Genomic DNA, 46657 nt, shown 5'->3' on the forward strand with positions numbered 1-46657 from the left:
TGTGCACGTTCATGATTGGATGCATTCTATATATGGCCGGCCGATATCGGCTTTACAAATTTCTCCAATTTATTCCCTACCCTGTGGTTGTCGGCTATCTTGCTGGATTAGGCGGATTAATTCTCCTGGGTACAATCAATATCTTGACCGGCGTTAATATTACTGAAGGGGGTAATCTTGGCAGCCTTTTTACCCCAAAAGAACTCGCGCTCTGGTTACCTGCTTTTGCTTATACCTTGCTCATGGTTTTGTTGGCTCGGAAATTCCCAGATAAAAAATGGCTTTTTCCAGCCATGATTTTACTTGCGATTTTTATTTTTTATTGCCTATTGTTCGTTTTGGATCTGCCTATTGATAAGGCAAGGCATGCCAATCTCATGTTCAATCTCGAGCATTTCTCGGGATTGAATGTTTTTTATCATCCATTTTTTGCAAAATCCTACATAGATTGGCCATTTGTGCTGCAACACCTATATGATGTAGTCGCCATCGTATTGGTTAATTTTCTTGGCGTTTTTGTTCATCTTAATGCACTCGAAACTGAGCTGAGCACCACTCTTGATATGCGCCTTGAGATGAGATCTTATGGACTTGCCAATCTATTGTTTGGTTTATTGGCAGCGCCAGCCGGGTATCATTCCGTTGGTTTAACGGCGCTGAATCATACCTTTGGGGGCCGCCATCTTGTTTCTATCATCACTCTGTTAGTTGTAGCCCTGCTAGGCATTTTTTATGGGAGTTATATTATTCTCCTGGTTCCTAAAAGTGTATTTGCCATTTTATTGTTTTTTATCAGCATCAATTGGTTGGCCAGTTATTTAATACAATCCAGAAAAAAACTGCCCTTATTGGAATATCTAATCGTCATGATTATTTTCTTAAGCATGCTTTTGCTAAGCTTTTATTGGGCGGTTATCTTCGGCATTTTACTTTCGGTATTGATTTTTGGTTATCAATACAGCCGAATTAGCGTTATCCATTCCGAGCTGCAAGGAGAACAAGTACGCAGTACAGTTAAGTATCACCCGATCCATGCCCGATTTCTGGAAAAAAAGCGTCATCAGCTCGTGTTAATCAAATTGCAAGGCTACCTTTTTTTTGGAAATACAGCAGAGTTGACGGCTAAAGCGCTTTCTTACATAAAAACAGTGGATTTTGCAGAAGAAGCTTTTATTTTGTTTGATTTTTCATTGGTGAAGGGGATAGATTATTCCGCAATTCATGCATTTGTCAGATTAAACCAACAAGTTAAAAAAACGAAAGTCCAGGTAATCTTGTGTAACCTTGCGGAAAAAATGCTTGCTTCTTTCACTCAGGCATACCGGCAGGCAGAGATGGCGCAGGATTTTATTCATTATGCCAAACTGGACTACGCCATCGAATGGAGTGAAAAAAAGCTATTAAATCATGCTCCTTCCCTGCCGCAAACAGAATCTGTTCATGTGCAGTTGAGAAATTTATTTTCTGAATCTTTGGCTAATGCCTTGATTCCCTATCTCACAGCGCGCCATTATTGTCCTGGAGAGATTATTTATCGGCAAGGAGAGCAAACAACCGGTATAGATTTTATTATCTCCGGTGCAGTCGAAATTTTATTGGAAACCAAGCTGCAAACTGTGCGTCTTGGAAAGTTTTATAGCGGAAATATGATTGGTGAAATGGGTGTTTATCTACAAGAAAATCGTTCAGCGACTGTCAAATGCATTGAGCCGGCACTCCTTTATACTTTATCTAAAGAGCAATTCAGAGAAATGAATCAAAAAGAACCCAAATTGGCAGCCCTGTTTCACTTCACGTTAGCCAAAATATTGAGTGAGCGCTTGAAAAGCACAAATCGATTTATATCAAGTTCATTATTTTAGGTTCATTTATTTATGAGTGAATAACTCATTGATCAGGGCTTGTCCTGTGCGTTCTCACAGGTATTTTACACATTGCTTTCCTAGCCTTTAATGCATGCTATCGGTTTGAGAAAAGCGACTCTTTGTGCCAGACCGGCACGTTCAGTTGCCATGACGACTTCCTCAATATCCTTATACGCGTCTGGGGCTTCTTCCGCGATACCGCGCATCGAATAACTGTAAATATAAATTCCTTGATTTTCAAGTTCATGAACAAGTTCCTTGCCGCGCCATTTTTTCAAAGCCTGTCTTCGGCTCATTTTTCGACCTGCGCCATGGCAGGCTGAGGCAAAGGCATGATTAAATTCAGGAGAGTTTCCTGCCAATATATAAGAGCCTGTGCCCATGCTCCCGCCAATGCATACCGGCTGGCCTGATTTTTTATAACGTATTGGTAAGGCAGGGTGCCCTGGCCCAAAGGCGCGCGTTGCTCCTTTGCGATGGATGTATATTTCCCTTGCTTGCCCATCGATATGGTGTACTTCCCGTTTGCAGGTGTTATGCGACACATCAAACAAGGTTTCAATATGTGCCTTTGATATAATCTTTGAGAAAACCTGGCGCGCTAGATGGGTAATAATCTGTCGGTTAGCAAGCGCACAGTTAATGCCGGCACACATCGCCCCCAGATATTGCTGCCCTTCTTTTGAAAGTATCGGGGCACAGGCGAGCTCACGATCGGGTAAATGAATTCCTTGTTGTTTGGCCGCTTTGGCCAAGGACACTAAATAGTCTGTACCTATCTGATGGCCCAAGCCGCGAGAGCCGCAATGAATGGAAACGATGATTTGATTTTTAACAAGTCCAAATATTTTGGCAATATCCTCCCGATGTATCGTTTTGACCACTTGAATCTCCAGATAATGATTTCCAGAGCCCAATGTGCCCATTTCCTTTAGCTGACGTTTTTTGGCTAAATCCGAAACATACAGAGGATTTGCTCCCTGCATGCGGCCGTTTTCTTCGATATAGGACAAGTCTTCTTTTTCGCCATAGCCTTTACTGACAGCCCATTCAGCGCCGCCTTGCATGACTTCATCCAGCTGGGAACTGGTCAAACGCAGCTTTCCTTGCGAGCCGACGCCCGAGGGGACCGCAGCAAACAATTCATCAGCAAGGGGCTGGAGTTTCGATAATATATCTTCTTGAAACAAGTTAGTTCTTAGACAACGGATACCGCATGAAATGTCAAAACCGACGCCGCCTGCAGAAATAATGCCGCCTTTTTCAGCGTCAAAAGCGGCAACGCCTCCAATTGGAAATCCATAACCCCAATGAGCGTCAGGCATGGTCATCGCAGGCCCCACAAGTCCTGGGAGTTGCGAAACGTTGATGATTTGTTCGCGCACTTTTTCATCCATAGCGGAAATTAAATCTCTGCTGCCGTACATCCGCACTGAATCCAAGGCTTCAACCGGCGCCCAACAATATTCATCAATTTGTTTTATTGTCGTCATATCCATAACAATATCCTGTGAACTTTAGACATCCACCACGCATTGCGCGATCCAACGGTTGTTCGTCTGTTTGACTGACAGCATGGTTAGCGTTGCCCCTTTCACTTCAATGCCCCGTACGATATCATCCCGCCATTTTTCCCCCCAGGCTTTACCTTTCCACAGTTCATTTGTTCGGTAGAGCTGAAAACGGCTGAACACCCGGTTTTCGGTTTGCGATTTTGCCAAAAGCAAATTAAGCCAGGTCACAAAAGCCAACTCCAAATCTTGTTCCCTAAATTCTAAATTAACTGATGAATGGGCATGCACCAACGACAGATCCGCAGTTAAAGCAAACATGGCTTCTGCGGCATTTATAAAACATTCTTCTACCGTTTTACCATGGCCGATGATGCCGATATCGGCATCATGATCAAAATAATTTTCATCCGATATCATGATCCCTCTTAAATTCTCATACCTGCTGCTCAAAAAGATTAGGCTGGGTTGAAAGATTTCGAACCATTATTTAAGTGTAGTAGTTCAAACTTGATCTGCCAGTTGCCGGTTACGGGCAGAGAATAGGCTGATGCTGATCTTTAGAAACAGATTTCCTATTGATCTAAAACAGAACAAATAAAGCATTGTATAGTCAAATCATGATTTTACCCTGTATAGGCAGGAAAAAATATTGGGATTTTTCCACCGTTTAATTTCAGTTTGCGTATAATATCAATTTTGCCTAATAGATGAATTGAGATGGCAGTGCCCGAAACCATAGTTCCCAAACAACAAAGTCTTTTGCGTTCTACAACCCTGGTTTCTCTCATGACATTCATATCGCGCATCATGGGGTTCGCGCGCGATATGACCCTTGCGCATTTTTTTGGTGCCTCTGTCGGAATGGATGCTTTTCTCATAGCTTTTAAAATACCCAATTTCATGCGCCGCCTGTTTGCGGAAGGGGCTTTTTCGCAGGCTTTTGTACCTGTATTGGCCGAGTATCAGGAAACCAGGACCATTGAGGAAGTTCGTTTGTTTCTGGCCCGTATTGCAGGTACGCTCAGCGCTATTCTTACACTGGTAACGCTTGTCGGAATTATTGCATCCCCTTATATCGTTTTTATTTTTGCGCCAGGGTTTGGCGAAGGTTCTCCTCGTTCGCTGATGGCTATTGAGATGCTGCGCCTTACCTTTCCGTATCTGATGCTGGTATCATTAACAGCTATGGCAGGGGCCATATTGAATACTTACGGTTATTTTGGCGTGCCGGCTTTTACTCCTGTTTTGCTCAATATTTCAATGATCGTGGCCGCTGTATTTGCAAGTCCCCATTTTTCTAACCCTGTCATTGCCTTGGCATGGGGGGTTCTCTTTGCAGGTATTGCCCAATTGCTTTTTCAGCTGCCTTTTCTTTACCAGCGTAAGCTTTTGGTCAAGCCTCGATTGTTATTCAGCGACCCGGGTGTCAGACGGGTATTGAAGCTCATGGTTCCTGCTTTATTTGGCGTATCGATTGCACAAATTAATCTGTTAATCGATACCATTTTTGCCTCTTTTCTTAAAGTAGGCAGCGTTTCATGGCTGTTCTTCAGCGATCGTTTGACTGATTTTCCCTTGGGTGTTTTTGGCGTTGCTATTGCGACAGTCATCTTGCCGCATTTATCTCGCAGGCACACGGAACACAGTGTCGAACTGTTTTCCAAAGCGCTTGACTGGGGATTGCGCTTGCTGCTGCTTATCGGTGTGCCTTCGGCGCTGGGATTGGCACTATTTGCGATGCCATTGATCAGCAGCTGTTTTGCTTACGGCAAGTTTTCCCTTTTTGATGTGTTGCAGACGCAAAAAAGCTTGTTTACTCTGGCTCTTGGCGTTCCAGCTTTTATGATGGTTAAAGTGTTGGCCTCTGGATTTTATGCCCGGCAAAATATCAAAACTCCAGTGAAAGTTGGCGCGGCTGCCATGGTTGTGAATACAATATTCTGCGCTTTGCTCATTGGTCCCTTGGAACATGCGGGTTTAACCCTGGCGTCAACGATTGCGGGATACGTCAATTGCGCCATTTTATTTTTACTGCTGGTCAGGCGCCGTATTTATATTCCCTTGCCGGGATGGGGAAAATTTATCCTGCAACTTTTGATTGCGAATATGATCATGAGTATGTATCTTTTGTGGGCGGTTGGAGATGCTTCATACTGGATGGATCTCGCGGCAATTGCGCGCCTTGGTTTATTGCTTGGGCACGTGCTGGCGGCTTTGGTTATATATATATTATCCTTGATCCTTTGTGGCATGCGCCCTGCTCAATTTCGCGGGCAAATAGGAGCGGTTTGATTTCGCAGGAGGGGATATTCAATCCAGGAGTTACCATGCAAGCGGATATTTTTTATAAGACAACCTGCAGTGATGCCTTGCCGTTAAGCTTCTTGAGCAAAGCGGAATTTCAGCAGCAGCTGCCAGGTTTAACGCCCTATGAGCGTGAACATTTTGCCATACAGCAATTTAACGGCAACCTCGGGCAATTTGCCATTATTCGTAACGCAAAAGGGCGTCCTGAAAAAATCATTATAGGCACGGGTGACGGTCATCAAGCTCTGGCTATGGCGCATGCTGCAACCATGATACCGCCAGGACATTATTATCCAGAATCGCAATTATCAGAGTTTGCCCAAATTAGCTGGGGGCTTGCGCAGTATCGCTTTGATCGGTACAAATCGGCCGACGCTTTGCCGAGAGTCCTCTTGCTGCCCAAGGAAAAACTTGATTTGCTCCTGCCGGAAATCAAGGCAGTTTTTCTGGTTCGTGATCTGATTAATACTCCCGCAAATGATCTGTCTCCTGAGCATCTCGCTGAAGTTGTGGAAAAACTTGCCAATGAACACGGCGGGATATTTAAGCAATGGGTTGGCAATGAATTATTGGATGATAATTTTCCTGCTATTCATGCAGTAGGCCGGGGCTCTGTAAAAGAACCAAGGCTTTTATCACTCACCTGGGGAGATGCCGCACACCCCAAAGTGACCTTGCTTGGCAAAGGGGTTACGTTTGATACAGGCGGTTTGGATATCAAACCCTCCTCCGGCATGCGCTTGATGAAAAAAGATATGGGCGGTGCTGCTCAAGTGATTGGCTTGGCAAGTTGGCTTATGGCTATTCAACTGCCAATTCGCCTTCAAGTACTGATTCCTGCTGTTGAAAATTCCCCTGGAGGAGATGCTTATCGGCCGGGTGATATATTATACATGCGCAATGGATTGAGCGTTGAAATTGATAATACCGATGCAGAAGGCCGCCTGATTCTGGCGGACGCCCTTTGTAAAGCCTGTGAAGAAAAACCGGAGTTGCTGCTTGATTTTGCAACACTTACGGGAGCGGCAAGAGTAGCAGTCGGCACGGAAATTTCAGCGCTTTTTACCTCTGATGACGAACTGGCGATACACTTGAGCAAGAAAGGAGAGGAAAAATTTGACCCAATTTGGCGTCTGCCCCTCTACGGGAATTATTCCAGCATGCTTGAATCAACTGTTGCCGATCTGGTTAATTGCAGCGCTTCGCCCTATGCAGGCGCGATTACCGCCGCATTATTTTTGCAACGTTTTGTCGACCCTGGCATCCCTTGGGCTCATTTTGACATTATGGCCTGGAATTTGGGAAGCAAACCAGGGCGGCCAGAGGGTGGTGAGGCAATGGCCATGCGTGCTGTTGGCAGTTTTCTGCTGGAACGTTATGGCCGCAGGGGCAGTCCAATTTCTTGATGGATAACCTGCAGCCTAATCAGGGCTTTGGGAAAGCTGGTGAATATGGATGTTACAGCCCTGGCCTTTATAGTCGCGATAATGCCTGCGGCTAATTTCCTTTGATACTTCATCAGCAGAAACAATTTCAATGACGCGTTGGAAGCGCTGGTAGTAATGAGGAATATTATCCGCAAGATTCATCAGTAAATCATGAAACCCCCGCGGCTCTTTGCCAAAGCCAATCTGAACAGGAGGGGGCGGCTCAGGCCCTTCGCCTTGCAAATTGTGCGGAATGAAACTGTCATCCTTGAAAGTCCATAACAATTCATCGAGATTCTCAGCATCTTCTTGATGATTGCAGTTGACAAAAACCTGATGATTGCGCGCATATGCCTTTTCAAGCAGGCGGCAGGCAAGCAGCCAGCGGGCCTCAGGCCCGCCTTCTTCGAGAAGATAAAAATCAATCCTGATTGGCAACATCTTGTAATAGCTGCATTAATAGTGGTACAGGGCGGCCGGTCGCATTGCGCTTTTTGCCTGAAATCCAGGCAGTGCCCGCGATGTCCAGGTGCGCCCAGCGGTATTTTCTGGTAAATTTTGACAAAAAACAAGCAGCAGTAATGCTGCCCGCTATGCGGTCAAATCCAGCATTCATCATGTCGGCCAGCGGGCTTTCGAGCGCGTCTTGATAGGCCTCTTCCAGAGGAAGCCGCCAGGTTTTATCAAGACTCTCTCGCGCGGCCTGTAAAATCATATCGGCAAGCTCGTCATCTTCTGTCATCAAGCCAGTATAGACAGTCCCAAGAGCTACAAGCACAGCGCCTGTTAATGTGGCAATATCAATGACGAGCTTGGGGTTGAACTGTTCGGCATAGGTGAGTGCGTCGGCCAAAACCAGGCGCCCTTCAGCATCTGTATTGACGATTTCAACAGTTTGGCCTGACATGCTTTTCACGATGTCGCCAGGTTTCACAGCATGACCGCTTGGCATATTTTCCGCAGCCGCCACAAGACCAATGACATTCACAGGAAGATTCAGCAACGCACAGGCTTTAAGCACGCCAAATACGCTGGCTGCCCCTGCCATATCGTATTTCATTTCCGTCATGGCATCAGCAGGTTTCAGAGATAGCCCCCCAGAATCAAAGGTTATGCCTTTGCCTACCAAAACCACAGGCGGCCTGTCGCCTGCACCCAGATACTGCAGTTCAATCAATTTGGGCGGTTCTGTGCTTCCTTGGCCCACGGCTAATAAGGCTCCCATGCCCATGGCTTTCATATCGGCCGGGGTCATGATTTTGGCGTTTAGCGAATCGTAATGTTCTGCAAGCTCCATGGCTTGAGAGGCGAGATAGGCAGGCGTGCAGACATTGGCAGGCAAATTGGCAAGCGTACGTGCCAAGCGCACGCCTTCTGCAATGGCTTTTGCTTTTGTCAGGGTTTTATCTTGGCTGCCGGGTAAGTAGAAGAGCAGCGATTCTATGCCATAGGCTTTTTTGTCTTTACTTTTAAATTCAAGCAGCTGATAAAATTGGGCATCAAACTGCAACACCATTTGCTGCAATTGCGAGTCTGGGCTTTGTTTTTTCAACAACGGCATGCAAATGGTCGCGACGTTTGTCCGTCGTTTTATGAGCTGATCGGCAATGTCTTCGATTCTTTTTTTTAATTCTGCTGCAGAGAAGCGATTTTCCGCGCCGCAATGAACAAGCATTAAATCGCAGCCGTCGATGTCGCTCCAGATTATATCGCCCTTGTCGAGCAGTTTTCCGGCAAGGCGGGCTAAAAGGCCGTGATGTTTATTATCCAGGTGATATGCAACTTCAGGCAAATCACGGCCAAAGGTACCTAATACCAGGCATTCGTTTGGATTAATGGCAGGCGTATGGGTTAATGCGTATTTCATGCTGCATCCGGATAGATAAAACTGCAAGTTTAATCAGGTTTTAGATTTTTTTCCAGGAAGACCACTCATTCATCAAAATGGTATATACTATGGGCTTGTTTTTCAATTTTGGATAATTTGAATAGTCAGGCAAAATCGTATTTTGGCTATATGCCCAATATTGATGCCATTTGAAAGATGGGCTTCCCCGTGCGGAAATAGCAAATTGTATAAATGCATTCATTATCCAAAATGGTATGATTTTGCTCTCATCTGAAAAGGAAGCAGCGTTTTAGTTAACTTTTTAAGAGGCATACTATCCTTGTGATAATTTTTCGTTATCTGGCTAAGGAAGTCTTTATCACTTTGGCGTCTTTGACCACCATCTTGATGCTGATTTTCATGAGCAACCAGTTTATGCGCTATTTAAGCCGCGCGGCCAGCGGAAAAATTCCTGCTGTGTTTATCATGAAACTCATGATGCTTGAATTGCCTAATTTAATGGGGCTTTTACTCCCTTTAGGCTTTTACGTAGCGCTGTTACTCGCCTATGGACGCTTATACGCGGAAAGCGAGATGACGGTATTGCAAGCATGCGGCTACGGCCCAAATCAATTGTTAAAGCATAGCTTCATCATGGCTTCTGTTGTGGCAGGGGCGGTCATGATCATCATGCTCTGGGTCAGCCCGATGATAGCTGTGGAGCGGGCAAAATTACTGCGCACAACCGGTATTCAAACCCTTATAAAAACCATAGTGCCGGGACGGTTTCGCGAAATCCCCGGCGGCCGCCAGGTTTTCTACGTAGAAAAAATGAATCCTGCCCATACTGAGGCCAAACATGTTTTTCTTGCCAAACTGGTAGAGAAGAATAACAGGCAACAATGGGATGTCATCTGGGCTGATAAAGCATATGCAGAGACAGAAGAGAGTACCGGGGAAGATTATATTATTCTTCAGGATGGCAAAGCTTATGAAGGCCAGCCTGGCAAGGCAGATTATCAGGTTGCTGAGTTTAGCGATTACCGGGCGCGATTGCCGCATCCCGTTTCCGCCGTCAGTGAAGATATCCGTACAGCCGCAACAAAAACTCTCTGGCCGCTGAACAACCCTGATCGTCAAAAAGCAGCAGAATTGCAATGGCGATTATCCATACCGATCATGGTTTTTGTCCTGACTTTAGTTGCCGTTCCTTTAAGCCGCGTCAGCCCACGCTCAGGCAAATATGCCAAGCTGCTTCCCGCAGTTGTGCTTTTTATCATTTATGCCAATTTTATGTTTGTGGCCAGGGACTGGCTGATTGCAGGAAAGCTGCCAATTTGGTTGGGAATGGGGTGGCTGCATTTTGCAGTTGCCGCATTTGGATTGTTTTTAATCTGGCGAAACGGGAAGAAATTATCATGAAGTCCCGCTTGCTTGAGCGCTATATTGCAAGAACCGTGCTGGCGGCAATTGGCCTTGTGACCCTTTTGCTGGCTGGTTTGCAACTGTTCATTCTATTTGTTAATCAGTTAGATGACCTGGGAAAGGCAAATTTTGGGCTGCTTCAGGCTGCCGTGTATGTTTTTTTACAAATGCCTTACCAGGTTTATCTTTTCTTTCCCATGGCGAGCTTGCTTGGCAGCCTGGTGGGGCTTGGCGTGCTCGCAAGCCATCATGAGCTCGTCGTCATGCGTGCCGCCGGCATGTCTATCGGGCAAGTCATTGTGGCGGTGCTTAAAGCAGCTTTCATTGTGATTGTTATTGTTACCATACTGGGTGAGACTATTGTGCCTCGCTTGGCGCAAATGGCTAATGATCAACGGTTGCAGGCTATGAGTGAAGGCCAGGCTTTACGGACAGCCAGGGGGGTGTGGCTGCGGCAAGGAAATGATTTTATCAATATTGATACCATATTACCGAACAATATTTTATTGAATGTGAGTCAATTCCGCTTTAACGACAGCCATCATCTGCAACGTGCAAGACAAATTGAGAAAATTGAATACCGCGAGGGTCAGTGGATAGCAAGCGGTATTTCCGAAACGAGGATTACACCTCAGTCCACAGAGGCAAAATTTCATGACAACATGGTATGGGATATTGCCCTTAAACCAAGAATTTTGCAGGTGGGCAGCAGCGAACCGGATGAAATGACCCTGCGTGAAATACGCCAATATTTGCGCATCCAAAAAGCAAATCACCAAACGGCGCTTAACTATCAGTTGGCTTTTTGGCAACGCCTGTTACAGCCAATAACAACTGCTGTAATGATGTTTTTAGCTATCCCCTTTATTTTTGGCCCTTTGCGATCTTCTTCTATGGGGTCAAAATTACTGATTGGGGCAAGCTTGGGCTTTACCTTTCATATCATTAACCGGATTTTTGGGCCCATAAGCCAGGTGTTTCAATGGCCAGTAGAAATCGCAGCTTTTGCTCCAATCTTAATCTTTGCCTTACTTGGCTTTTATTTAATGCAGCGAGTCAGATAAGAATTCAGCCGATTTTCTGCTGCGTTTTAAGGGAATAAGCATATGTTTGTTTACCGGCACTTCCTGGAAGCAGTTTTTAATCCTTATATTATTGGCCTGTCCATTCTGGTCATTTTTACGGTGGGATTGCATTGGTTTGGAAACACGAGAAGCGTCCGTATCGGCATCACAACAGGAGTGGGTGCTCTCATATTGTTCAGCATGGGTTGGTTGCCGATGTGGCTAACCAGAATACTTGAAAATCAATACCCAGTGGTGAAAAAACCAAACCCAAACGTGCATTGGGTAGTCGTTTTAGGTGGCGGGCAGGCGCAATATGTAGACGGAGAAGCCCATAACGTATTGTATACGGCAAGTATCAGGCGGCTTCTTGAAGGAATAAGGCTTTATCGATTATTGCCTCATGCGAAATTGCTGTTATCCGGCGGCGAATATGGCGGGGAGAAAAAAGAGGCGCATCGCCTGGCAGAAATCATTTCCTGGCTTGCCATACCTCATGAAGACATAGTTATTGAGTCTAATTCCAGCAACACTGCCAGTCAGGCAAGAGAGCTTAAAAAAAGGTTAAATCAAGAGCCCTTTTATCTTGTAACCTCAGCTATCCATCTACCCCGAGCCATGGCGTTATGTCGCAAGCAAGGATTGAAGCCCATTGCCGCCCCTACGGATTTTACTTATTTCTGGCAGGATGAGCGCTGGGAAAAATATTACCTGCCCAACCCCAAAAATCTGGTTTATTTAAATATTGCCTGGCACGAGATCCTCGGCAGGGCATGGGCAAGGCTGCAGGGTCAAGCCTAGAGGGCATCTCAGCATGGCTTTAAACTTGAATGCGGTTTATTCGCTTTTTGAGTCTTTTTCAAGCCAGTTTGATAAAATATGAATAATTTTGCGAGCCTGCTCTTCGCTTGAGATATTAAATTTTGATTTTTGCCAGTATTGGTTGTTGCGCTTCTGGTAGCGGCGAATGGAATACTTGACCGGACCATAAGCCTGTTTGCTGTTATCCCAGTCTTGATAGCGGAAGAGAATAGTGGTCCATGCGCCCTTGGATAAGATTTCCTTATCTAATTCTTTAGTGGTTTCAACCCCATTTTCGCTGTAAGAAACAGTTATATCATCAATTGTTTCGCTCATCCAAGTTTTCCAAATAATAATGCCGTAGGTTTTAATGTTATGATTGATCTTTTGCCGCGGAAAAAAAAGCTGCCGCTATTGATGCGGCTAAGGTTATTAATCTGATTTCAGTTGATGGATTGTAATTCCCCGTCAACAAAAGTCAAGCGTACTGGAGGTTGGTAAGGATTTATCTGGTAAATCCAAATTTGCGGCTTTTCATTGGTGGGGACGGGTTGATAAATAAAGGTATTGTTCACCAGTTCAGGACTCCCGCAGGCATTTAAGACCTTGCTTTCCTCATCGCCTACCTGGAACGTCCCATACTGGCAGATAGAAACGGCATTGGTATCTGAGCCATTTAAGCGGATGGAGCTCACTTTATCATTAATAACATCCACTTCCAGTCTGACCCGGGTTGTACCGGAGGGCAGGGACCATTCCTCATAAATCGGCTCAAGCGTAGGGTATAAACTGCTTTCATTAAGCCTTGTAAAAATCAGCTGCTTAACAGGAACCTGGATGTTCGGAGCTTGATCCACTTCCTGCTTGCTGAGCGGCTCCCCGCAGGCAGCAAGCACTTCCTGCTCTTTCATGCCAATTTTGATATAGCCTTGTTTTTGCGGGCAATAGAGCATATCAACAGCAAATGAAGATGGCGAAAACAGTAGAATCGCAGATAAAATAAGAAGATGAAACAAACCATATGAAGTCATGGCTTGTTTATGAGAGGAATTGCGGGCATTGGCTGAATTGTTGCTCATAATTGATTTCAAGCGGCAAGTTCATTAACTATAGTATAGTCGACAATCTGATTTTTTCTCTTGCCGCTTGGCCGAAAATCTCAAACAAGCGGTATTGAGGCACGAATAAAAATAGTAATAATCTTAATAATGACCAAAATTAAAATAGGAGAAAAATCAAATCCTGAAATATCCGGAACCAGCCGCCTGCCCCATTGTAGAACAGGTTCGGTGATGAGCCTTAATATTTCGGCAATTGGGTGTTGCGACATGGGGTTGACCCAGCTCAAGATAACACGAATAATGATGGCGTAAAACAGGAGATCCAAAGGTTGGACAATTAAATCCGCTAAAACGCAGATAAAAAGCAAGACAATGGGGATGATGGCACCGTAAAAAAGCAAAGCCAGCAATACGAATTTTATTATTTCAACCAATACGAGAAAAGTAATGCATGCCCAATCATACCGGCTTTGTCGTGAGCCTTGAAACAGGAGGCGGTTAATGGGCTGGATGACAGCATCAGTCAGGGTATGAATCATTCGGCTAACGGGATGCAGGGAGCTTACCCTGAGGTAGCGAAGGGCAATGCGCGCCCAAAGCAAAAAAATGAGTAAGCTGAAAAATAAGTTAAATAAAAAATAACCCACTGTAGTTAACCCTGCCATACGAACCTCGTTTTTTATAATTGATCACTCATGTCCATTGCCAGTTACCTGGCTTGCTTCAAGAAGCAGATTGCAGTTCTTCCGCACGTTTTAACGCAGATGTCATCGCAGCCTTGACAATAGGTTCGAGGCCATGTTGTTGAAAAACAGCAATGGCCGCGGCCGTTGTCCCTGCCGGAGAAGTTACTCTTTTTCTTAATTCCGCAATCTCGCTGGCGCTCTGTTCAACCAGGCTAGCCGCCCCCATAACAGTTTGCAAGGTAAATTTTTGTGCGGCGGCTTTTTCAATGCCCATATCGACTGCTGCGTTGATCATGGCTTCCATAAATAAAAAAATATAAGCCGGGCCGCTGCCTGATAAGGCTGTAAAGATATTGAGCTCTTTTTCTTCTGTGACCCAGGTAGTAATACCTACATGGTTAAAAATTAATTCTGCCTTTTTTTGCTGCGGCTTCGTAACCCATGAGTTTGCCATTAGGGGCGTCGCGCCCAGGCCTATCGCTGATGCTATATTGGGCATTGCCCGCACTATCGGGACAGGTTTGTCGTATTCTTGTGCAAACCAGTTAAAATCAATGCCGGCAGCCAGCGAGATGAGCAAGCTCGTAGGCGGCAGATGTCTCGATATTTGATGATAGACGGCTTTCATTTGCGCAGGTTTAATGGCAAGGATGATGACATCCCTGCCGGGTAATACAGCAAGATTGTCGTTATGGGTTTCAATGCCCTGATCATTCACGCCCGCGGTTAAAGAAGGAGCCGCGGCGGAAATCTGGAATTTTTTCGTTTTTAACAGGCCGCATGCTATGGCTTTCGCCATATTTCCAAAGCCGATGAAACTGATTTTCATGAGTGTCTTTCGCCAAATATTGCTTGTCCAATACGGATCATGGTACTTCCAGCACATATGGCAGCGGGCCAGTCACTGCTCATACCAATCGATAAGGTATCCAACTTTACAGGTAAACTGGAGTTTAATAAATTAAAAAGCTCCTTTAAACGGGCAAAATATAAATACTGTTGATTTTCTTCTGCGGATTGAGGCGGAATCATCATCAATCCCCGCAAGCGCAACCGGGGCAGGGTCAAAATTGCGGCAATCAGTTCGTGCGCCTGTTCCGGATCAATTCCTGATTTCTGTTTTTCTTCGCCAAAATTGATCTGCACACACACATTTAACGGGGGTAGCTCGGGAGGTCGTTCATCATTTAAGAGCCTTGCGATTTTTAATCGGCACACACTATGAACCCACGAAAAATAGTTGGCAATTTCTTTAGCCTTATTGCTTTGAATGGCACCGATAAAGTGCCAGGAAACAGGAAGTTTTGCCAAGGCTTTGATTTTCGGCAGCGCTTCTTGAAGATAGCTTTCTCCAAAACTGGTAAGGCCTGCTTCATATGCGCGTTTGATTTTTTCGACAGGCTGGCCCTTACTGACTGCGAGAATATGCACTGAGTCCGGATCCCGCTTGCAGGTTAAGGCGACATGATGGATTTGAGCCTGTAATGTTTTAAGACGTTTTTCAATATTCATCAAACCGATTCCAGTGTTATGTAACTATTGTCCACAGATTTCATCTTATGCCATAAAAAGCGAAAAATTAATTTTTTCTTAATGTTAGTGCTATAAAATGAAACAGTTAAGCTAATCTATGAGATTGATGCCATGCCCTTAAACGCCCGTTATACCCGCAATGATTTGATACGCGTGCTTGGGGAGCCAAGCAAAATCAAGATCGAGCCCGAAGTTCCTCAGCAATATGATGAAATGAGCGGGTCTAAAATACCGCTTTGCTATCAGACTGACAGCACGCTTGTCTTTACGCCGGTCACCGATGTGCAGGATTTTCAAATGCGCTCATTGTCCGAATCTTTAAAAGAAACCTGCAATAAGCTGCCCGAAGAAACAAAAAAACGCATAAATACCTTAATCTTTCCTGTTGCCGAGCAGCGTTATAACCGCAGGCACTGGGCAACCTTGCATTATGATGTAAAAACAGGGGTCGCGACACTCATCGATTCAAGGCCGTGGTATGTTTCTTTTTGGTATCCAAGCTCATCCATGAAGCAAGCTTTGCTTGATAATGGCTTCAATGTGACACAATTTAATACAATTTACCAGGGCGTGCAACATGATGATACCCACTGTGGTGCCTGGACTGCGGCTAATATCATCGCGCTTACGGAGGGCAAAGTTTCTGTTCATGACCTCTCAAGCCGCTTCAGTCATTATGATAAATATAATCTGGTCAATCATAATATCCGCCTTGCCAACGGAGAAGTCGAAGATACAAATCGAGTCTACCAGCCGCTTGCGACAACTTTTTTCCAGAGGCATAAGGGTAAATTACTGTTGGCGGCAGGGGTAGCTTCTTTTTTAATTATCGCAGGATTGCTGGCGGTAACAGGAGGCATTGCAGCCATTCCAATTACTGGTGTGATACTTGGCAGTTTAACGGCAGTCTCAGGCAGCTTGATTGCAGCAGGCGTTTTAGGCGGTGGCCTTGCCATCACCGCGGGCATTGCGGCATTACTGAGTGTAGGAATCAAGAGGTTGTGGCGCAGCCAGCCTCCCGGGATGCAAATGGCTGCGACCCAAAAAGAGCAATATCCTACCACTTATGACGCGATTCACAACCTGACCCGAGGTACAGTTGTTTCCCAGCATGATGCAAGGCATATACAAGAAGAATGCGAAGAAAGTTTTGAAGATGGTTTTGAAGTGATAAAAAGAGAGGAAGAGAATAAAAATATCGGGGAAGTTAATCCCCGTTCAACTTTTTCTTTATAATGACTGACTAATAGATTAAGCTCTCACATAAGCCATAGAGTATGGCGGATAACGCCGCAAGGCCCATCAACAGGATAAAACCATTGCTGATGCGGCCCTGATATTTCTTCATTGCAGGCACTTTGGCAATAGCATACATCGGCATTAAGAATAAAATCAGAGCGATAACTGGCCCGCCCAATGTTTCAATCATGGTTAAAATATTGGGATTTAAGGTCGCAATCAGCCAGCAACTCAAAACGATAACGGCGTCAACAATAAGGGATCTTAGTTTTTGATTACTGTTTCTTTTGCCTTCCTTGTAAATTGCTTTTTGCAATAACCCTTCAAGTCCTTCTCGTGCGCCAAGATAGTGGCCGAGAAATGATTTGGAAATCGCAATAAAAGCAACAAACGGCGCTACATAGGCAATGAAGGGGGCATGAAAATGATTAGCGAGGTAGGATAAAATCGAGATATTTTGTTCTTTCGCCTGTAACAAGTCATGCGGCGAAAGGCTGAAGACGCAGCTGAAGGTAAAAAACAAGACTGTACCTATCATAAGCAAATGTGTTTGCCGCAATAGCCGTGAACTGTTTTCATCCGCATTTGCCCCAAAGCGTTGTTTTTGGCTGAGCGCAAAGGATGAAATGATGGGGGAATGGTTAAAAGAAAACACCATCACAGGGATGATAAGCCATACAGTCATTAAAAAACCGTGCCTCGAACTCATATTCATCCCGTCATGCCATAAAATGGCGCCATTCCAGTGAGGGATAAGGTAGAGTGAAAAAGCAAGCAAGATCGCTACAAATGGATAAACAAGGACACTCATTGATTTAACGATGAGGTCTTGGCCAAAACGGATGATCGTCATCAAACCTATAATTATTATAAAAGCCAGCACGCTGCGCGGGGGCGGGGATATATGAAGCTGATGGTGCATAAAACTCTGCAAGGTATTAGTAAGCGCCACGCTATACATCAATAAAATTGGAAAAATGGCAAAAAAATAGAGCAGGGTTAATATTCTGCCGGCTACGGGGCCAAAATGTTCCTCAACCACATCTGTTATATCGCTTTGGGGGGCTGCGCCTGATAAAACGAAACGGCAAAGCGCCTGGTGAGAAAAATAGGTCATGGGGAAGGCGAGAATTGCCATAATGATTAATGGCCAAATTCCGCTGATTCCGGCATCAATAGGTAAAAATAAAGTGCCGGCTCCAATTGCTGTGCCATATAAACCAAGGATCCAGGTAATGTCCTGTTTACGATCAGGTTTAAATTGTGTATTAATATCCAATGCTTCACTGCGTCTAAGGCATAATTCTGAAGGAGTATAACACAGCACAAGGTGTATTAAAATTGGTTTCTAAGTTTTTTTCTGTTGCACTGCCTGATTTTTCATCCATCATGCGAGCATCAGTCAGGCAACCTGCCGCGAATTCTGCTCAAGTCTTTCTGCATCGCATCATGAAGTTCACAATGAGATTTTCCATTTTTTTAAATGGCTTAAGTCGAAAGCGGATAGGATTAATCATTTGCTGCTGGTTGAATATTGAGCTATCTTCAATATAAGTCTTTGAACGTTGGAATAATGACCCATGGATATAGCCGAGTTATTAGGCTTTGCAGTTAAAAACAATTCTTCCGATTTGCATTTGTCATCCGGTATGCCCCCGATGATTCGGGTAGACGGCGATTTACGTAAAATTAATGTGCCCGCCCTTCAACATAAAGACGTCGTAAAGATAATTTATGATATTATGAATGACAAGCAGCGGAAAGAATATGAAGAGAAGCTGGAAACGGATTTTTCCTTTGAAATCAAAAACATTGCTCGGTTTCGTGTGAATGCGTTTAATCAGGACAGAGGCGCTGCTGCTGTTTTTCGAACCATTCCCTCAAAAATTCTTTCGCTGGAGGATTTGAATTTACCGCCTGTCTTTAAGGAGCTAGCTTCATATCCCAAGGGGTTGGTACTGGTGACCGGGCCTACCGGTTCAGGAAAAAGCACAACCCTTGCGGCCATGATCGACTATATCAATTCAAACCGCTATGAACATATCTTAACAATTGAAGATCCTATCGAATTTGTGCATCAAAGCAATAAGTGCCTCGTAAATCAGCGGGAAGTCCATCGTGATACTTATAGCTTCAGCGCTGCATTACGCTCCTCGCTCCGTGAAGATCCTGATATCATTCTGGTGGGCGAATTAAGGGATTTGGAAACCATACGGCTTGCGATGACAGCTGCTGAAACAGGCCATTTGGTTTTTGGCACATTACACACCAATTCAGCCACCAAAACCATTAACCGAATTATTGATGTATTTCCAGGCGATGAGAAAGCAATGATTCGTTCCATGCTTTCAGAATCCTTGCAGGCAGTGGTGGCTCAAACCTTGCTGAAAAAAACTGGCGGGGGAAGGGTTGCTGCCCTGGAAATCATGATTTGCAACGCAGCAATTCGCAACTTAATTCGCGAAGATAAGGTCGCGCAGATGTATTCCGCCATTCAAACTGGCCAGGCTCAAGGCATGATGACCCTGGATCAGCATCTGGTTCAGCTGGTCAATTCCAACCTCATTGCCCGCCAGACCGCGCGCAACATTGCTTTGAACAAAACGCTTTTCCAGTGAGGCGTTCTTGAGGGGCTGTTGACAATGCGCGACACCACCCTACATGCCGCAGCTTGTCCGCAGCATGCGGGCGCGCTATCCTGGCACAAATATTTTCATATCAATCAAGCCAATGCGCATTCGCTTCAGCATAAATTGAACAGAAATTTGCGCATAAAAGTTATTCCGGCTGAATATTGAGCAGAAAATTTTATGCGTTTTTTTGTATTTGAATTAATTCATTGATTCCTGTTTCAGCAAGTTCCAGCATTTGATTTAATTGCTCCCGGCTAAAACTGCCATCTTCTGCGGTTCCCTGCAATTCAATAAATTGTCCTTGTTCATTCATGACCACATTCATGTCAGTTTCAGCCAGCACGTCTTCTGCATAATCCAGATCAAGGACAGGCTGGTTGCGGTATATGCCTACGGATACGGCAGATACATAGTTGAACGTTGGGTTTTTCCGTAATTTTTCTCTGCCAACCATCCAGCTGATTGCATCCTTTAAGGCAACGCAAGCGCCGGTTATGGCCGCAGTTCTTGTTCCGCCATCAGCCTGAATCACATCGCAATCCAAAGTAATGGTGGTTTCGCCAAGCGTTTTCAAATCGATGCAAGTGCGTAATGAACGGCCAATCAAACGCTGAATTTCCAGTGTTCTTCCTCCCTGCTTGCCTTTGCTGGCTTCCCGCTCACTGCGGCTATGGGTAGAACGAGGCAACATGCCGTATTCTGCAGTGATCCAGCCCTGATTTTTTCCTTTTAGAAACCTTGGCACGCCGTCCGTCACTGTTGCAGTGCATAAAACACGGGTCTGACCAAATTCAACAAGCACAGAACCCTCGGCATGAGCCGTGTAATGGCGAGTAATTTTAACAGGTCTTAGTTGATTTGGTTCTCTGTTACTTGGACGCATGTTGGTATCCTCTTGCAAAATGGTGAAGTTTAACATATCAGGGATGATTTACAGAAGTTCGCTTGGAACGCCTAAGGTTAAGATCATGTCATTGCGATGGCAGAATGTGTTTTAATGACATAAATAGTCCATGATATAACAAAATATGATTTGCCCTGTTGAGCAGTGATTAGCATGCCTGTTTGCTTTTATAACAATTTAAGGTATAGTCGCCCAAAACTGTTCAGCTGGTAGATTAAATGACATACAGTATGACGGCATTCTCCAGAGTAGAAAACCAGATTGGTCAAAAACTGCTTTGCTGGGAAATAAAATCAGTTAATCATCGCTATCTTGACGCATCTTTTCGCTTGCCGGAAGCATTTCGAATGCTGGAAGCAGGCTTAAGGGAAAAGCTTCGCGGGCAGATCCACAGGGGGAAATTAGACTGTTTTCTTAAAATCAGCGGTTTAAGTGATGAAAATCAGCCTATAGTAATTCATGATACTCTGATAAGAACAATGCTGGACGCAGGATCTTCCATAGCCATGAAATATGGCTTGGCTAATGATTTAACGCTGAGCCAGGTTTTAAATTGGCCAGGTGCGATAGAAGTTGCCGATTCTGATGGCGGAGTGCTTGCAAAGGATGTACTCGATACATTTGCAGAAGCATTGAAGCAGTTATTAATTGCAAGGGAAACAGAAGGCCGTGCATTGGACAAAAGCATTCAATCACGCCTTGCTCTTCTCAAAAAAGAAGTGCGGCAAGCGAAAGAAGAGACTTCTTCTATTGCGCTCCAGCAGCGGGAAAAACTGCAAAACCGCTTGGATAGTTTACAAATGGCGGTAGATAAAAGCCGCCTTGAGCAGGAAATTGCCTTGTTGATTACCCGGCTTGATGTCAGTGAGGAGCTGGATAGATTGGACATGCATATCCATGAGGTGTCCCGCACCTTACAGAGCGCGGAGCCCGTTGGCAGGCGTCTTGATTTTTTAATGCAGGAGTTGAATCGGGAAGCAAATACCCTAAGTTCAAAATCAGATTCAGCGCTTTTAACCAAGCATGCGGTTGAGATGAAAGTGCTGATCGAACAGATGCGGGAACAAATTCAAAACATTGAGTAAAAAATGGCAGAACGATATCCAGGTAGTCTTTTTATTGTAGCTGCGCCTTCTGGAGGCGGCAAAACCAGTTTGGTCAAAAAACTGGTGAGTGCGCTAGATAATATTGAAATTTCCATTTCTCATACCACACGCCAAAAACGGCCGGGCGAACAATCGGGGGTGGATTATTTTTTTGTGTCGGAAGAGGAATTTAAAGACATGATCGACGCAGGCGCTTTTGTAGAATATGCCCGCGTATTTGGCCAGTATTACGGTACGTCGGTGGAGCAGATTCAAGATCGCCTGCAGGCAGGTATTGATGTCGTGCTGGATATAGATTGGCAGGGGGCCCAACAAATCAAGCAACAATTTAAAAACGCAGTCGGAATTTTTGTGATTCCCCCCTCGCTTGATACCCTAAAGCAGCGTCTCACTTCCCGCCGGCAAGATGATGAAGAAGTGATTCAAAAGCGAATGCAGTCAGCCAAGGATGAAATGAGCCACTATCATGAGTTTGATTATTTAATCATCAATGATGATTTTGAAAAAGCAGCTCATCAATTGCAGTCAATTGTGACCGCTCACCGTTTGAGAATGCAAAGACAGCGTATAGAGCAAAAACAATTGCTTTCCTTCCTGCTATCATCGCAGTAAAATAATAGATCGCACTATTTTTGACAGTTAATCAATCCCGAGTACAGATAAAGCATATCAATGCTTAACAGTACGGGTTTGGTTGCAGACAAAAAACTGTCAAAACTGGATGCGGTTTGTGGTAAATTAATCCAGTAGCAGCTCAGGGCGGTGGTTATGCCTCGGTGAACCATCGTTTCTTGAGGAGCTAGGTTATGAGTTAGTCCAGTATTCGGGCGCCAACGCACCCAACTATTGCTATTATATAAGTAATAGATTTTTAAATATCAGCAAGTTGGCGATGTTTGTCAAGGTTTATAATTTCGTAGAGGTAATGTATGGCACGTGTGACGGTTGAAGATTGCTTGGAACATGTAAACAATCGTTTTGAACTGGTGATGCTTGCTTCCAAGCGCGCGCGGGAAATTGCGGTAAAGGGCGCGCAGCCTTTGGTGGAATGGGAAAATGACAAGCCAACTGTAGTCGCGCTGCGCGAAATCGCAGAAGGATTGATTACTCCGGAAATTTTAGAAAAAGAATAAGAGATGTTTTTATTCTTTGACTGAAAAGGTTTTTTAGAGATAAAAAATGGTCAAAAACAGCTTGTGGCATCTGGCTGTTATCGAACATCAAGTGGCTTTTCCTGGGAAAAGCCATAATCAGACTATAGTTATAATATTGTTGAGATAAATAGGGTTTTCCATGGTGGAAATGCAGGAGCGCTGCGTGAACTATTTTAAGGCATTACATGAGGAGCTTAAATGCTACTTGAAGCCTGAGCAAATCAAAAAGTGCTTTCAGGCTTATCTGGTTGCAGAAAAAGCTCATCAAGGCCAAATGCGCCGTTCAGGTGAAGCATACATCAGCCATCCGGTAGCGGCAGCGCAGATTCTTGCCCATATGCGTCTTGATTATCAGACTATCATGGCAACCTTGCTCCATGATGTGGTGGAAGATACAACGCTCAGTAAAAATGATTTAACCCGAAAATTTGGTGAAGATGTAACGGCGCTGGTAGATGGGGTGACCAAGTTAACCAAAATCAAGTTTGAGTCACGGGCTGAGGCACAGGCTGAAAATTTCAGGAAAATGGTGCTGGCGATGGTCAAGGATATTCGCGTTATCATCGTCAAGCTTGCTGACAGACTTCATAATATGCGCACCCTTGGCGTGCTGCCGCGTGGAAAAAAAAAACGAATTGCCATTGAAACCCTGGAAATATACGCACCCATCGCAAACCGCCTTGGAATGCATGCCTTTTATACCGAGCTCGAAGACTTGGGGTTTAAAGCACTTTATCCCTTGCGTTACCGGGCCATCAAGTCAGCCGTAGAAAAAACCCGTGGAAACAGGCGGGAACTAACCCAGAAAATTGAACAGGATCTGCAGGAAGCGTTAAGCAAGCTTCACATACCCTTTGAGCAGGTCTTCGGCCGTGAAAAGCATTTATACAGTATTTATCGTAAAATGCGGCAAAAAAAAGCTTCTTTTGCCGAGATAACTGATGTATTTGCCTTTCGGGTTATCACAGACAATATCGATTCCTGCTATCGGGTATTGGGCGCATTGCATCAAACTTACAAGCCTGTTCCCCAGCGCTTTAAGGATTATATAGGCATCCCTAAAGTTAACGGTTATCAATCGCTGCACACCACGCTTTTTGGTCCATATGGAGTGCCTCTTGAGGTTCAGATCCGTACTCATGATATGGATAATGTAGCCGAAAATGGCGTTGCGGCTCACTGGATTTATAAATCTTCGGGGCTTGAGGTCAATGAAGCGCAGTTGCGCGCCCGGGAATGGGTTCAGCGCCTGCTTGAAATGCAGCGAAGCAGCGGAGATTCTCTTGAGTTTATCGAGCATGTCAAAGTTGATCTTTTCCCCGATGAAGTTTATGTTTTTACGCCTAAAGGGGATATCATGGAATTGCCCAAAGGGGCAACTCCTGTTGATTTTGCCTATGCTGTGCATTCAGATGTTGGGAACAGCTGTGTTGCGGCCAAAGTCAATCGCCGCCTGGTACCGCTCAGTATTCCCTTAACCAATGGCCAGACAGTTGAGGTGATTACCGCCCCCAGTGCGCACCCTAATCCTGCCTGGTTAAATTTTGTGGTCACCGGGAAAGCCCGGAGCAATATTCGAAGCTTTCTAAAAAGCCAGCAACATGCAGAATCCATTGCCCTTGGCCAACGTTTGCTGGAGCAGGCGTTTACTGAATTAGGCAGTGATTACGCGAAAATACCGAAGGAATCTTTGCAGGCATTAATGAACGATTTGAATTATAAATCAGTTGATGATTTATTGTATGCCCTGGGTATCGGCAATCAAATGCCCATGGTGATTGCCAAGCGTCTGGTCGCTGCCCAGGAGAGCGGCGATTTGGTCAAAACAGCGCAAAACAGGCCGCTTGCCATCAAGGGAACTGAAGGGATGGTCGTTCATTTTGCCGAGTGTTGCCAGCCGATCCCCGGCGATAATATTGTTGGCCGTTTTCAGCAGGGAAGGGGAATTCTTGTCCATACGATTGACTGTCCAAGCGTTAAAAAAATACGCAGCAATCCAGAGCAGTTTATTTCCTTGCGCTGGGATGAGGAAGTTCAAGGCGAATTTTGGGTAGATATTACCGTAGAGGTGACTAATGAGCGCGGCGTGCTTGCAGCGCTGGCTACCGCAATTTCTGAAGCGGAGTCCAATATAGGCAATATCAATGTGGATCCGAGAGATGGGCGCCATAATGCCGTAACTTTTTCGTTGAGCGTCTGTAACCGGACCCATCTCGCGCGCGTGATGCGCCGTTTGCGCGCCAACAAGGTGGTGCTGCGCCTTTATCGAAACAAACATGGAGATTAGATGATGCAAGTGATTCAAACCGAATTGGCTCCCGCAGCTATCGGAACGTACAGTCAGGCAATAGCAACCGGCAATGTTGTCTATCTTTCCGGACAAATACCTCTTGATCCTAAAACCGGGCAATTGTGCAGCGATGAAATCCGCTTGCAGATAAAACAGGTTCTTGACAATCTTTCAGCGGTTTGCGAGGCTGCCGGCGGCAGTTTAAAGCATATTGTGAAATTATCTGTTTATCTCACTGATTTAAATCATTTTCCTTTAATCAATGAAGCCATGTCGCATTATTTTAATGAGCCTTATCCTGCGCGGGCAGCAATAGGTGTAGCGTCACTTCCCAGAAATTCACAGGTTGAAATGGATGCCATTATGGTATTGCCTGAAAATTAATTTTTTATGAGTATTATTTCTCTTCACAGGATCCGCCTGAATATTGCTGGCAAAAGCTTGCTCGATGAGATTGACTGGCAAATTGGGCAACAAGAGCGCATTGCCCTGGTTGGCCGGAACGGCGCCGGGAAATCAACCTTGTTGCGGTTGCTCCAAGGGCAAATTGTTCCAGACAGCGGCCAAATGCATATCATTTCGGGCTTGCGTATTGCAGGGTTGACCCAGGAAATTCCAGAAAACAATGAAGGCTTGGTGTATGACTATCTGACTGATGGCCTTGGAAAAACCGGTGAGATATTCGCAAAATTCCGTTTTTACTCCAAAGAGAACGATGCAGGTAAAATTGCTTTTTATCAGCAGCAAATTGATGGGTTGCACGCTTGGGATATTTTGCCCAAAATTGAATCTATGGCAAGCAGGCTTGGCCTTGACCTTGACGCGCGCATGCAAACACTTTCTGGAGGAAAAAAACGCCAGGTGTTGCTCGCTGCTGCCTTGGTTGCAGAGCCTGATTTATTGTTATTGGATGAGCCGACCAACCATCTCGATTTAAACGCCATTGAATGGCTGGAATCTTATTTGAAAAATTATTCAGGCAGTGTTTTGCTCATCACCCACGATCGTGAGTTTTTAAAAAGAGTGGCGACACGGATTGTAGAGATTGACCGAGGCCAGTTGTATCCGTATGACTGTGATTATGATACCTATCTTAAGCGCAGGGAAGACAGGCTTTTGGCAGAAGAAAAGCAGCATCAATTATTTGACAAGCAGTTAAGTGAAGAGGAAGCATGGATTCGGCAGGGCATTAAAGCCAGAAGAACCCGCAATGAAGGCAGGGTGCGTGCCTTAAAAGCCATGCGTGAAGCATATAAGCAAAGAAGAAAAGTCCAGGGACAGATAAAATCGCCCAAACTGGATACGGCTCTATCCGGTCAATTAGTGATCGAAGCAAATCATCTAAATTATTCTATTGCGGGCAAGTCCATTGTGGATGATTTTTCATTACTGCTGGCCCGCGGGGATAAAGTGGGTATTATCGGGCCAAATGGTTGTGGTAAAACGACCCTGGTGCGCTTGCTGCTGGGAGAGCTAAAGCCCGATTCGGGCAATATCCGCCATGGCACAAATCTTGCCATCGCTTATTTTGATCAGTTGCGCAGTCATTTGGATGAACAGAAAACCGTCATGGCCAATGTTGCCGATGGGGCGGAATTTGTCACAGTTAATGGTAAATCAAAGCATGTGGCAAGCTATTTACGCGACTTTTTATTTCCCCCTGAAACGTTTAATCAGCCGGTCTCTGTTCTTTCAGGCGGGGAACGCAATCGTTTGGTTCTGGCAAAACTCTTCGCCAAGCCATTTAATTTGCTCGTGATGGATGAGCCGACTAATGATTTGGATATTGAAACTTTGGAATTGCTGGAGGCCTTGCTGGTTGATTACAAAGGAACCCTATTGTTAATCAGCCATGACCGAATGTTTATCAACCATGTGGTAACAAGCGTTTTAGTCTACGAGGGCAAAGGCAGGTTTAATGAATACCCGGGCGGATACGATGAGTATCAACTCGTAAAAAAACAACAGAAAATCCCGGTAAAAGCCGATGTTGCTCATAAAAGACATTACCAGGATAAACTAACATACAATGAACAAAGGGAATTATCACAGCTGCCAAAGCAAATTGAATTGCATGAAAAGACCATTGAAAGATTGCAATTGGAAATGACTGAGCCTGCTTTTTACCAGCAAAGTCCTGAAATAATAGCTGAGGCAAGGCAACGACTGGAAGAAGCAGAAACAAAACTTTCACTGCTTTATGAGCGTTGGGAAGAGCTGGAAATCAAACAGGGGTAATCCATGCTGTTGACACTTGCATTGATAATTTTGGGTACCTCCATTTTGGTATTTTTTTCTGATGAGTTTGCAAGGATAATCAAAAAATTATTTTCAGTTTACTGGATAAGACTCCTGCTTCCGATAATCATCGTCTCCATGCTGATTGAGCATTATATGGACTGGGTTTTTTGGCTGCTGCTGAGGGGCAAGGAATTCATACTCGAGCTGGTTTATTGCATCAACGCTCCCCTGCACCTTGAAACCACAGTCATTGCCCAAATCATCTTCCTGTTTTTAATCGCCAATATTCCCATATGGATATTGCATCTTCTGGCAAAACGGAAGATGATCCCCAAGCCCTGGGAGCATACCTATTTGACAAGCATTCTCTTATGGGTTGTGGCGGTTATCCTGTTGATTGTTCCCTAGGACAGGCGTGGCGCCTTACACAAAGATCGTCGTTTGAACATCCGCTAAACTTCGTGGTCTGCTGCCGGTGTTAAGAATTTGGGACTATGGTTTTCTTTTTTGCGGAGTTGTAGCGGGCCTGAAGCTCTACATCGATATAGCGATCGGTGGTCGCGCTTGAACTGTGTCCGGCATCATCGCGGACATGTTCCCGCGGCCTGGTTTTAACATCTTCTGAAATGCCGGTATGCCGGAGCCAGTGTACGGTTGCTGCCGCCAAATTATCGGCTTCCTCATGTTTATTCATCCGGCGCAATTTTTCCTGGGCAAGATTAAAGCATTGTTGGACAAGCCTTCGAATTGGCGCTGTGTCACTGATTGGGCCTGTGCCCCGAAGTTTAGGAAGCAAGGGAGAATTATCTGCCGGCGTTGGCAGTGGGGAAAGCCCAAGGAAAGTGCGCCAGCGCGCGAGGCTTTTCAGCATTTCGTCACTGACGGCAATTTGCCGTTCCTTGTTGCCTTTACCAACTGTCGTGAACCACCAGGCGCCATTACTGTCTTTGGCAAAATCATTCATGGTTGGAACCCAGCGTTCGTTTGCGGCCAGTTCTGAAATTCTTAAATACATGCCGTATAAGAGGCTGATTATAAAGCGGGTGCGCTCATGCTTTTCCGAGGATTCTAAAGCAAGCAGTTCTGCCGCTTCAATCACGGCTTCCCATTGCACAAGACTTAGCCGCCTGATCGGCGCTTTTTGCTGATGCTTGCGAATGAATTTGCTTTTCTGTCTGATTAATGCCACGGGATTGGAGGGGAGATATTCTTCCGCGATTAAAAAGTTAAAAAAAGTGCTTAAAATGGCAAAAATTTCCTGAACTGCCCCTTGTGACAGGGAAAACTGCTCAAGGGATGGCATGCGCCCTTCCTGGCGGGCTGATTTGCTCACTGTTGCGACAAAAGGCCGCCATTCGCGGTTGGGGATGCGCTTCCCCTCTTTTTCTATAAATTTGGGAACTTTTTTTAATCCTATCCAGCCTTGCGGTGGATTTTGACAAAAGCGTATGAACTGCTCGATGTCTTCACGGCGCAATTCTTTAAGTGTTTTGCCATTGATGTGCCAGCTCCATTGTAATAACCGCTCTACTTCGCGCCGGTAGCTGTTGAAGGTGCCAAGACTTCCGCGGTAGCTTTTAAGAAAATCAAGGGTATGCTGAAAATCGGCATGATATTGAGGGGATGGCAGGATTGCGTTTTCTGCATTTTTATGAAGGTTGTCGACATTATCAAATAAGGGCAGCAGTTGCTTCATGATTGGGTTCTTTTGGAGTTAGTTTGCTAACTGCTTAATATTAAACTATCTTTTAAAAATACAGTAGGGTAAAAAAGGTAATAAAATGGTATTTGTCAAGCGCGACCCCAATAATGCCATTTGCGCGATTTATGCAAATGACAAGAATGGCGAGCTTGAAGCATTAGACAACAATGATGCGGAAGTGATCGCGTTTCTCACTCAGTGCGCCCTTGAAAAACAATATTCTTTTTTAAAATCCGATCTGGATTTGATCCGTGTGCTTGAAGATTTAATTCAAATTCTGATGGAAAAGAACTTGATTTCTATTACGGATTTCCCATTGCCAGTGATTGAAAAGCTGATAGCGCGGCAAAAAATTCGTAAACAGTTTGAGGATGTATCAAAACTATTTGATGAAGATTGAGGGCTTAAAAAATCAGTATGGTAAAAAGTTCAAAAACCTGAGGAACCAATGACAGGGAAAGACTGGGATATTTCAGAAGAAGCTTTGAATACAGAAGACCCCTTGCTGGCTGCATTGCTGTTTTTGACGAAGTATTATCACATTCCCTGCTCGGCCACCGCTTTGACCGAACGCCTGCCCTTGGCGGATAACAAGCTTACTCCCGCATTATTTGTACGCGCAGCAGCACGCGCGAATCTCGCGGCAGAAATCAACAAAATCGACTTCGATGACTTGAACGAGTTAATGCTGCCTGCGGTGCTGCTGCTGGCAAATGAAGAAGCATGCCTCTTGTTGGAGAAAAAGGATGATCATTGTGTTATTTTGATGCATAAAACAGGCCATGGCAAAGTCACCATGCCTACGGAAAAACTTCGGCAAAATTATGCGGGCTATGCCATATTTGTAAAGCCGCTTTACCGCTTTACCCGCCGCGCGCAAGAGACTGTCAAGAAGAAGCCGAAAAACTGGTTTTGGGCGGTATTGGTAAAATCATGGCCGATTTACCTTGAGGTTTTAACCGCCTCTGTGTTGATTAACCTCTTTGCCTTGGCCGTGCCGCTGTTCATTATGAACGTCTATGACCGGGTGGTGCCTAATCAGGCTATTGAAACCATGTGGGTTCTTGCCAGCGGTATTGCCATTGTATTTCTTTTTGATCTGTTTTTAAAAACGCTGCGCGCTTATTTTATTGATGCTGCCAGCAAAAAAACGGATGTTCAGTTATCTGCTATTATTTTTGAGCATATTCTTGGCATACAAATGGGCGAGCGGCCAGGCTCTGTGGGCGCTTTTGCCAATACCATCCAGTCTTTTGAAGCGTTCAGAGATTTTATTGCCTCTACTACGATTACGGTACTGGTCGACCTTCCTTTTGTATTTTTATATCTTCTGGTGATTTATTACCTGGGCGGCAGCCTTGTCTTGATTCCATTGGCCGCGCTGCCCCTTGTCTTTCTCATGGGATATCTGCTGCAGTTTCCGTTAACCCGCATGACCAAAACTGCTTATGAGCTTGGCCAGGAAAAAAACGCAACTTTGATTGAATCTCTGGCCGGCATTGAAGCAATTAAAAGCAGCGGCGCTGAAAGTACCATGCAGACCCGTTTTGAGCAAACGGTAATTGAGGCAGCAAAACTTGGCGCAAGGCTTCGTTTTCTGGTGAATTCAAGCATCAATATGACTATGTTAATCCAGCAGGTTTCAAGCGTCATGGTCGTGATTGTTGGCGTATATAAAATTATCAATGGCGAGCTGACTGTCGGCGCTTTGATTGCCTGTACAATACTTGCCGGACGCGCATTGGCGCCAATGGGGCAGGTAGCGGCTATTTTTTCCCGCTATTACCAATCAACCCAGGCATTGAAATCAATCAGTGAAGTCATGAAATTACCTACGGATGTTCAAGACGTTACCAGTTACCTGCATCGTCCGGATATAGAAGGGAATATAGAATTTAAGCAGGTTGATTATCACTATCCTGGACAGACTGTTCCGGTATTAAATCAAATCTCTTTTAAAATTACGAAAGGAGAGCGCGTTGGCATTATCGGGCGGACTGGTTCCGGTAAATCCACGATTGCCAAACTCATTATGGGATTGTACCGTCCAGATAAGGGCAGTATCTACCTGGACGGCACGGATTATCTACAGCTTAATCCTGCTGATTTAAGGCGCCAGATTGGCTATGTGCCGCAGGATGTCGTGTTATTTTATGGCTCCGTTAAGGATAACATCCGCCTGGGCGCGCCATACGTTGATGATGAAAAAATTCTAAAAGCGGCGACCATTTCAGGTGTGGTGCATTTTACCAAAAATCACCCTGAGGGATTTGACAGGCAAGTCGGTGAGCGTGGATTTCGCCTGTCTGCGGGCCAAAGACAAGCGGTTGCCATTGCAAGAGCCTTGCTGCTTTCGCCAAAAATTTTACTGCTCGATGAACCTACTGCATCAATGGATGATGGCAGTGAAGCACTGCTTAGGAAAAAATTAAAAGAATATTTGAGCAAAGATACTACACTTATATTAATAACACACAAAGCATCCATGCTGGATCTGGTCGACAGGCTCATTGTCATAGACAACAACCGTATTGTAGCAGATGGCCCTAAAGAAGCCGTTTTGCATGCGTTGCGTAGCGGACTAAAAGCGCATAAAGACAAGAAACGGCCTGTCAGTTAATCGGTAATTTTTAAATGGTGGTGAGGGTAAATGCCGATTCGGTCAAATAGAAAAATTGGAATCCTTGAAGACAGTAATCCACAAACATTAAAAGGTACAAAGCTTTTTTCCCACCTTATTATGTGGACCATTGTGTTATGTCTGGTTGTTTTTTTCATTTGGGCAAAATATGCAATTCTTGATGAGGTCACAGTCGGTGAGGGCAAAGTCATTCCTTCAAGCCAGGTACAAGTGATTCAGAATCTTGAGGGCGGCATTGTCGAAGATATTCTGGTAAAACAGGGAGATATGGTAGAAAAAGGGCAAGTGTTAATGCGGCTCGATGCCACATTATTCCGGTCAAAATATAATGAATTACAGAAAAAACTTCAGGATGTAGAGATAGAATTGACCCGGCTGCAAGCTGAAATCAGCAATGAACCCTTAGTATTTAATCAGGAAATTGCCGAACTAAATCCGGGTTTGGTTGCAGCAGAAACAGCTTTTTATAAAGCCCGGCAGAATGAAAAAAATCAGTTGCAACGCGATATAGAGCTTGCCTCACAGGAACTTAAAATGACCAAGCCTCTGGTTAAGAAGGGCGCGGCTTCTCCTGTTGAAGTATTGCGCCTTGAACGTACAGTCAGTGAGTTGCAAGGAAAACTATATGCGTTCAACAGCAAAACCCTGGAGCGTTATAACGAAGCCAAGGCAGAATACGAAAGGCTTCAGGAAGAAATTCAGGCGCACAAGGATAGGGTTACAAGAACCACCATTAGGTCTCCCGTGAAAGGAATCATCAAGCAGGTCAAGGTCAATACCATAGGGGGTGTGATCAAACCTGGCATGGATATTATGGAGATTGTGCCGCTTGATGATACCTTACTGATTGAGGCAAAAATCAAGCCTGCTGATATTGGCTTTATCCATCCCGGTCAGAAAGCAATGGTCAAGCTAAGTGCCTATGATTTTTCTATCTACGGCGGGCTTGAAGGCACAGTGGAACAGATCAGCGCCGATACCATTGTGGATGAAAATGACAAAAAGGAAGAAAGCTATTATCTGATTCGGGTGCGCACGAAAAAGAATTATCTGGGAACCGAGGCGCGTCCTTTATACATCATTCCAGGCATGCAGGCGACCGTGGATATTTTAACAGGCAGAAAATCTGTGCTTGATTATCTATTAAAACCCATTCTTAAAGCCAAACAAGAAGCCTTGCGCGAGCGGTAGCTCGGGTGAATTAGTTTTGAATCTGATTCCCTATCCTTAGGCAAAATTTTGTTTGCGGATTGAATATGGTCTCAGCCGCCGTCTGTGACGATATTACCGTTGTTAATCAGGACATCAAGAATTGCCTGGTCTGTTTGCAAGGTACCGCCCGCTGTTAAGTCCACGCCAGACAAAACAATTGCCTGGGTAGCGCTGAAACTTGCGCTGCCATCTGGATTGACACTGACGGTTGAGGTATTACTGGCATTGTCGTAACTGATATTGAGGTAAGCATCGAGGCTTTCTGCGGTATTGCTTTCCCCAACCAGCAAATCGGACAGATCGAGAACGTCGCCGTTTTGACCCAGTTTGAAGTCGGTGATGGTGTCGATGGAGCCTCCTGCGTCATCACCTGCTTTCCATACAAAAGTGTTTTGCCCATCGCCGCCAGTCATCGTATCATTGCCTTCACCGCCAAATAATGTATCGTTGCCGTCCCCTCCATGCAAAATATCATCGCCAAGTCCCGCAAAGAGGACATCATCGCCGCCATCGGCATTAATCATATCATCGCCGTCGCTGCCAATGAGGATCTCTGAAGCCTCGCTGCCAGTTAACTCATTGCCTTCCTGTACAATGATGTTGACGGGGGCGCTTATTTCTACAGCGTTATGATCATTGACGGTATAATCAAAGCCTTGATATTGGGCGTTGCTGGTGTCAATGGTTATATTAGCCTCATAATTCAGGGATGAACCTGAATTTTTTGCTACTTGAAAATAATAATTGCCCTCTTCCTGGACGGCAAAAAGACCATTCGTTATGCCATAAGTTCCATAATATGAGCTGAAAGTATAATCAAAAATCTGTGTTAGCTGGTTGCCATTATCATCATAGGCAAATATATCAATATTGTAGGCGGTATTGTTTAAATCAATGTGGACCAATTCGCCGGCCGCAAGGCTTAGCATGAACCAGTCGGCATCATTGGATGATACAGCTCCCCGGTAGGTCATGCTGTAATTGTTCAAGCCATTTGATTTAAAACTGCCTCGGCTAATCTCATCCGCATTCAGCTTCGTATTGTTATTTTCCGATTCATTCACAATCTTGGCATACTGTGTATTGTTAAAATCGTTCGCGCTGTATTGTGCGTTCAGATTGAACTGGATCATGTTATTATTCAGGCTCACCGTACCGCCTTTAGGGTTATTAACCTGACTGATCAAGACATCATTGGTAATGCCTGCATCATTATTTAATAAAGCACTGGCATCAAAATTCAGGCTGCCTTCTGTAAGATTGGTAATGATGGTGTCCCGGTTGGCGTCAATGCTTGCTTCATAATTGACTTGGACTGTTAAATGAATTGTTTTTTCATCGCCATCACCATCTACCAAAGTTATGGGGAATGTTTCGGCAGCAATGATTTCTTCATTTGAGTCGACCGTGTACTGGTAGGTTCCGGTGAGGAAGTTGAACGTTAAGGTCGCCCCTTTTATTCCGGTTGCCACCTCAATTTCCGGCTCGGCAGGATTAAATTCGTAAACTACATGATTAATCATAATCGATTGAATATGGCTGCCGGCATCATCTGCGCCAATGATGAATCCCTCAGCGCTGGCATTTTCTGTATTGATAACGGTTCCTGTTTGCACATGGTCGACCAGGGAATTAATCAGCGCGTCTGCCAAATCACTGGCGGAATCGATGATGATGACTTCACCGCCATCTTCACCATTCGGGTAGGCCACAGGTTCCAGCGCGCTGGATCTGGCGCCGGCAAAGCCGACCGCGAAGGCTTTATCAATGCTGCTGTCCGTGATAAATTGCTCCCAAGCCTCGGTATCTTCATATCCATTGTAGGTTAAATTGCCATTGGCTATGCTGTGGTTATTGGTTGGCTCCCCGTCTGAAATAAAGTACAACAGGTGCTGATCGGCAGAGGGCTCAGGCGCGCCATTGCTGCTGATGACTTCTTGCAAGGCATTGTCATAATAGGTATAGCCGTTAGCTTGCAATAGATTTAAATAATCAATGGCGGCTTCAATGTTATTGACAAACCATCCAGAATTGGCCGCCATGGTAGAAAAAGCGATGATCTTGATATTGATGGTTCCTGCTTCATCCCCTGTTCGGATTAACTCTTCCAGCGATTGTTTTGCAAGTTCCAGCCGGCTTGCCGTTTCGCCGCTGTCGATTTCATTCATACTGCCGGAAACATCGATGACCAAAGTCATATTGATGGTTAAAGCTGAACCTTCTTTGTTCAGTGAGGCATGAATATCCTGGCCGCGAGGCGCATCATCGGCAATGTTTATAGTCAAGGCGCTGCTGCTGGCGTTGCCGGTGCTGCTGTTAATCAGCTGATAGGTAAAGGCTTCAGAAACATGATCACCCTCGTTACTTGCATTTTGCAGGGTGTATTCATAATCGCCCTTGTTGTGGCCGTCAACGCTGTCTTCTGTGTAGACGGTTAATATGCCAAGTGGGGTGTCTATCGTAATCACACCATCCACGGGCGCGAAAGTGTTACCATTAAAACTGATTTCATTGATAGCAGCATCAGGGGTGACATTTTCATCATTTGCCAGCAAATTGCCAGAGGCAACGATGGATGCGATTCCTGCTTCTGTGCCTTGCGGTAATCCTGATTCAAATACGGAGCTTTCATCACTGACCGCTGTAGTACCCAATGTACTGTCATGAGTGATGGTTAAGGTTGTTTCCTGAGACGTGCTGCCGTCAGCATCGACTAAAACGTAGGTGAATACGTCAGGAGGTACATCCTGATTGGCCTCAGCAGGAATATATTTAATGTTCCAAAGGGTAAAATCGTCATTGCCATCATGGCCCATGAAGGCAACTGAACGGAATGCCTCGGAAGCCGTAATGGTAAAAGTATATGTATGGTCGTTACCAGGGGCAGAGTTTTCTCCAGTAAAGATGCCGGTTGCGACCTCGTCTCCGTTCTCATCATACGCTATCCAATGGATGCTGTCGTGATTTTGTACATCGCGCGCCCCAACAGTGACTTCGGTAACATTCACGTCAAACTCAACGACAATTTTTTCTGTTTTGAATGTATCGCCTACAGCTCTTGAATCAATTTCCCTGGAATTATCTACACTGCCGGGCGAATTGATGTAAAGTCCATAATGTTCACGATAGCCGATACTGTTTGGGGTGGGTTCAGTAGCGCCCAGATAAAAACCATGCAAAGTGACGCCATCCCAGCTAGATAAGCCGCCGCTGCCCCCAACGGTGATTTCTGCTCGCGGTAAAGTGGCATTGGATTGGTAAGTATAAGTTCCATCCTGATGTATGGTTAAAACCCCATTTGCCGCGTTTATGGTTAATTGGCCATTAACAAATTGATCATAGGTGATGTGGTTATACGTGACTGATTGTAACTGCGCCGTATCCTGACCGAAGAGATCATTTGTCGTTACATTGCCGGACACGCTGCCCTGGTATGCAACTGTCGCTTCATTCGGGTTTGCAGTGGGCGAAGTATCTTGAATATTGATGGTAACTTTTGTCCAGTCTGATTCATTGTAGCCGTCTGATGCTTTGTAATAAAAACTATCAACTACATCTGCGCCGTTTATATTGTTAACGCTTTTTGGCGCGCTGTAGGTATATGTGCCGTCAGCGTTCATGGTGACTGTGCCGCCAAGCAAGGTCGTAATTGTATTGCTGCCATTTGCAGTTTCAGCGCCGCTGCCGTTGCTGTTGGCGGAAAACAGGCTGACGCTCAGAATATCTGAGCTGTTTTGATCTGTATCGTTACTTAGTACATTACTGCCAATTAAATCATCACCTTCAAACACATGAGCTAAATCCTCCATCGTTTCAGGCGCGTAATTAATGCTATAAGTATGATCGGTACTGGCTGTGGCTTTGTTGCCCGCGCGGTCTTCGGTGGCGATGGAGGCTTCGATGGTTAAATTGGCGTCTGCCGCCAAATCGCGGCCGGGGACTGCGATGCTGAAAAGCCCTTCTGCATTGACAGCGCCCTGGAATTCCTTGCCGTTGACAGTTAACGTGACGGTATCGCCTTCATTGAACTCGCCGGCCACAGTGCCTGTGATGGTGATGTCGCGGCCTGCTTCACGGATATTGACGATGTTATCTTCAGTTGTCTGATTTACCTCGATATTGATTTCAGGATGTGTGGTATCGATGACAGTTGGTTTTAAGGAACTCGTATTGCTGATGTTTCCCTCTGAATTGATTTGCCTTACTTTTACTGCCCCTTCTTTATATTCGCCTTCGGGCAAGACGAAACTGTTACCGTTGCCTGTAATCCATGGTCCATTATTAACAGAATACTGCCAAGTCGCATTAGGATTTAGCCCGCTGACGATAATGGAGCCGTTATTGGTAATAAAGTCAGTGTTGCTGATGCCCGTATCCGCGGCGAGATGAATGAGAGGAGCAGAAGGAATTGTTGGCACAGAAAGCGAAGGGCTTGAAATGATGCCGTCAGGAAAAGCAAAACGAAGAGCATAAGTCGTTAATTCTTCGGGAACCAGATCATAGGCGAAAGGTTTAAAGGAAGCCCGCGTATCAAAACCTACTTCAACCTGCCCAAGCGTATTGATGAACTCAATAAACACAAGCTCGCTGGATACTTCAGAACCATTTACGTAAGATAGAATTGGGTTTGCGTCCTCGCCGGCAGCGGTAGGGGGCAGTATCAGGCTTAAGTCGATGTTTTTTTCACTTAATAATATGACGCCGTCACCAAGTTCCAGGCTGTACCGGCCGTTTGGATCCAGCGCAAAATCTTTAAAGATCTGGTAATAGATCTGATCATTTAAGGTTGATGGAAAAAGCCAGTATCCCCCCGCTATAAAATCTGCAATGTTTTGAGAGTTCAGCGGAGTTGCCGTTGCTGTCTTTTTGGGCAAAGCAAAAAACACCGCTTTAGAAACTATAGCAGCCACATCTTTCACCCTACATTAATACCACATCCTACATAGAGTATAGCAAGTATTTAGTAAAAATCTTGACTAAAAAGCCTAAAAATAAAACAAATAATTGCTGTCGCGGAAAAATTTAAAGCGCTGCCAATGTACTGATTGGTTTAAAATAGCTTATTTTTGTATCTGCACAGGGCTTTGGACATAATGCCCCTGATAATGGGTAATACCCAAGTCTTTGAAATGTTGAAGCTGGCTCTCGCTTTCAATCGCTGTGGCAATCAGCGTGATGTCGAGATTGCGGCAGATGGCCAGCAAGTTCATGATTAGCTCTTGTTTTATCATGTTATTTTTTAAATCATTCGCAAAACTGCCGTCTAACTTTAGATAACTCAAGTTTAAATTTTTCAAGTGGTTGAAGGATGTTAATGTTGCGGCAACCCTGTCCAGGCCAACCTTGGCGCCCAATTGGGTAAGCTCTGTAATCAATATTTTAGTTTCTTTTTGGCCACGGGTTAGGTAATGTTCACTGAGTTCGAAATGTATTTTTGCAAGCCGCTCTGGCGGAATTTCCTGAATCAGATTGATAAGGGCCAGGCGATTCTTGGGTATGCCTACTGTCGCAGCAGACAAATTAACCGCCAGATTTTCCTTCACATTAAGACATAAGATTTTCTGCAACATAAATTGATCAATTGCAAAACTTAAATCATATGCTTCGGCCAATGGCATAAATTCACGTGCTGATATTTCTTCATGATTAACCTGCAATCTGAGGAAGCATTCCTTATGATAAATTCCGATATTTGATTGTACTGGTTGTGCATAGATAAAAAATTTGTGGTTATTCAAGGCGTCTTTGATCAGAGCCTGCCATTCCTTGCCTGGACGGGTTTTGGCTGCAGTTTTGCTGTCTAGAAAATAACGCTCATCTTCTTGCTGGCTTGCCTTGCGCAGTGCCTGATCTGCACGGATTAATAGTTGTGAAGGATCTTCTGCGAATTTTAAATTAACTGCGCCAATATTGCATGTCAGCGCTTTTTCCCGCAGAAGTTCATTGCATTGCGTGGACAAATTTTTTATAAGGGCCTCAACAACATCCTCATGTGTTTCATGAATAATGATGCCGAATTTTGGGCCGTCAAGCCGTGCCCTAATATCTGCCTTTTTATTTTGTAAGACATGATTTAGCTTTTCAGCAATGATTTTAATGACCTGGTCGCCTTCAAAATATCCATGCAGGGAATTAAATGACGCCATTCCGGCCAATTCAATCAGAAGCATATGTCCCGGAAAAAAATCTTCTTCACTCGAAAGCAGATGATTCAGTTGTTGAAAAAAATAGCGCCGATTGCCCAAGCCGGTTAAGTTATCCTGATAAGATTTTTTTCTGAGCCGGTCTATCTCTTGAATCTGTTGATCAAAAAAACCTTTTAACTTCCTGACCATGTTATTAATAGTATCGGAAAGCTCCCTTAACTCTTTTAATCGGGGAGGGGGCTTTAGCTCATAAAAATTCTTACGGCCGATGTCTCGGGCTTGTTGGGTGATGCGCTTTAAGGGTTTGAAGGTAATTTTGATTAAGAGCACGCTGATGAGGGTGATGAGGAGCATCAAGGCAAGAAAAAGAAAGAACAGTCTTAAGGTGGTTTGCCATAGCGCAAGAAAAGCGAGATCGCTGTCACTTTGCACAGTGACTTTACCGACTTGCTGCCAGCCGCTTAGAATCAAAGCGGACTTTTTTGCATTCTGAATCGGTATTAGATTACGGAACCATTGCGGAACGATGGCTTTTCTTTCTTTTTGCGAGCGCGCAACCAGGATTTTATCATTGATATCAGTAACAACAATACTGTTTAGGTAGCCTCTGTCAAAAACAGCATTTACCTTGCCGAGTATCGTTGCTGTATCGGTTCGCTTGGCAAACTGTTCAGACAGCGAGAGCCCCAGAGACGTTGCTGTATCTTGGGCATTTCGTTGTAACTGTTCTTCAAAGTATAATTTGGATTGATAAACAGTAATAAAAAAAGTCCCAATAAACAGCGCAATCAAGGCACCGATTACAATCATTAAAGTTTGTTTCGATAATGTCACTTAAATTCCACCTTGTAATTGAAAACGCTTAATCAGCGCTTGCCATTTGCTTAAACTGCTTGCCTTTCCATAAGGTATTGCCATTTTTCTGTTCTCATATAACCAGACGTCCTCGGCATTAAAGCTGTAAACCGGTAAAAGATCGGAACGTTTGGATGCCGGTAGAATTTCTTTAACCAGGCTGTCCAAAATCAATGGTTCAGCATCTGGTGTTTCATAGTAAGCTAAAACCATATGTGCCTGATTATGAGTCATAATTGTGACATAAGTAATCCGTAGCTTTTGTTCAGGCACTCCCATGGCCACAAGGGTAAAATATTTGGCAATCGCAAATTCTTCACAGTCTCCGCCTCCCGCGGCTAAAAACTCATAAGGTGTGAGCCACACATCAACAGAATCTTGCGGTTCTTCCGGTATATAGGCAAGTCGATTAAAAAAAGTATTCACTTGTTCCAATAATTTTTGTGTATTTTGAGGATTTTGTCTATTGATTATGGCCTTCCATTCAGCAATGCGTTTTTTTGAACCCGGAACAGCTGTTAATTCATCCCCATTAAATCCATGAAGCTTATTGTTGAGCGAATTGGCGGCATATAAGTTATAACTTAGCAGGAGGAACAATAAAAAACATCCTCTTATAACAAATGCGGTGAATTGATTGTTTGAGGTATTGATTTGCATCTGTTGGAATAGGATTTGCCGAAGAAAGAGAATGTTTCTTTAGTGTAGCTCAACTTGTTTTAAATGGCGCATGGTGAAGGTTGGTATTGGGGATATGTTTTCTTGGGCCTGGTGTTGTTTATTTAGTAAAAAAATTGCTTTTTTGCGGAATCCTTATGGGAGAAGTCCGGCTAAGATAAGGTATCAGGCAACCAATACTGTTTAAAATTCGATAACGCGCAAACAGTTCATCATTGATTGCCTGCAGGTGGTCAATTTCCGCTTTATATTTTTCATTTTGTGTATTGAGCAAATCGAGGAATGAACGTTGGCCAATTTTAAATTGTTCAAAATAAGCTGCTCTTGTCTTTTGCGTATTTAACACATAGGCTGCAAGAGCAGTTACTCTAAGGCCGCTCGCATGCCAGGCGTTGTAGGAAAGGCGGATGGCTTCTTTTAAATCAATAATGGAGTTGTTGCGAATTTCCAATGCTTCCTGGACTAAAAATGCAGTTTTTCTGCTGTTGGCCAGATCGCTGCCGCCTCTGAAGGCATTATAGCTTCCACGAATAATTGCGAGATTATCGTTGTTCCTGCCTTCAAGTCCATCCAGATTCCGATTTCTGGAAGCGCTCAAAATACCATCAATTTTGGGATAAAACCCCGCCTTGGCAACCTGATGCTGGGCACGGGCTTCTTTGATGTCTGCTTGTGCGGAATGAATAAAAGGGTGATTCTGCAAGCCTTTATGGATTGCCTGGTCTGCTGTGGGCGGGATCGCATCCTTGTCTGGGATATTGGGTTCCACAAGATTTTCAGGCCAGCAGCCAACATATTTTTTAAAACGAATCTTGGCTTCCTCATAATTGCTTTCCGCGGTAATCAGATTGGCTTTGGCAAGCTCAAGCCTGGACTGGGCTTGATCAAGCTCGGCTTGCCTTGAAATACCTGCCTCGCTTCGTTCCTCAATTAAGTTGAGCAAACGCTTATGTACGGCTAAATTTTTTTTTGCGAGCAGAACAAGCTTTTTATGTAAAATGACATTTAAATAGGTTTCAGTGACGGTGAGGGCAAGGTCGTTTGCAACGCCTAGTGTTTTAAAATGTTGCGACTGAAAAGAAAACAGGTTGCGTTTGACCTCGCCTACAATACCGCCGCCGGCAAAAATATTCTGAGTTAATGCAACACTGAACTCACGCCGGTTTAAAGTAATTTTACTGTCTCCCTCCAGATCTTGGGTAATTGGGCTTTCGGTCATTTCACGCCCGTAACCTGCATTAATATCAATGGAAGGATAATAAGCACCCTCAGCTTCTGCTATACTTTGTTGTGCGGCAGCAGCTTGAGCAAAATTTTGCAGTATTTCGGGATGGGAGGTAATTGTTTGCTGAATGGCTTCCTGCAAGGTTTGGGCAGAAACCTCACTCCATGTGAATATCAGCAAAAACAGGCTTATCAAGTGACTTTTATTGAACATTCAACTGCAAAAAATCCGTGGTTTATATAAAGGTACACACCTTCATTATGCATGGCAATAGCTGGGGTTGTTAAAAAATTGCATGAAGGATTATTGACCTCATTACCAAGTGCGGTTATTATGCTCGCTCTGTCCTTGGGATGGGTTCGCGGGGTGTAGCGCAGTCTGGTAGCGCGCCTGCTTTGGGAGCAGGATGTCGGGAGTTCGAATCTCTCCACCCCGACCAATGTACCCTCGGAACTGCAGGGTATGCTTATTGCGCCCGTAGCTCATCTGGATAGAGCATCGGCCTTCTAAGCCGAGGGTAGCAGGTTCGAATCCTGCCGGGCGTGCCAAACGTCAAGCGGTATCTGTTTAACTATGGTATGAATATATGGTGGGCGTAGCTCAGTTGGTAGAGCCCCGGGTTGTGATCCCGGTTGTCGTGGGTTCGAGTCCCATCGCTCACCCCAGTACATTAAAGCGGATGTGCGGTTTTATTTCACAAAGCATCCCAAGTCTTTACAAGACAATCCTGCTGTTTGATAATTCCACCCTGTTTGCGAAAGTGGCGGAACTGGTAGACGCGCTGGATTTAGGTTCCAGTGGGGAAGCCCGTGAGAGTTCGAGTCTCTCCTTTCGCACCATTTCCAGTATAAATAATTTCAAGAGGTGAATAGATGCAAGTTTCTGTTGAGACCTTGAATGGTTTGGAACGTAAAGTAACTGTTTCGGTACCAACCGAAAAAGTAGAGGAAGAAGTGAGCCTGCGTCTCAAAGATCTTGCTCGAAAAGTGAAAATAGCTGGTTTTCGCCCAGGCAAGGTGCCTATGGATGTTGTCAAAAAGCGATTTTCTGATTCTGTGCGGCAAGAAGTTGCAAGAGATATGATTCAATCCACATTGCACGAAGCTTTAAAAGAGAAAGATTTAGTGCCCGCAGGCTACCCTTCTGTGGAGCCCCTCGAGATAGAGGCAGGCAAGGATTTCCGCTATAGCGCGGTCTTTGAAATATTTCCTGAATTCACCATCAATGAATTGGACAGCGAAGATACAGTAGAACAAATTCGCGCAACGGTGACCGATAGCGATGTTGATGAAATGTTGGAAAAGCTTCGTGAACAAAACAAAGAATGGCATGAAGTTTCCCGTGCCGCGGCAGAAGGCGACAAGGTTACAATTGACTTTGAAGGCTTTATCAATGGTGAAGCATTTGAAGGCGGCAAAGCAAAAGACTATTCAGTTGTCATTGGCTCCGGCAGCATGATTCCTGGATTTGAGGAAGGGCTGATTGGAGCGGAGCAAGGGAAGGAATTTGATCTGAAGGTCCGGTTTCCCGAAGATTATGGCCATAAGGATTTAGCCGGTAAAGATGCTGTGTTTAAAGTTCAGGTTCAATTTGTGAAAGAAGGACAGTTGCCTGAGTTAAATGATGCTTTCGCAGAAAAATTCAACATCAAAGAAGGCGGAATCGAGGCATTAAAAAAGGATATCAGAGAAAACATGGAGCGTGAATTGGAGCGCCGCCTCAGCGCTTTAAATCGTGAGCGGGCATTTAATAAATTGGTGGAAAAAAATCCTATTGAACTTCCTAATGCTTTGATTGATCGGGAAATTGATAATTTGAAACATGAGATGTTTCATCGTATCTTTGGACCAAAACATCATGACAATGAAAAAATTCCTGATTTTCCACGTTCCTTGTTTGAAGATCAGGCAAAAAGACGCGTGCATTTAGGCCTGCTGTTTTCCGAATATGTCAAAAAACATGAGTTGATTGTTGATAAAGGCCGTGTTGAGGCAATGATTGATAAATTTGCCAATGCTTATGAAAATCCGGATGAGTTGCGGGCCTGGTATCAGGGTGATAAGGAACGTATGGCGGAAGTTGAGGCTATGGTCATGGAAGATATGGTTGCAGAAAAAATTTTGGCGGATGCTAAAATATCTGAGGTTAAGCAAGAATATGAAGATGTGATGAATCCTAAAAAGGAAACTGAACAAGGAGCCTAAAACATGCGCGAATACCCAGAAAATCTGATACGAAACGCCAGCGGGCTGGTTCCCATGGTGATCGAACAAACTTCAAGAGGTGAGCGCTCATATGATATCTATTCGCGGTTGCTGAAAGAAAGAATCATTTTTCTATTGGGTGAAGTAGAAGATCATATGGCCAACCTGGTGGTCGCGCAATTGCTGTTTTTAGAATCAGAAAATCCGGATAAAGACATATCGCTTTATATTAATTCCCCTGGCGGGGTTGTGACGGCCGGGCTTGCTATTTATGATACAATGCAGTTTATCAAGCCTGATGTCAGTACTTTATGCATTGGCCAGGCTGCAAGCGCTGCAGCTTTGCTGTTATGCGCAGGAGCGGCTGGCAAACGGTATTGTCTCCCAAATGCGCGCGTGATGATCCATCAGCCTTTAGGCGGTTATCGCGGCCAGGCAACAGATATTGAAATCCATGCCCGGGAGACTTTAGCGGTGAGGGAACGTTTAAACAGCATTATGGCGAAACATACCAACAAAACGCCTGATCAGATCATGCGCGATACGGAGCGTGACAACTTTATGAACGCGCAGCAGGCAGCAGATTATGGCCTGGTGGACAGGGTTCTTTATGATAGAGCCACAGCTGGAAAAATGGCTGATGAAAGCGGTGCGTAACAATAAAATTCTTTAGAACTATTTGAATTCGAATTTTACAGGGTCTGGAATCTGCCGAAAGATGGATTCAAGCCCCTCCTTTTCGTTTTCAGCGCCTCTCTTCAATTGGCGATAAATTTCGAATTGACTAAAATTTTACTAGAGAATAGTAAATTCATTAGTAAAAAGGGGTTTGTAGATGAGTAAAAATAACAGCAGTGGCGGAGACAAGGTTTTATACTGCTCGTTTTGCGGGAAGAGCCAACATGAAGTGAAGAAACTGATTGCAGGTCCTTCGGTATTTGTTTGCGATGAGTGTGTTGAGCTCTGCAACGATATTATCCGGGAAGAAACACAGGATGTACAAGAAGAAGCGGAAACTCGTCTGCCCACGCCCAAAGAAATTTCCGCGTTTTTGGATGAGTATGTGATAGGCCAGGTCCACGCCAAAAAGGTTCTGTCTGTTGCCGTTTATAACCACTACAAGCGGTTGCGCCATAAATCTCGTGACGAGATTGAGCTTGGCAAAAGCAATATTTTGTTAATCGGTCCTACTGGAAGCGGAAAAACCTTGCTGGCACAGACAATGGCACGCCTGCTGAATGTCCCGTTTACCATGGCTGATGCGACCACGCTCACCGAAGCTGGGTATGTTGGTGAAGATGTTGAAAATATCATACAGAAATTGCTGCAGAAATGTGATTATGACATTGATAAAGCGCAGCAGGGCATTGTGTACATCGATGAGATCGATAAAATTTCCCGCAAATCCGACAATCCTTCAATTACCCGCGATGTATCTGGAGAAGGGGTTCAGCAGGCTTTGTTAAAATTGATTGAAGGAACGATTGCTTCTGTTCCCCCACAGGGCGGGCGAAAACATCCGCAGCAGGAATTTTTACAAGTGGATACATCAAACATTCTGTTTATCTGCGGCGGCGCTTTTGCGGGGCTTGAGAAAATCATCCGCGAGCGCAGCGATAAATCAGGAATCGGATTTTCGGCAGAACTGAAGCGAAAGGATGAAAAAGCCGAGAGGTTGCTGGACTCTCTTGAGTCTGAAGATTTGGTAAAATACGGCTTGATACCTGAATTTGTGGGTCGATTGCCTGTTGTCGCAACACTGCATGAGCTGGATGAAGACGCCTTGGTTACTATCCTGACCAAACCAAAAAACGCATTGGTTAAGCAGTTTTGCGCCTTGTTTGAAATGGAAAATGTGGAACTTGAGTTCCGCGAAGAAGCGTTGAGATTAATTGCCAAAAAAGCTCTGGATAGAAAAATTGGCGCGAGGGGGTTGCGCTCCATCATTGAAAATATTCTTTTAGACACCATGTATGAATTACCTTCGCTTGAAGGGGTGAGTCGCGTCATTGTAGACGAAAGCGTGGTGAACACCGGCAAGCCAATATTAATCTACGGCCAGGAAACCAAACATACCGCTGTAGGCGGCGCTGAATAATTGGTTTATGAGCAAGGCCTATCCGCGCCCAACTTCAGGCGAAGTTGGGCTCTGCGTTTTAAGCCTCAAATTAAGGTATTTGCAACAAATTCGTGGAACAATGGCTCTCATAGGGTTAGCATTAGAATAAGGGAACATAATGGCGAATGAAAATGAATTGGTGCAAAAAAGCGAGCTTGATTTAAGCTTGCCTGTTTTACCATTGCGGGATGTGGTTGTATATCCTCACATGGTCATCCCTCTTTTTGTTGGCCGTGAAAAATCGATTAAGGCTCTGGAAGCCGCCATGGTCAACAACAAACAAATCTTTCTGGTTGCCCAGAGAAAATCGGCAAATGATGATCCTGGCGCTGAAGATTTATTTAATGTGGGAACGATTTCCAGCGTCCTTCAATTGCTGAAATTACCTGACGGCACAGTCAAAGTGCTGGTCGAAGGAGATCAAAGGGCCCGTGTAACCGATTATCATTTGGAAGATACCCATCTTGTAGCGAAGCTTGATCTGCTCGAAAATGTCAGCGAAGCATTAAATGAAAAGGAAATTGAGATTTTAATGCGTTCTCTCATGTCTCAGTTTGAGCAATATATCAAACTGAATAAAAAAATCCCCCCAGAAGTGTTGGGCTCAATTACCGGTATCGAAGAACCTGGCCGCTTGGCGGATACAATTGCCGCTCATATGTCGTTAAAAGTCGATGACAAGCAGGAACTTCTGGAAACGCTTGATATCGGCACCCGCCTGGAGCGCCTTATGGCGGCCATCGAAACGGAAATTGATTTGCTGCATGTCGAGAAAAGAGTCCGTGGGCGGGTCAAGC

General features: G+C 44.7%; 38 protein-coding genes and 4 tRNA genes (1 of these 42 running past the window's edge). 26 read left to right on the plus strand and 16 right to left on the minus strand.

Annotation, left to right across the window (positions count from 1 at the left end; genetic code table 11):
• Window positions 1-1862, plus strand: partial view of a SulP family inorganic anion transporter gene (locus Llon_RS02360; protein ID WP_058528475.1) — the 3' portion only. It extends 343 nt beyond the left edge of the window; only the last 1862 of its 2205 coding nucleotides appear in the window; the start codon falls outside the window, past its left edge; it ends in the stop codon at window positions 1860-1862.
• 80 nt (window positions 1863-1942) lie between these two features.
• On the opposite strand, the gene Llon_RS02365 is transcribed toward Llon_RS02360, so the two are convergent.
• Both Llon_RS02365 and Llon_RS02370 read right to left on the minus strand, forming a co-directional pair.
• Entirely contained in the window at window positions 1943-3364 is a 1422-nt protein-coding gene (locus Llon_RS02365) for an RtcB family protein (RefSeq protein WP_058528476.1), read from the minus strand.
• A gap of 18 nt (window positions 3365-3382) precedes the next feature.
• Window positions 3383-3796 carry an archease gene (locus tag Llon_RS02370; protein ID WP_058528477.1) on the minus strand — a complete coding sequence of 138 codons (414 nt, stop codon included), beginning with the start codon at window positions 3794-3796 and terminating at the stop codon, window positions 3383-3385.
• 300 nt (window positions 3797-4096) lie between these two features.
• On the opposite strand from Llon_RS02370, the gene murJ reads away from it, so the two are divergent.
• Together murJ and Llon_RS02380 are read left to right on the plus strand one after the other, a co-directional pair.
• Window positions 4097-5671 (plus strand): murein biosynthesis integral membrane protein MurJ, encoded by a 1575-nt coding sequence (gene murJ / locus Llon_RS02375; RefSeq protein WP_058528478.1) that lies wholly within the window; start codon window positions 4097-4099, stop codon window positions 5669-5671.
• A gap of 35 nt (window positions 5672-5706) precedes the next feature.
• Window positions 5707-7092 carry a leucyl aminopeptidase family protein gene (locus tag Llon_RS02380; protein ID WP_058528479.1) on the plus strand — a complete coding sequence of 462 codons (1386 nt, stop codon included), beginning with the start codon at window positions 5707-5709 and terminating at the stop codon, window positions 7090-7092.
• Window positions 7093-7107: 15 nt separating this feature from the next.
• Here the strand turns inward: Llon_RS02380 and Llon_RS02385 are convergent, their stop codons facing one another.
• Entirely contained in the window at window positions 7108-7554 is a 447-nt protein-coding gene (locus Llon_RS02385) for a DNA polymerase III subunit chi (RefSeq protein ID WP_058528480.1), read from the minus strand.
• Complete coding sequence (locus Llon_RS02390; RefSeq protein WP_058528481.1) at window positions 7535-8980, minus strand: leucyl aminopeptidase; 1446 nt, start codon at window positions 8978-8980, stop codon at window positions 7535-7537. The genes Llon_RS02385 and Llon_RS02390 overlap by 20 nt, the downstream gene beginning before the upstream one ends.
• Before the next feature lie 303 nt (window positions 8981-9283).
• Between Llon_RS02390 and lptF the strand changes: the two genes are divergently transcribed.
• Genes lptF through Llon_RS02410 form a run of 3 tightly spaced genes read left to right on the plus strand, consistent with a single transcriptional unit; the run spans window position 9284 to window position 12231 of the window.
• Entirely contained in the window at window positions 9284-10363 is a 1080-nt protein-coding gene (lptF, locus tag Llon_RS02400) for an LPS export ABC transporter permease LptF (RefSeq protein WP_058528483.1), read from the plus strand.
• A complete protein-coding gene (gene lptG / locus Llon_RS02405; RefSeq protein ID WP_058528484.1) occupies window positions 10360-11430 on the plus strand; it encodes an LPS export ABC transporter permease LptG in 1071 nt (356 codons plus the stop codon). Before lptF ends, lptG begins: the two co-directional genes overlap by 4 nt.
• 42 nt (window positions 11431-11472) lie before the next feature.
• Window positions 11473-12231: a YdcF family protein gene (locus tag Llon_RS02410; protein ID WP_058528485.1), complete on the plus strand. Its 759-nt coding sequence runs from the start codon at window positions 11473-11475 to the stop codon at window positions 12229-12231.
• A gap of 36 nt (window positions 12232-12267) precedes the next feature.
• Here the strand turns inward: Llon_RS02410 and Llon_RS02415 are convergent, their stop codons facing one another.
• From Llon_RS02415 to Llon_RS02435, 5 genes are all read right to left on the minus strand, one after another.
• Window positions 12268-12567 carry a hypothetical protein gene (locus tag Llon_RS02415; protein ID WP_058528486.1) on the minus strand — a complete coding sequence of 100 codons (300 nt, stop codon included), beginning with the start codon at window positions 12565-12567 and terminating at the stop codon, window positions 12268-12270.
• A 107-nt stretch (window positions 12568-12674) separates the two neighbouring features.
• Window positions 12675-13310: a DUF2845 domain-containing protein gene (locus tag Llon_RS02420; RefSeq protein ID WP_083503239.1), complete on the minus strand. Its 636-nt coding sequence runs from the start codon at window positions 13308-13310 to the stop codon at window positions 12675-12677.
• 80 nt (window positions 13311-13390) lie between these two features.
• Entirely contained in the window at window positions 13391-13957 is a 567-nt protein-coding gene (locus Llon_RS02425) for a YggT family protein (protein ID WP_058528487.1), read from the minus strand.
• Window positions 13958-14015: 58 nt separating this feature from the next.
• A complete protein-coding gene (gene proC, locus Llon_RS02430; protein ID WP_058528488.1) occupies window positions 14016-14807 on the minus strand; it encodes a pyrroline-5-carboxylate reductase in 792 nt (263 codons plus the stop codon).
• On the minus strand, window positions 14804-15490 hold the full coding sequence (locus tag Llon_RS02435) for a YggS family pyridoxal phosphate-dependent enzyme (RefSeq protein ID WP_058528489.1): 687 nt from the start codon (window positions 15488-15490) through the stop codon (window positions 14804-14806). Before Llon_RS02435 ends, proC begins: the two co-directional genes overlap by 4 nt.
• Window positions 15491-15622: 132 nt before the next feature.
• Here Llon_RS02435 and Llon_RS02440 point away from each other — a divergent pair, with 132 nt between their 5' ends.
• Window positions 15623-16747: a phage holin family protein gene (locus tag Llon_RS02440; RefSeq protein WP_058528490.1), complete on the plus strand. Its 1125-nt coding sequence runs from the start codon at window positions 15623-15625 to the stop codon at window positions 16745-16747.
• A gap of 7 nt (window positions 16748-16754) precedes the next feature.
• Here the strand turns inward: Llon_RS02440 and Llon_RS02445 are convergent, their stop codons facing one another.
• Window positions 16755-18029 (minus strand): serine/threonine transporter, encoded by a 1275-nt coding sequence (locus Llon_RS02445; RefSeq protein WP_083503240.1) that lies wholly within the window; start codon window positions 18027-18029, stop codon window positions 16755-16757.
• A gap of 301 nt (window positions 18030-18330) precedes the next feature.
• Here Llon_RS02445 and Llon_RS02450 point away from each other — a divergent pair, with 301 nt between their 5' ends.
• Complete coding sequence (locus Llon_RS02450) at window positions 18331-19368, plus strand: type IV pilus twitching motility protein PilT (protein WP_058528491.1); 1038 nt, start codon at window positions 18331-18333, stop codon at window positions 19366-19368.
• 190 nt (window positions 19369-19558) lie between these two features.
• On the opposite strand, the gene rph is transcribed toward Llon_RS02450, so the two are convergent.
• The gene (rph, locus tag Llon_RS02455; protein WP_058528533.1) at window positions 19559-20266 is read right to left on the minus strand and encodes a ribonuclease PH; all 708 of its coding nucleotides are present in this window, start codon (window positions 20264-20266) and stop codon (window positions 19559-19561) included.
• A gap of 239 nt (window positions 20267-20505) precedes the next feature.
• On the opposite strand from rph, the gene Llon_RS02460 reads away from it, so the two are divergent.
• From Llon_RS02460 to Llon_RS02490, 7 genes are all read left to right on the plus strand, one after another.
• Window positions 20506-21372: a YicC/YloC family endoribonuclease gene (locus Llon_RS02460; protein WP_058528492.1), complete on the plus strand. Its 867-nt coding sequence runs from the start codon at window positions 20506-20508 to the stop codon at window positions 21370-21372.
• 3 nt (window positions 21373-21375) lie between these two features.
• Window positions 21376-22005 carry a guanylate kinase gene (gene gmk / locus Llon_RS02465; RefSeq protein WP_058528493.1) on the plus strand — a complete coding sequence of 210 codons (630 nt, stop codon included), beginning with the start codon at window positions 21376-21378 and terminating at the stop codon, window positions 22003-22005.
• Window positions 22006-22322: 317 nt separating this feature from the next.
• Window positions 22323-22526 carry a DNA-directed RNA polymerase subunit omega gene (gene rpoZ, locus Llon_RS02470; RefSeq protein WP_058528494.1) on the plus strand — a complete coding sequence of 68 codons (204 nt, stop codon included), beginning with the start codon at window positions 22323-22325 and terminating at the stop codon, window positions 22524-22526.
• Between the two features lie 184 nt (window positions 22527-22710).
• Window positions 22711-24834, plus strand: coding sequence for a bifunctional GTP diphosphokinase/guanosine-3',5'-bis pyrophosphate 3'-pyrophosphohydrolase (gene spoT / locus Llon_RS02475; protein WP_058528534.1), 2124 nt, complete (start codon window positions 22711-22713; stop codon window positions 24832-24834).
• Between the two features lie 3 nt (window positions 24835-24837).
• The gene (locus Llon_RS02480) at window positions 24838-25221 is read left to right on the plus strand and encodes a RidA family protein (RefSeq protein WP_058528535.1); all 384 of its coding nucleotides are present in this window, start codon (window positions 24838-24840) and stop codon (window positions 25219-25221) included.
• Between the two features lie 6 nt (window positions 25222-25227).
• Window positions 25228-27075: an ATP-binding cassette domain-containing protein gene (locus Llon_RS02485; protein ID WP_058528495.1), complete on the plus strand. Its 1848-nt coding sequence runs from the start codon at window positions 25228-25230 to the stop codon at window positions 27073-27075.
• Window positions 27076-27078: 3 nt separating this feature from the next.
• Window positions 27079-27486, plus strand: a complete 408-nt coding sequence (locus Llon_RS02490; protein WP_058528496.1) for a hypothetical protein — start codon at window positions 27079-27081, stop codon at window positions 27484-27486.
• A 70-nt stretch (window positions 27487-27556) separates the two neighbouring features.
• On the opposite strand, the gene Llon_RS02495 is transcribed toward Llon_RS02490, so the two are convergent.
• Window positions 27557-28774, minus strand: coding sequence for a tyrosine-type recombinase/integrase (locus tag Llon_RS02495; protein ID WP_058528497.1), 1218 nt, complete (start codon window positions 28772-28774; stop codon window positions 27557-27559).
• Window positions 28775-28859: 85 nt separating this feature from the next.
• Between Llon_RS02495 and Llon_RS02500 the strand changes: the two genes are divergently transcribed.
• From Llon_RS02500 to Llon_RS02510, 3 genes are read left to right on the plus strand one after another with little or no spacing between them, the layout of a single operon-like run.
• On the plus strand, window positions 28860-29180 hold the full coding sequence (locus Llon_RS02500) for a hypothetical protein (protein WP_058528498.1): 321 nt from the start codon (window positions 28860-28862) through the stop codon (window positions 29178-29180).
• A 48-nt stretch (window positions 29181-29228) separates the two neighbouring features.
• Window positions 29229-31400 (plus strand): type I secretion system permease/ATPase, encoded by a 2172-nt coding sequence (locus tag Llon_RS02505; protein WP_058528499.1) that lies wholly within the window; start codon window positions 29229-29231, stop codon window positions 31398-31400.
• Window positions 31401-31430: 30 nt separating this feature from the next.
• The gene (locus Llon_RS02510; RefSeq protein ID WP_083503241.1) at window positions 31431-32612 is read left to right on the plus strand and encodes an HlyD family type I secretion periplasmic adaptor subunit; all 1182 of its coding nucleotides are present in this window, start codon (window positions 31431-31433) and stop codon (window positions 32610-32612) included.
• A 71-nt stretch (window positions 32613-32683) separates the two neighbouring features.
• Here Llon_RS02510 and Llon_RS02515 read toward each other — a convergent pair whose 3' ends face one another.
• The 4 genes from Llon_RS02515 to Llon_RS02530 all read right to left on the minus strand — a co-directional run bounded on the left by Llon_RS02515 (window position 32684) and on the right by Llon_RS02530 (window position 41750).
• Window positions 32684-37543, minus strand: a complete 4860-nt coding sequence (locus Llon_RS02515) for a type I secretion C-terminal target domain-containing protein (protein ID WP_162261939.1) — start codon at window positions 37541-37543, stop codon at window positions 32684-32686.
• A 150-nt stretch (window positions 37544-37693) separates the two neighbouring features.
• On the minus strand, window positions 37694-39613 hold the full coding sequence (locus Llon_RS02520; RefSeq protein WP_058528501.1) for a bifunctional diguanylate cyclase/phosphodiesterase: 1920 nt from the start codon (window positions 39611-39613) through the stop codon (window positions 37694-37696).
• Window positions 39614-40234, minus strand: coding sequence for a transglutaminase-like cysteine peptidase (locus Llon_RS02525; protein WP_065238261.1), 621 nt, complete (start codon window positions 40232-40234; stop codon window positions 39614-39616).
• A gap of 178 nt (window positions 40235-40412) precedes the next feature.
• Window positions 40413-41750 (minus strand): TolC family outer membrane protein, encoded by a 1338-nt coding sequence (locus Llon_RS02530; RefSeq protein WP_058528503.1) that lies wholly within the window; start codon window positions 41748-41750, stop codon window positions 40413-40415.
• Window positions 41751-41899: 149 nt separating this feature from the next.
• Between Llon_RS02530 and Llon_RS02535 the strand changes: the two genes are divergently transcribed.
• From Llon_RS02535 to Llon_RS11685, 8 genes are all read left to right on the plus strand, one after another.
• Window positions 41900-41976 (plus strand) — tRNA-Pro (locus tag Llon_RS02535).
• Window positions 41977-42008: 32 nt separating this feature from the next.
• Window positions 42009-42085 (plus strand) — tRNA-Arg (locus tag Llon_RS02540).
• Window positions 42086-42126: 41 nt separating this feature from the next.
• Window positions 42127-42202 (plus strand) — tRNA-His (locus tag Llon_RS02545).
• A gap of 89 nt (window positions 42203-42291) precedes the next feature.
• Window positions 42292-42376 (plus strand) — tRNA-Leu (locus Llon_RS02550).
• Between the two features lie 33 nt (window positions 42377-42409).
• On the plus strand, window positions 42410-43741 hold the full coding sequence (tig, locus tag Llon_RS02555; protein WP_058528504.1) for a trigger factor: 1332 nt from the start codon (window positions 42410-42412) through the stop codon (window positions 43739-43741).
• Window positions 43742-43744: 3 nt separating this feature from the next.
• Window positions 43745-44398 carry an ATP-dependent Clp endopeptidase proteolytic subunit ClpP gene (gene clpP / locus Llon_RS02560; protein WP_058528505.1) on the plus strand — a complete coding sequence of 218 codons (654 nt, stop codon included), beginning with the start codon at window positions 43745-43747 and terminating at the stop codon, window positions 44396-44398.
• A gap of 178 nt (window positions 44399-44576) precedes the next feature.
• The gene (gene clpX, locus Llon_RS02565; protein ID WP_058528506.1) at window positions 44577-45839 is read left to right on the plus strand and encodes an ATP-dependent Clp protease ATP-binding subunit ClpX; all 1263 of its coding nucleotides are present in this window, start codon (window positions 44577-44579) and stop codon (window positions 45837-45839) included.
• Window positions 45840-45978: 139 nt separating this feature from the next.
• On the plus strand, window positions 45979-46657 hold a 679-nt coding region (locus tag Llon_RS11685; protein WP_237758237.1), incomplete at its 3' end, for an LON peptidase substrate-binding domain-containing protein.

The organism is Legionella londiniensis, from assembly GCF_001467825.1.
GTDB classification, from domain to species: Bacteria; Pseudomonadota; Gammaproteobacteria; order Legionellales; family Legionellaceae; genus Legionella_A; species Legionella_A londiniensis.

Bases quoted from the DNA above. Each gene is read 5' to 3' on its own strand.
- proC (WP_058528488.1), bottom strand. From the start codon at position 14,807: ATGAAAATCAGTTTCATCGGCTTTGGAAATATGGCGAAAGCCATAGCA.
- tig (WP_058528504.1), top strand. From the start codon at position 42,410: ATGCAAGTTTCTGTTGAGACCTTGAATGGTTTGGAACGTAAAGTAACT.
- rpoZ (WP_058528494.1), top strand. From the start codon at position 22,323: ATGGCACGTGTGACGGTTGAAGATTGCTTGGAACATGTAAACAATCGT.
- Llon_RS02480 (WP_058528535.1), top strand. From the start codon at position 24,838: ATGCAAGTGATTCAAACCGAATTGGCTCCCGCAGCTATCGGAACGTAC.
- Llon_RS02495 (WP_058528497.1), bottom strand. From the start codon at position 28,774: ATGAAGCAACTGCTGCCCTTATTTGATAATGTCGACAACCTTCATAAA.
- Llon_RS02380 (WP_058528479.1), top strand. From the start codon at position 5,707: ATGCAAGCGGATATTTTTTATAAGACAACCTGCAGTGATGCCTTGCCG.
- Llon_RS02530 (WP_058528503.1), bottom strand. From the start codon at position 41,750: ATGTTCAATAAAAGTCACTTGATAAGCCTGTTTTTGCTGATATTCACA.
- gmk (WP_058528493.1), top strand. From the start codon at position 21,376: ATGGCAGAACGATATCCAGGTAGTCTTTTTATTGTAGCTGCGCCTTCT.
- Llon_RS02365 (WP_058528476.1), bottom strand. From the start codon at position 3,364: ATGGATATGACGACAATAAAACAAATTGATGAATATTGTTGGGCGCCG.
- Llon_RS02425 (WP_058528487.1), bottom strand. From the start codon at position 13,957: ATGGCAGGGTTAACTACAGTGGGTTATTTTTTATTTAACTTATTTTTC.
- Llon_RS02415 (WP_058528486.1), bottom strand. From the start codon at position 12,567: ATGAGCGAAACAATTGATGATATAACTGTTTCTTACAGCGAAAATGGG.
- Llon_RS02370 (WP_058528477.1), bottom strand. From the start codon at position 3,796: ATGATATCGGATGAAAATTATTTTGATCATGATGCCGATATCGGCATC.
- clpX (WP_058528506.1), top strand. From the start codon at position 44,577: ATGAGTAAAAATAACAGCAGTGGCGGAGACAAGGTTTTATACTGCTCG.
- Llon_RS02485 (WP_058528495.1), top strand. From the start codon at position 25,228: ATGAGTATTATTTCTCTTCACAGGATCCGCCTGAATATTGCTGGCAAA.
- Llon_RS02410 (WP_058528485.1), top strand. From the start codon at position 11,473: ATGTTTGTTTACCGGCACTTCCTGGAAGCAGTTTTTAATCCTTATATT.
- Llon_RS02450 (WP_058528491.1), top strand. From the start codon at position 18,331: ATGGATATAGCCGAGTTATTAGGCTTTGCAGTTAAAAACAATTCTTCC.
- murJ (WP_058528478.1), top strand. From the start codon at position 4,097: ATGGCAGTGCCCGAAACCATAGTTCCCAAACAACAAAGTCTTTTGCGT.
- Llon_RS02510 (WP_083503241.1), top strand. From the start codon at position 31,431: ATGCCGATTCGGTCAAATAGAAAAATTGGAATCCTTGAAGACAGTAAT.
- rph (WP_058528533.1), bottom strand. From the start codon at position 20,266: ATGCGTCCAAGTAACAGAGAACCAAATCAACTAAGACCTGTTAAAATT.
- Llon_RS02440 (WP_058528490.1), top strand. From the start codon at position 15,623: ATGCCCTTAAACGCCCGTTATACCCGCAATGATTTGATACGCGTGCTT.
- Llon_RS02460 (WP_058528492.1), top strand. From the start codon at position 20,506: ATGACATACAGTATGACGGCATTCTCCAGAGTAGAAAACCAGATTGGT.
- lptG (WP_058528484.1), top strand. From the start codon at position 10,360: ATGAAGTCCCGCTTGCTTGAGCGCTATATTGCAAGAACCGTGCTGGCG.
- Llon_RS02490 (WP_058528496.1), top strand. From the start codon at position 27,079: ATGCTGTTGACACTTGCATTGATAATTTTGGGTACCTCCATTTTGGTA.
- Llon_RS02390 (WP_058528481.1), bottom strand. From the start codon at position 8,980: ATGAAATACGCATTAACCCATACGCCTGCCATTAATCCAAACGAATGC.
- Llon_RS02505 (WP_058528499.1), top strand. From the start codon at position 29,229: ATGACAGGGAAAGACTGGGATATTTCAGAAGAAGCTTTGAATACAGAA.
- Llon_RS02385 (WP_058528480.1), bottom strand. From the start codon at position 7,554: ATGTTGCCAATCAGGATTGATTTTTATCTTCTCGAAGAAGGCGGGCCT.
- Llon_RS02435 (WP_058528489.1), bottom strand. From the start codon at position 15,490: ATGAATATTGAAAAACGTCTTAAAACATTACAGGCTCAAATCCATCAT.
- clpP (WP_058528505.1), top strand. From the start codon at position 43,745: ATGCGCGAATACCCAGAAAATCTGATACGAAACGCCAGCGGGCTGGTT.
- Llon_RS02420 (WP_083503239.1), bottom strand. From the start codon at position 13,310: ATGAGCAACAATTCAGCCAATGCCCGCAATTCCTCTCATAAACAAGCC.
- Llon_RS02500 (WP_058528498.1), top strand. From the start codon at position 28,860: ATGGTATTTGTCAAGCGCGACCCCAATAATGCCATTTGCGCGATTTAT.